Raw genomic sequence first — 54,498 nt, 5'->3', positions numbered from 1 at the left:
TGCATGTTGTGGTGACACACACCTCGCCAGGAGGTCCTCGTCCATTTCAAGCTCATCGAACCGTGTCGCCGTCACCAACGTCCATGGTCACTACAGCTAGCGCTCCGCGCGAAACAGCCCCTCAACCGGCGGGCAGGCCCGCTGCGCTCGCTGCACTCGCTCCGCGTGCCTGCCCGTGGCGGGGGCTGGGGTCTGGCCTTCCGTAAGGGTGTTCAGCCGGCTATATCGGCCTTCGAGGCTTCTTCGGCTTGGGGGGCTTTGGGGCGGGGGCGGTTGAGGGCGGTTGTGGCCAGGGCGGCGACGCCGAGGGTCTGGCCCAGTTGCCGGAACGTGGTCATCGCCCCTGCGGCCGTCCCGCGCCGGTCCGGCGGCGCGGCTGTCAGGACCGCGGCGCCCATCGCGGGGAGCATCAGGCCGACGCCCGCGCCGGTCACGATCAGCCCGAGCGTGATCGAGGACGCGCCCGAACCTGCGTCCAGGTGCGCCTGCAGCGCGCAGCCGAGGCCGCTGAGCAGCACAACCGCGCGATCGTGGTGTCCACGTTGACGTCCTCCCCGCCTGAAGGTTTGGGGGATTCCAACCCGGTCCCGCTATACAGAGAGGAGAGTGGGTTGAGGTTCGCGGTTCACGGGCCGGGCCGATGCCCCGCCTCCCCGCGCAGCCACCGTGCGCCCAACGGCGGTGTCTCTGATGTTGCATGCGGCGTTGACATCGGCATTGGCGCACCACCCGCAGGCGACGCACCGAAACACCGCTTGGCTCTTGCGGTTGTCCGGTGCGCGGTGCCCGCAGGCATTGCAGGTCTGCGACGTGTACGCCGGGTCGACCCGGACCAGGCGTCCCGGGGCCTTGTGCTCCAGCCGGCTGACGAGTAGGCCCCACCCGTTGGCGAGGATGCCCCGGTTGAGCCCAGCCTTGGCACGGACGCCGACGCCGGGGGCGTCGACGGTGCCGCGCGCCGACCGAGTCAACCCGGCGATGTTCAGGTTCTCGACGGCGATGATTTCGAAGCGGGACGCCAGGTCGGTACTGGTCTTCTCGACCCAGTCCTTGCGGCGGTCGCTCCCACGGGCTTTGAGGCGGGCAATGGCGGCTCTGAGGCGGGCGCGGCGGTTCGAGCCCTCACGGGCGCGGGCAAAGCGGCGCAGCAGCCGGTCCAACCGCTTGGCCTCGGCGGTGGTCAGGCCGGGAACGGTAAGGGTCTCGCCAGTGGACAGCGCGGCGCTGATCGCCACGCCCCGGTCGACGCCGACCGCCTCACGGCTGCCGGGCGCGGGCACCGGCTCGGGCACGTGCGCGAACGCAACGTGCCACCGGCCGGCGCGGTCACGGGTCACCCGGAACGACTTCACCCCGGCGGGAACGGGACGGGACAGTCGGAACCTCACCCACCCGACCTTCGGGACCCGTACCTCACCGATGCGGCGCGACAGCCGCCGCACGCCCCATGCACGGCCAGGAGCCCCGACGATCCGGAACCCCTCTTGCGGCCCCGCCTTGCGCCATGTGGGGCGCCGGTGTGTGCCGCCGAAGAAGTTCGCCATCGCTTGGGCGAAGTCCTTGAGCGCTTGCTGCTGCACCGTCTGCGACCCGGCCGCCAGCCACGGGTTGGCGGCGCGAGCCTCAGTCAACTGGCGGGCTTGAGCGACATAGCCTGGCGCGGGGCCTCGGCGAAACGTCCACCACGCATGCTGCTCCACGGCAGGTTCCACACGAACCGGGCGTGCCTGCAGTGCTCCAGCAGCCCCGCCTCCTGGGCAGGGGTCGGGCACAGCCGGTACCGGGACATGCGCCGCAACATACCGACCGCCACTGACAAACCCAGAAGCGCACCGTGCCGGGCGCTCGCGGCGCGCGACGACACCTCGTTCGTCCACCTGCTGTCGGGCGGCACGGAGATCTCGTGCAACACGCAGACGCGGTCGGCGGACGAGCGCGACGCCCTGCTGCTGGAGAAGCTGCCCCGCACCCGCCGCGTCATCGGCGTCTCCGCGTACCTGCTGCTGCGGAGCTACGCGCTGCCCGGCACCTGGCTCGGGCCGGCGGTGCTGTCGGAGGACCAGGCCGCCCGGCTCCGGCCGCCCGCGCCCGACGACGCGGCGCGGGCGTCCTGCAGTACCAGGTCGACATCGAACCGGCCCGGCTCGGATTCCACGCAGAGGCGCGGCTGTGGACGTCGGTGCGGCCGTCGGCGCTGCAGGACGTCGCGTCCGCGATGGCCGCGCATCCGAAGGTGTCGTTCGTCGCGCTCACCACCGGCCCGACGAACCTGGTCGCGGTCGTGAACTGCCGCGACACCGAGGACCTCGCGCGCTACCTCACCGAGCGGGTCGCCCCGCTCGACGGCATCGCCACGATGGAGACGGCGCCGGTGATCCGCACCGTGAAGCGCGCCGGCCCGCCGCTGCGCCTCTGATCAGCCGGCGGCGCCGCCGGCACCGGGCGGCCGCGTCATGGTCGGCCGGGACGGTGCGTCCAGGCCGAACTCGGAGAGGACGTCCTCCAGCGCGCGGGCGAGACCGCGCTCGTAGGCCGCCGCGAAGGCGTCCGCTCCGAGGTCCGCGCGGACGGCGGCCTCGATGGCCAGCACGTCCGGCTGCGACAGGTCGCGCGTGCCGCGCAGGGCGTCGCCGGTGCCGAGCAGCACGGCGGCCCGCTCGGGATCGCCCAGCAGGCGGCACCGCTCGGCCAGGCCCGCCAGCACGTACGCCAGGATCGGGTGGTCCTGGGCGTGCGCGGCGCCGCGCAGCGCCTCGTGCAGGCGGGCGGACGCGTCGTCCATCGCCCCCATCGCCATGTCGAGCTGCCCGCGCGAGCACAGCACCATCGCCCGGAACTGCTGCGGGCCGGGGAGGCCCTCGGTGAGCTCCTCGGCAAGGGCCAGCCTGCGCCGGGCCTCCGCCTCCTCGCCGGAGCGGCGGGCGAACTCGCCGAGCTGGTAGTGGAGCGCCGCGACCTCCTCGGGACGGCGGAGCGGGACGCCGTCCAGCAGCGCCGCCTCCAGCGCGGCGTGCAGCAGCTCCTCCGCCCGGCCGCGCTCGCCGATCAGGTCCAGCTCGTTGGCCAGCTTCATGTGCACGTGGACGAGCGCGACGGTGCCGCCGCCCAGTTCGGCGTTCAGCCGCAGCGCCTCCTCGTGCAGCGCGACGGCCGTGCGGTGGTCGCCGCGCCGGCCGACGACCTCCGCCCGGGCGCTGAGCGCGAACGACAGCCCCCAGCGGTCGCCGGCCTCGCGGAACGCGGCGAGCGAGCGGCCGAAGTCGTCGTCCAGCCGCTCGATCCAGCCGAAGTTGAGGGCGATCTGCCCGCGGATGTAGTGGGCCAGCCCCCGCACCCACGGGTCGGGATCGAGCAGGAGCGGCTCGACGGCGCCCGGTTCCGGGTGGTTCCAGCCCGACTCGTACAGCTCCAGGGTCGTCAGCATGAGCCGCAGTCCGGGATGCAGGGCGGCGGGATCCGCGCCGGCGCACAGGTCGCGGGCCCGGGCGAGCCAGTCGATCACGAGCACGTGGTCGCCGACGACCTGGTTGTCCAGAGAGGTCATCGCGCCCATGGCGAGAGCGCGGGCGGTGACGGTGTCGGCGGGCACGTCCGGCAGCTCCAGGATCCGCACCAGGTGGTCGGCGCCGTCGCGCAGCCGGCCGTTGAGGAACCAGTACCAGCCGAGGGCGGCGCAGAACCGGACGGCGGTGGCCGCGTCCCCGGTGGAGATCGTCCAGCGCAGCGCGGCCGAGATGTTGTCGTGCTCGGCGGTGAGGCGGCGCAGCCATTCGAGCTGCTCGGCCCGGTACAGGTGCGGCTCCGCCTCCTCGGCCAGCCGGACGAGGTGGTCGGCGTGCGCGCGCCGGACGGCCTGCTCCTCGCCCGCCTCGGCCAGCCGCTCCATCCCGTAGGCGCGGATCGTCTCCAGCATCCGGTAGCGGGGCTCGCCGTCCGCGCCCGCGACGGTGACCAGGGACTTGTCGACCAGCGCGGCCAGGGTGTCCAGGACGGCGGCGCGGTCGAGGCCCGGGCCGGCGCACACCTGCTCGGCGGCCTCCAGCGTGGCGCCGCCGGGGAAGGCGGCCAGCCGGCGGCACAGCGCGCGTTCGGGCTCGTCCAGCAGGTCCCAGCTCCACTCGACGACGGCCCGCAGCGTCCGGTGCCGGGGCAGGGCGGTGCGGCTGCCCGCGCCGAGCAGCCGGAACCGGTCGTCGAGCCGCGTCGCGACCTGCGCGGGCGTCAGCGCCCGCATGCGGGCGGCGGCGAGTTCGATCGCCAGCGGGACGCCGTCGAGGGCCCGGCAGATCCGCACGACGGGGGCGACGTTGGCGCCGGTGACGGCGAAGCCGGGCGCGACGGCGGCGGCGCGGTCGGCGAACAGCCGGACGGCGGGCCGGGCGAGCGCGTCCGTCGGGGAGGCGGACGGCGGCGGCGCCTCCAGCGGCCCGACGGGCCAGAGCGTCTCGCCGGTGATGCCGAGCGGTTCCCGGCTGGTCGCCATGATCCGGACGCCGGGGCAGCCGGCCAGGACCCGGTCGGCGAGCCGGGCGGCGGCGTCGAGGAGGTGCTCGCAGTTGTCGAGGACCAGCAGCATGCGCCGGCCCGACAGTGCGGTGACGACCCGGTCCAGGGGGTCGGGCGGCGCGGCGCGCCGGGCGGGCATCGGCTGCGGCGCCTCGCGCAGCCCGAGCGCGGCGAGGACGGCGGCGGGCACCTCCCCCGGGTCGGTGACCGGTGCCAGCTCGACGAGCCAGGCGCCGTCCGGCGCGGGCGGCACGGCGCCGTCCGGCGCGGGCGGCACGGCGCCGTCCGGCGCGGGCGGCACGGCGCCGTCCGGCGCGGGCGGCACCGGGCCGTCGGGGGCGCCGTATCTGCGGGCGGCCTCGACCGACAGCCGGGTCTTCCCCGCGCCGCCGGGGCCGGTGAGGGTGACGAGGCGGGCGCGGGCCAGCAGCGCGCCGACCCGTTCGAGGTCGGCGTCGCGTCCGATGAAGCTGGTCAGCGGTGCGCTCAGGTTGCCCTTCGGGGGACGCGGCGCGGGCGGCGGGGCGTGGGCGGCGGCCGGGCGGGCGGCCAGCGCCGGGTCGCGGCGCAGCACCGCCAGGTGGACGGCGGCCAGCTCGGGCGACGGGTCGACGCCGAGCCCGTCGGCGAGGGCGCGCTTGGCGTCCTCGTACCGGGTGAGCGCCTCGGCCTGGTGGCCCGCGCCGTAGAGGGAGCGCATCAGCAGGGCCGTGACGGGTTCGCGGAGCGGGTCGTCGGCGGCGAGGGCGCGCAGTTCGGGGATCACCTCGGCGTGCCGGCCGAGCGCGAGGTCGGCGTCGATGCGCTCCTCCAGCGCGGCGCGGCGCAGCGCGTCCAGCCGCGCGGCGGGCGCGCCGGCGAACCGCAGCCCGGCCGCGTCGGCGAGGGCGGGCCCGCGCCACAGCGCGAGCGCTTCACGCAGTCCCGCCGACCGGGCGGCGGGATCGGAGGCGCGCCGCGCGGCGGCGACCCGCGCCTCGAAGTCGTGGGCGTCGACGCACGCGCGCGGCACGGCGAGCCGGTAGCCGCCCGGACGCGACTCGACCGCCTCCCGGCCGATGGCGGCGCGCAGCCGCGAGACCAGGGACTGCAGCGCGTTCGGCGCGCCGCGCGGCACGCCGTCCTCCCAGAGCGCGTCGATGATCCGCTCGGCGGGCAGGAGCGCACCGGGGTCCAGGGCGAGCAGGGTCAGCAGCGCCCGCAGCCGCGCTCCCCCGACCTCGACGGGGCCGCCGTCGGCACGCACCTCCAGGGGCCCCAGGATCCCGATCCGCACACCGGCGATTCTCCCGCACCGCCGGACACGCCGGCGCCCCGGCGGTCACGGGGACCACCGGGGCGCCGGGTGCCGGGCGTCAGGCGCGGGTCAGGCCGCGGGCTCGCTCGACTTGGCCTTCGGCTTGACGTCGTCCAGGGCCGCGAGCTCGAAGTCGGCGCGCGGCTGCTCGACGCTGGCGAGCGAGACGGTCTCGCGCTTGAGGAACAGCGCGAGCGTCCAGTCGGCGATGACCCGGATCTTGCGGTTGAAGGTCGGGACCATCGCGCCGTGGTAGCTGCGGTGGAAGAACCAGGCGGGCCAGCCCTTGAGCTTGAAGCCCATCGGGTTCGCCACGCCCTTGTGCAGGCCGAGCCCGGCGACGGCGCCGAGGTTGCCGTGCACGTACGGCTTGAGGGCCTTGCCGCGCAGCGACCGGACGATGTTGTCGGCCAGCACCTTCGACTGCCGGACGGCGTGCTGGGCGTTCGGCGGGCAGAACATCCCGTCCTGGGTGAGGTCGGGGATCGCGGCGTTGTCGCCGGCGGTGAACGCGCGCACCAGGCCCTCGATGGTGAGGTACTCGGTGCCCTTGACGCGGCCCCGCTCGTCCAGCGGCAGGTCGCCGTGCTTGACCACCGGGGACGGCTTGACGCCCGCGTTCCACACCAGCGTGCCGGCCTGGAAGCTGCTGCCGTCCGACAGCTCGATCTGGCCGTCCACGGCGGACTGCAGGAACGTCTTCATCTTCACGTCGATGCCGCGGCCGCGCAGCTGCTCGGCGGTCCACTTGCCCATGTCGGGGCCGACCTCGGGCAGGATGCGGTCGGCGGCCTCGACGAGCATGAACCGCAGGTCCTGCGGGGTGACCTTGCGCATGTACTTGGTGGCGTCGCGGGTCATGTCCTCCAGCTCGGCGATCGCCTCGACGCCGGCGAACCCGCCGCCGACGAACACGAAGGTCAGCGCCTTGCGGCGGAGGTCGACGTCGTCGGTGGACTCGGCGATCTCCAGCTGCTCCAGCACGTGGTTGCGCAGGTGGATCGCCTCGCCGACGGTCTTGAGGCTGATGCCGTTCTCGGCCAGGCCCGGGATGGGCAGCAGCCGCGGCACCGCGCCGGCCGCCATGACCAGGTAGTCGTAGGAGATCCGCTCCGGCGGTCCGGCCAGCGGCTGGACGATCGCCCACCCCTCGTCGTGGTTGAGCTCGGTGACCCGCGCCTTGCGGACGGTGCAGCGGGGCAGCACCCGGCGGAGCGGGACGACGACGTGCCGCGGCGAGATGTTCCCGGCGGCGGCCTCGGGGAGGAACGGCTGGTACGTCATGTACGAGTTCGGGTCAACCACGGTGACCTTGACCTCGCCCCGCTTGAGCTCCTTGCGGAGCTTCTTCTGCAGGCGCAGGGCGGTGTACATGCCCACATAGCCGCCACCCACGATGAGGATGTGGGGAGCGCCAGGGGTCTCCTCGGCGGTCCTGGCCATTGCGGCCTCCTATGTCACGGTCGGCTTGTGAAGACATTCACAAACTAGCTGATGGAACGTGCCCGACACCAACCGAGAACCAGGAAAGAACACGAAAACTTCCTGAACCGGCAAAGTAGAGCGTTACCAAGCGTGTGAAACTCGCCACTCCTTCCCAAATTTTCGCCCGGAACGGGGCAAAGCAGGCATGACGCAACTCACACCGGCGTTCACGAGGGCCGCCGCGGCCGCGGGGGGCGGAAAGGCCCGTTCCACACCCGTGGAAGCCCTAAGGTTGGGCCGGACGGGAAAGGGGGCGCCACCGGCGCGGAGCGCGCCAGGCCGGGAGGACGGCGATCCGGCGGCGCGCAGCGTACGATCTCGGCCGGGAGCGTAACGACATGAAGAGCAGAGAACGGCGTCCGATCCTGGCCGCGGCGGGCGCCCTCGCGCTCACCACGGCGCTGGGCGGCTGCGGGCTGATCGGCCAGCCCCAGAACAAGAGCGCCGAGCTGTCGGAGTGGTTCACGGTGACCAGCCCGGTCTTCCGCGATGGGCGCGACTTGCCCACGCGATACGGCTGCGCGAAGTACCCTGGCGGCGAGGGAAAGACCCCGCCGCTGCACTGGTCGGCGCCGGCCGGCACCAGGTCGTTCGCGATCGTGATGGACGACCCGGACGGCTCGGAGGGCGCCTACGTGCACTGGGTGATCGCGGGGATCGACGGCACGACCAACGAGCTCGTCGAGGGCGCCGAGATCCAGGGCGCCGTCGAGGGGCTCACCACAGGCAAGAAGGCGGGATACGCGCCCCCGTGCCCGCCCAAGGGAGAGCGGCATCGGTACCGGTTCACCATCTACGCTCTGGACAGTCCGGCACCGTTCCGCCAAGGCGCCAAGCTCCGGGACTCGCTCGGCGCCATCGCCGAGCACACGGTGGGCCGCGGCCGGATCACCGGGAACTTCGGCGGCAAGCAGGCGCGTTGACCGTGGAGCCTCCGGGCCCCGGGGTCGGCGCGGACCCCTTCGGGGGGCTGGAGCCAACAGGGGTGTGCGGGTGGCCCGGACGGGCCGGCCGATACGCGTCGGGTGAGGGTAAATGTGCGCGAAGGGTGTGACAACGGTCATAGCGGTCGGACAGAATCGGACTAGCTCCGAGGACGACCGACCGCCGGCGACGAACGGGCCCGACCCGCGGACCGCGCCGACGACTCTCGCCGGGCCAAGGCATTGGGTGGTGGCATGACTTCTTACATCGTGGTCTTCGGCCTCATTGTGGTCGTGGTCCTGGTGGTCGTCCTCGTGGCGCTCGGGCTGCGGGCCAGCAGGGCGGGCCGCGACGACGACGACTGGATGGACGACGAGCCGCAGCAGCAGCCCCGCGGCCGCCGCGCCGCGCCGCCGCCGCCCGACGACATGGGCGCGCAGGACGACGGCTACGGCCCCGGGTACGACCAGGGCTACGGCAACGCCGCCCCCGACCCCGGCTTCGACCGGCGCGTCGCCGGCGGCCCGCTCGCCGCCCCGCCCGCCGCCGCTCCCCCGTCCCCGCCGCCGCCCGCTCCCGGCGGCCAGTCGTCCGACGAGATGGAGGACGACGACTACTGGGCCACCATCACCTTCGACAAGCCGAAGTTCCCCTGGCAGCACGGCCAGGAGGCGGGCGAGCCGGACCCGTCGGCCGACCCGCTGAACGCCCAGCAGGCGCAGGCGCAGGCGCAGGCGCAGGCGACCCAGCACATCGCGCCGCCCGAGCCGCAGCCCGCCGTCGAGCAGCCCGGCCTCACCCAGCCGGTCTCCCTGGGCGCGGACGGGACGATCCTCAACGGGCTCGGCGGCCCGTCCGGCACCGGACCGCAGCAGGCCCCCGGCGGCTTCCAGAACGCGCCGTACGCCGCCGACCCCGGCTCCACCTCGCACGACCCGATCCCGACCGACCTCGGCGCGCTCGGCGGCCCGTCCGGCCCCGGCTCGCAGGCGCCCTACGGCGCGCCCGACCAGCAGGTGTACGGCGGGCAGGAGCCGCAGCCGGCGTACGGGGCGGCCGACCAGTACGACCCGTCCTACGGCGGCGGCGACCAGTTCGGCGGGCACGCCGACCAGCCGCACTACGGCACGCAGGACCAGTCCGGCTACGGCGACCAGCCCTCCTACGGCGACCAGCCGCAGTACGGCGTCCCCGAGCAGCCGCAGTACGGGTCCTCGCACGAGCCGTCCTACGGCGACTTCGGCGGCGACCCGCTCGGCTCCCGTCCGGCGACCGGCCCGTCCGGCGGTCGCTCCGACGCCTTCGACCTGCCCTTGGGCTCGACCGCGCCGTCGCAGCCGCCCGCGCCGCACCAGGCGCCGCCGCCGTCCGACCCGCTGGGCCTGCCGCTCGGCCGGCCCGAGGAACCCGCGCGCGGGTTCGGCGAGACGACCGGCGGGCTGCCCGGCCCGGCCGAGCCGATCCCGCCCGCTCCCCCGGCCCCGGCCGCTCCGGCGGCGCACGGCGGCCTCGGCGGGGCGCCGTCCGGCGGATCGGGCTCCGACACCGACAACCACAAGCTGCCCACCGTGGACGAGCTGCTCCAGCGCATCCAGACCGACCGGCAGCGCTCCTCGGGCGGCCCGTCCGGGGACTCCGGCGGCTCGTACGGCTCGCTGAACGACCCGCTGAGCGACCCGCTCGGCACCGGCTCGTTCGGCACCGGCTCGGGCACCGGCACCGGCTCGGGCACGGGTGCGGGCGGCGGCTCGGGCACGGGGCCGTGGCCCCCGCCCGCGTCCGGCGGCGCGTCCGGCTCCGGCGGGTACGACAGCGGGTTCGGCCCGTCGAGCACCGGCCCCGGGGCGGGCTACGGCCAGGGCTCGCACACCGACGGGTACCCGACCGCCCCGGCCTACGGCGAGTCGCCCCGCTACGACGACCCTCTGGGCGGCGGCTCCCGGGAGCCGTACGGCTCCGGCGGGCAGGGCGGCGGGCAGGGCGGCGGCACGGGCGCCTACGGCGACTTCAGCGGCAGCAGCTACAACAGCGGCGACCCGCTGGCCGCGCCGCACGACCCGGGCGCCACCCAGGCGTACGGCTCGGGCTACCCCGGTCCGTCGCAGCAGGGCGGCTACCAGCAGGGCGGGCAGCCGAACGACGCCGACCCGTACGGGTCGCGGCAGCAGCCCGACGACTGGGAGAACTACCGCCGCTGACGCGCCGTCGCGCGAGCACCGCAGCGAGGACCGCCGGATCTCCGGCGGTCCTCGCTCTTTTCTCCGGGGACGCCGCGTCCTTCTCCGGGAACGCCGCGTCCGGACGGGTCTCCGGCGCGCTGCGGGCCGTGCGTCCCGGGGCGGATACCGGAGAATCCTGATTGGATACGTTGAGTGACTTCAAAGCCACTCAACGCATCCACAGTGCGCAGGGACGTCCTCGCGTCCTTCGTCGTGTTCCTGGTAGCGATCCCGCTGTCGCTGGGCATCGCGGTCGCCTCGGGCGCGCCGGTCGCCGCCGGGCTCGTCGCCGCCGTCGCCGGCGGTGTCGTCGCCGGACTCGCGGGCGGGTCGCCGCTGCAGGTCAGCGGCCCCGCCGCCGGGCTGACCGTGCTGGTCGCCGACCTCATCGCGAGCTACGGCTGGCGGGCCACCTGCACGATCACCCTGCTCGCCGGGGTGCTGCAGGTGGCGCTCGGCCTGAGCCGGGTGGCGCGCGTCGTGCTGGCGGTGTCGCCCGCCGTGGTGCACGGCATGCTCGCCGGCGTCGGCGCGGTGATCGTGCTGGCCCAGGTGCACGTCGTGCTGGGCGGCGGCCCGCAGGAGTCCGCCGTGGCCAACCTGCGGGAGCTGCCGGGGCAGCTGCTGCACCCGGCGCCGTACTCGACGCTCGTCGGCGCGCTGACGGTCCTGGTGCTGCTGGGCTGGTCCCGGCTGCCGCGCGGGGGCCGGCTGCGCCTGGTCCCCGGTCCGCTGCCCGCCATCGCCGCCGCCACCGCCGCCGTGTGGGCGTTCGGCTGGCCGGTCGACCGGGTGGACCTGCCGGGGTCCATGCTGCACGGCTGGGGCCTCCCGGAGCTGCCGCACGGGTCACCGCACGGCGTCGCGGGCGCCGTCGTGTCGCTCGCGGTCGTGGCGGCCGTGGCGTCGCTGCTGTGCAGCGTGGCGGTCGACCGCGTCCGGCCCGCCGGGGTCCCGCCCACCGACCTCGACCGGGAGCTGGCCGCGCAGGGCGCGGCGAACGCGGTGTCCGGGCTGTTCGGCGGCCTCCCGGTCGCGGGCGTGATCGTCCGCAGCACCGCCAACCTGGAGGCGGGCGCCCGGACCCGGCTGTCCGCCGTCCTGCACGGGGTGTGGGTGCTGGTGCTCGCGGTGTCCTGCGGGCCCGTGATCGAGCGCGTCCCGCTGTCGGCGCTGTCGGCGCTGCTCGTGGTCCTCGGCGTCCGCTTGGTGGACCCGGCTCGGATCCGCGACCTGCGCGACCACCGGGAGGCGCCCGCTTACGCCGCCACGTTCGCCGGCGTGGTCGTCCTCGGCCTCGGCGAGGGCGTGCTGCTGGGCATCGCCGTCACGGCGGTGCTGGCGCTGCGGCGGCTGACCCGGCTCACCGTCCGGACCGAGCGGCTGCTCCCCGCGCCGGGCGACGGAATCGTTCCGCCCCGCTGGCACGTTGTCGTGGAGGGGACACTGACGTTCCTCGGAGTTCCGAAGGTGACGCGCGCGCTGCGGTCCGTTCCGGCGGGTGCGGGCGTCGACCTCGACCTGAACGTCGACTTCATGGACCATGCCGCCTTCGACGCCGTCCACCAGTGGCGGCTGGCGCACGAACGCCAAGGGGGCAGGGTCGACATCGACGAGGTTCACGAGGGTTGGTATGAAAGAGGGGTGACAGGTGATATGTCTTCGTCGCGTAAGTCGTCCCCCCCGGCGCGCTGGTGGGCTCCATGGGCGAACCGGCAGCGACGCTCCGGAAGCGCCACCGAGCCTTCGTCCCCGACGTCCGTCCTGCTCGACGGCGTCCGCGAGTACCACGACAGCACCGCCGGGCTGGTCCGGCCGATCATGGCCGAGCTGGCGATGGAGCAGAAGCCGGAGCTCCTCTTCATCACGTGCGTGGACTCGCGCGTCGTGCCCAACATCATCACCGCCAGCGGGCCCGGCGACCTGTTCATCAACCGGAACGTCGGCAACTTCGTCCCGCCGCACGACTCGGCCGTCCCGGACGACTCGGTGATGGCGACGGTGGAGTACGCGACCAACGTGCTGGACATCCGCACGATCGCGGTCTGCGGGCACTCCAACTGCGGCGCGATGGCCGCGGTGATGGCGGGCGGCGCCGAGGTCGCGCACCTGGAGGGGCTGACCCGCTGGCTCGAGTTCGGCAAGCCGACGCTGGAGCGCTTCCGCGCCGAGGCGGACCACGGCGACGACCCGCTGGCCCGGCTCAGCCAGGTCAACGTGATGCAGCAGCTCGACAACCTGCTCACCTACCCGTGGCTCCGGGAGCGCGCCGAGGCCGGCGAGCTGGAGCTCGTGGGGCTCTACTTCGACCTGAAGTCCGCGACGGTCAAGGTCCTCGATCGCGGCGCGGGGAAGTTCGCCACGATCCCGAACCACGTCCCGGAGTCCGCCTACCGGGACACCGGCCGGTCCTGACGCCGAGGGGTCTCCGGGGCACCGCGCCCCGGAGACCCCTCGCCCCGCCGTCTTACCGTCCGACCAGCTCGCCGCGCATCCGGCCGTCGTCCTCCGGCCGGTCGGCCCCGATCACGGGGCCGGTGTTCCGCGGGGAGCCGCGGTGGTACAGGGCGCCCTCCTGCCGGGGGTCGCGGACGTACACTCCGGTCACCCGCCGTGCGGCCCGCGCGCCGAGGCCCGCCGGAGGCGTGAAAAGCGTGTCGCTGCGGCTGGCCCGCGCGAACACCGCGAGGTAGACCAGGGACCCCAGCGCCCCGGCGAGCACGAGGGCCACGAACACGATGATGATGAACATCAGCGCTCCTCTCCCCGGGGCGGCCACCGCGCCCCGAGCCTCCGCCGACCCGGCGATCAGCTCTACCCATGACGTTAGGCGCGCTCTTTCAGGTCGTTTGTGTCGTGTGACCCGAAGCCGCCGAGATTCACGCCACTCGGCTCCGGTGCGAGGTTCACTGCACCTCTCAACCCGGTAAGTCCGGGACATGGCCCCTGGACGGTCGGCAGGTGCAATGTAGGATGTCCTACGTCCTATGCAAGGAGGTTCCGGTTCCGTGAGCACCGGTTTCGATCCCGACATCGCCGAGTGGCTGCGGCGCCGCGCCGAGGACCCGACCGCCGCCGACGCGTCCGTCGAGGGCGCGCGGCGCCACTCGCTGGCCGTGAACGAGCGGTCGCTCGCGCTGCTGCCCGACCCGCCCGTCCCGTTCGCCGAGCACGCCACCGTCCTGGAGACCGCCTCCGGGCCGGTGCCCGCGCTGGTCGTCGAGCCCGGCCCCCGGCCCGCCGAGGCCGCCGTCGCGTTCTTCCACGGCGGCGGGTGGATCGCCGGCGACCTGCGCACGCACCGGCAGCACATGCGGCGCCTCGCGGTCGGGACCGGCGCCGCGGTGATCGGCGTGGACTACCGCCTCGCGCCCGAGCACCCGTTCCCGGCCGCGTTCGACGACTGCCTCGCCGCGACGCTGCACCTCGCCGCGGCCCGGACCGGGCCGCTCGCCGTGGCGGGCGACAGCGCGGGCGGGCAGCTCGCCGCGTCCGTCGCGCTCGCCTGCCGCGACCGGGGCGTCGAGCTGGCCGGGCAGCTGCTGGTCGTCCCGGTCACCGACGCGACCGGCGGGTACGCCGACCCTGACGTGAACGCCCTCTATCCGTCCCGGGCCGAACGCGCCGACGGCCACGGGCTGACGCTGGCCGGGATGCGGTGGTTCACCGAGCTGTACCGCCCGCCGGGCCGCGGCGACGACTGGCGGGTGTCGCCGCTGCGCGCCGCCGACCTCGCGGGCGCCGCGCCCGCCGCGATCCACACGGCCGGCTTCGATCCGCTGCGGGACGAGGGCGGCGCCTACGCGGCCGCGCTGGCCGCCGCCGGCGTCCCGGTCGTCCACCGCGAATGGCCGACCCTGAACCACGGCTTCTTCGGCCTGGGCGGCGTGTCCGCCACCGCCGACCGGGCCGCGCGCCAGGCCGCCGCCGACCTGAGCGCCCTCCTCACGCCCGCTCGTCGCGCCGCGGGGTGAGGGCGGCGGCGAAGCGGGCGGTGATCCAGCGGGGGTCGGTGATCGCGGTGCCGGCCACCACGCAGGTGGCGCCCGCCTCGATCGCGGCCGCCGCCGACGCGGGCGCGTGGTAGCGGCCCTCCGCGACGATCAGCGCGCCGGGGAGCTCGTCGCGCAGCGCCCGGACCAGGTCCAGGTCGGGGCCGTCCGGCGGCGGGCCGGGGACGGTGTAGCCGGCGAGGGTCGTGGCCACCATGTCGGCGCCCGCCTCGGCGGCGGCGACGCCCTCGTCCAGGGTCGCCACGTCCGCCATGAACAGCGCGCCCTCCCCCTGGACCGCCTTGATCGTCTCGGTGAGCGGGCGGCCGTCCGGGCGCGGCCGGAACGTGGCGTCGGCCGCGACGACGTGCGCGCCCGCCCGGACGACGGCGCGGGCGGCCTCGACGGTCGGCGTGATGAACACGCCGCCGGTGCCGTCCTTGGTCAGGCCGATGACGGGGACGTCCACGGCGGCGGCGATGGCGGCGACGTCGGGCGTCCCGCCGACCCCGCCGCAGCGGATCGCGGCGGCGCCGCCTCCGGCCGCCGCCTCCGCCATCCGGACGAGCGCGGCGGTGTCGCGCAGCGGATGCCCGTCCGGGGCCTGGCAGGACACGATGAGCCGCCCGGCGACGGCGGCGGCGAAGGTCTCGGCGTTCAACGGGCGCTCCTGTTCACGGGGGTGCCGGTGGGCGGGGTTCCGGCGGGCAGGGATCCGGCGGGCAGGGATCCGGCGAGCAGGCTTCCGGCCAGCAGTGCCGCCCCGACCAGCGGCGCGTCCGTGCCGAGCCGGGCGGGGACGATCGGGGTCGCGCGCAGCGGCGGGAGCGCCTCGTCCCGGAACGCGGCGGCGACGGCGTCCAGGTAGGGCGCGCCGATCTGCGCCACGCCGCCGCCGATCACGACGGCGTCGGGGTCCAGGACGGCGAGGAGCCCGGCGAGCGCGCGGCCGAGCAGGGCCCCGGCGCGGGGCGCGTCGCCGGTCGCGGCGATGGCGGGGCCGGACGCCGCCGCCTCCAGGTGGTCGCGGCGCCCGCAGCCGCACGGCACCGGCCCCCGTTCGGGGACGAGCAGGTGTGCCAGCTCCCCGGCGGTGCCGTGCGCCCCGTGGTCGAGGTCCCCGCCGGTGGTCAGCGCGCCGCCGACGCCGGTCCCGACCGAGACGTGCAGGACGCGGTGGTGCCCGGCCCCGGCCCCCGCCTGGGCCTCGCCGTAGGCCATGGCCCGGACGTCGTTGACCGCGGTGACCGGCAGGCCGGTGAGGGCGGTGAGGGTCTCGCGGACGGGCGTCCCGGCCCATCCGGGCAGGACGTCCGTCGCGGAGACGACGCGTCCGGTGTCGGGGTCGATCACGCCGGGCGCGCCGACCCCGAGCCCGCGGACGTCGCTCCCGGCGAGGCCGAGGCCGTCCAGCAGCTCGGCGGCCGCCGCGAGCACGGCGTCCCCTCCCCCGGCCGGTGTCGGGACGCGACCGCGCCGCAGGACCGTTCCGCTCCGGTCCACCAGCGCCGCGGCGATCTTCGTGCCGCCGATGTCGAGCGCGGCGAGCGTCCCGCCGCTCACAGCAGCCCGGCGGCGGCCAGCGTGCGGCGGACGTGCCCGGTCTCGGCCGCGTCCAGCTGGATCTGCGGCGGCGCGGTGACCGGGCAGTCGATGACGCCGCGCAGGTGCAGGGCGGCCTTGAACGAGCCGAGCGCCGACGAGCCGCGCCCCATCCGGGCGGCGGCGCCCGCGTTGACGATGTCGAACAGCCGCAGCAGCCGCTCCTGCTCGGCCCGCGCCTCGTCCCAGCGGCCCTCCCGGCACAGCCGGTACAGCCGGACGTAGCCGTCCGGGTCGACGTTGCCGAGGCCCGGGACGACGCCGTGCGCGCCCATCGCGAGCGCCGAGTCGACGGTCAGCTCGGACCCGGTCAGCACGCTGAACCCGCCGGTCCCCGCGTCGCGGAGCGCGACGAGCAGGCCGCGCAGCCCGCCCTCGTCGCCGCTGGAGTCCTTCACCCCGGCGAGGACGCCCTCGTCCGCGAGCCGCAGCAGCATCGCCGCGTCCAGCTTGGAGTGCACCGAGACCGGCAGGTCGTAGGCGTAGACGGGGACCGGGACGGCGGCGGCGACGCGGCGCAGGTGCGTCTCGATCTCCGCCGGATGGGTGCGGGTGTAGAACGGCGCGGTCGCGACGACGCCGTCGCAGCCGAGCTCAGCGGCGGCGCGGGCGTGCTCGATGACCCGCAGCGTGGTCATGTCGATCGCGCCGGCGAGCACCGGGACCTGCCCGGCGACGTGCTTGACCACCGTCTCCAGCACCGTGCGGCGGTGCGCGTCGGGCAGGAACGCGACCTCGCTGGTGGAGCCGAGCACGAACAGCCCGTCCACGCCGGCGCCGACGAGGTGGTCGACGAGCCGTTCGAGGGACGCGGCGTCGACGTCCAGGCCGGGGGTCAGCGGCGTGCAGACCGGGGGGACGACGCCGGTGAGCGGCGGGGCGGCGGGTCCGGCGGGAGCGGCGGTCACGGGATCTCCTGGGAAACGGGGGAAAGGGCGAGGTCGGACGGGTCGGTGACGGGATGCAGGCAGCGGTACGCGTGCCCGGCGTCGCCGGCCTCGGCGAACGCGGGCATCGCCTCGGCGCACTCCTCGGTGGCGCGCCAGCAGCGGGTCCGGAACGGGCAGCCGCTCGGCGGGTGGACGGCGGACGGGACGGGCCCGTCCAGCCGGATCGGCTCCATCGGGTCGAGGAGGCTCGGGGTGGCCGACAGCAGCGCCCGCGTGTACGGGTGCCGGGTGTCGCCGCGGGCCACGGCGGCGGCCGGGGCGTCCTCGACGATGCGGCCGAGGTACATGGTGACGACCCGGTCGGACATGCGCCGGACGGTCTGGATGTCGTGCGAGACGAACACCATCGACAGGCCGAGGCGGTCCTTGAGGTCGAGCATGAGGTTGAGGATCTGCGCGCGGACGGACACGTCGAGCGCGGACGTCGGCTCGTCGGCGACGAGCAGCGACGGCTCCAGCGCGAGCGCGCGGGCGATCGCGACGCGCTGCCGCTGCCCCCCCGACAGCTGCCCGGGGAGGGCGGCGGCGAGCTGCGGCGGCAGCCCGACCAGCGACATCAGCTCGCGGACGCGGGCGTCGCGTTCGGCGGGCGTGCCGCGCCGGTGCACGTCGAGCGGGTCGCGGAGGATCGCCCGGACGGGCAGCCGCCGGTTCAGCGCGGTCGCCGGGTCCTGGAAGACCATCCCGACGGCCGCGCCGAGCCGCGCGGACCGGTCGCGGGACCGCAGCGCGCCGAGGTCGTCGCCCTCGAACAGCACCGTGCCCTCGGTGGGCCGGGTCAGGCCGACGAGCACCTTCGCGAGCGTGGACTTGCCGCAGCCGGACTCGCCGACGATCCCGACGGTCTCGCCGCGTCCGATGGCGAGGTCGGCGCCGGTGAGCGCGTGCACGGCGGCGCGGCGCAGCGGGTTGCCGCCGCGCACCGGCAGCCGGACGTGCACGCCGCGCAGTTCCATGACGGGTGTGGTCATCGCTGTTCTCCCGCCTTGGCGGTGGCGGGCGCGCCGGCCGCCGCGCCGATCGGATGGTGGCAGGCGAACGCGTGCCGGTGCGGCTCGCCGGACGCCTCGGGACGGGTCGTCGCGCACAGTCCGGTGGCGGCGGCGCACCGGTCGGCGAACCGGCAGCCCGCCGGGAAGTGCGCGGGCGACGGGACGACACCGGGGATCTGCACGGGCCGCGCGTCCGCCGCCTCCAGCGACACGACGGCGCCGAGCAGGCCGCGCGCGTAGTGGTGCCGGGACGAGGCGACGACGTCGGAGGTGACGCCGGCCTCGGCGACCTGCCCGCCATACATCACCACGACGCGGTCGGTGACGTCGGCGACGAGCGCGAGGTCGTGCGAGACGAGGATCAGCGCGAACCCGAGCTCGGCGCGCAGCCGCAGCAGCAGCCGCATGACGGCGGCCTGGACGGTGACGTCGAGCGCGGTGGTCGGCTCGTCGGCGACGACGAGCCTCGGGTCGCGGGACAGCGCCATCGCGATCAGCACCCGCTGCCGCTGCCCGCCGGACAGCTCGTGCGGGTAGGAGCGCAGCGTCCGGTCCGGGTCGAGGCCGACGAGGTCGAGCAGCTCGGCGGGAGTGCGGGTGCCGCCGCGCCGGGTGAGCTGGCGGAGCTGGGCGCGGATCGTCATCGCCGGGTTCAGCGAGGACAGCGCGTCCTGGTAGACCATCGCCATGTCGTGGCCGAGCAGCGCGCGGCGCTCCCGCGCGGGCAGGGCGCGCAGGTCGCGGCCGTCGAACAGCAGCCGGCCGCCGATCCGGGCCCCGCGCGGCTCCAGCCCCATGATCGCCAGGCTGGTGAGGCTCTTGCCGCAGCCGCTCTCGCCGACCAGGCCGACGACCTCGCCCGGCCGCACGTCGAGGGACACCCGGTCGACCACGTCCACGTCGCCGTAGCGGTCGGGGAACCCGATGGCGAGGTCCTCGACGCGCAGCAGCGGTTCGCCGTCCGGGAGGGGGCGGGCGCGGTCGGCGAGGCGGCGTCCGGCCTCGCGCAGGTCGCCTTCCAGCCGCGCGGCGGGCGGCGCCGGGGCCGCGGCCGTCCGGGCGACGGTTCCGGCCGCGGCCCCGACGCCGGGCTCAGCGTCGGTGCGGGTGTCGGGGCGGGCGGCGGGCGCGGCCCACGCGTCCGACACGCCCTCGGACAGGACGTTCAGCACCAGCACCGTGACCAGGATGAACAGGCCGGGGAAGAACGTCGCCCACCAGCCGCCGGCCAGCACCAGCGTCTTGCCGTAGGCGATGACGCTGCCCCATGACGGGTCCGGGTCCTGGACGCCGGCGCCGACGAACGACAGGCTCGCCTCGAACACGATCGCGTTGGCGACGACGATCGTGACGAACACCAGGATCGGCGCGGCGCAGTTGATCAGGACGTGCCGCCACAGGATGTGGCCGCGGCGGGCGCCGATGACGCGTTCGGCGGCCACGTAGTCCTCGCCGTACTGCGACAGCACGTTGCCGCGCACGACCCGCGCGACCTGCGGGACGTACAGGAACGCGATGGTGCCGATCAGCACCGGCAGGCTCTTGCCGAACACGGTGACCAGGACGGCCGCGAGCGCGACCGCCGGGAACGCCATGACGACGTCGAGGCAGCGCATCACGGCCTCGTCCACGGCGCGGTGCGCGGTGGCGGCGACCGAGCCGAGCACGGCGCCCGCGGCCAGCGCGAGGAACGCGGCGCCGAGGCCGATGGCCAGCGACCAGCGCGCCCCGTACAGCACGCGGGCGAACACGTCGCGGCCGACGCGGTCGGTGCCGAACCAGTGGCCGCCGGACGGCGCCTGCCCCGCGACGCCCGTGGTCAGCGGGTCGTGCCGGGCGATCAGCGGCGCGGCGAGCGCCGCGATGACGATCACCAGCAGCACGCCGAGCGCGATCCGGGAGGCGGGCCGCAGCCGCCGCCATCCCCGTATCAGGACGGTCATCGCGTCGCTCCCTTCAGCCGGGGGTTCGCGAACAGGTAGAGCACGTCCACGAGCAGGTTGACGACCAGGAACGTCAGCGCGATGCACAGCACGACGCCCTGCACGAGGGCGGGGTCGCCGGCGGTGACGCCCTGCATGATGAGGGTGCCGAGGCCGGGCAGCCCGAAGATCGCCTCGACCACGACGGCGCCGCTGAGCAGGTAGCCGATCTGCAGTCCGAGCACGGTCAGCGGGGTGATCAGCGCGTTGCGCAGCACGTTGCGGCCGACCACGACGGTGCGCGGCAGCCCGCCGCCGATCGCGGTGCGCACGTAGTCGCGGTCGAGCTCCTCGACCATCGCGGTGCGCACCACCCGGGCCAGCAGCGACCCGACCGGGAACCCGACGGCGATCGCGGGCAGCGCGAGGCTGCGCAGCCAGCCGCCCACCGAGTCGCCGGGGTTGACGTACCCGCCGGTCGGGAACCAGCCGAGCCGCAGCGCGAACCACTGGATCAGCAGGATGCCGAGCCAGAACGACGGCATCGCGACGCCGGCCATGGACAGCACCCGGATGGCCTGGTCGGGCCAGCGGTCCCGGAACAGCGCCGCGGTGACGCCGAGGACCACCGCGAACACCACGCCGACCAGCACCGCCAGCAGCGTCAGCTGGAGCGTGAGCGGGAACGCGGTCCCGATCGCGTCGGTGACGGGCCGGCTCGGCGGCGCGGTCAGCCCGAGGTCGCCGTGCAGCAGGTCGCCGAGGAACCGGACGTAGCGGACCGGCAGCGGGTCGGTGAGCCCGTGCGCGGCCGCGTACGCGTGCCGCGCCTCGGGCGTGGCGCCCTCGCCGAGCGCGTTGAAGGCGGGGTCGTTCGGGGAGAAGCGCAGCACGACGAAGACGAACAGCGTGATCCCGAGCACCATCGGCACGAGGGTCAGCAGCCGTCCGAGCGCCATGCGCAGGATCGTTGCCATCCGGGTGGCGTCCCTTCTTCGGGTCCGGGACGGTCAGGCGCGGCCGACGTTCAGGAACGACAGCCCGGTGGTCGCCATCGGCCGGAAGCCCGGCAGCGCCTTGCCCTTCCACCCGGTCTCGAGCTTGCGGTGGAAGATCGGGTACAGCGCGGCCTGCTCGGCGACGACGTCGATGGCCTGGCTCCACAGCGTCTTGCGCGCCGCCGGGTCGGCCTCGCGGGCGGCCCGGTCGAGCAGGTCGACGACCTTCTTGGCCTCGGGGGTTCCGGCGTTGTAGCTGCGGTGCTCGGGCCAGGTGCCGACGTAGAACCAGCGCATCAGCAGGTCGGCGTCGTTGCCGAACACCGACGGGTCGCCGGGCGCGGCCATGACCTGGTACTTGCCGGTGTCGACGCGGTTGGCGTACTGGCCGCCGGACTGGCCGACGTTGAGCGTGGTGGCGACGCCGACGGCGTCCCAGCTCTGCTTGATCAGCGGCGCGCAGTCCTTGACGAAGTCGGTGTCGGTGGTGATCAGCTCGACCTTCAGCCCGCTGACCCCGGCCTCCCGCAACAGCTGCTTCGCCTTGTCCGGGTCGTAGCCGTAGACGGTGGCGGCCTTGACGTAGTCGGGGTGCCCGGCGGGCAGGAAGCTGGTCGCGGCGGCGGCGTTGCCCAGCAGCGCCGTCTTGATCAGCTTGTCGGTGTCGAGCGCGTAGTGCAGCGCCTGCCGCACCCGCACGTCGTCGAACGGCTCGACCTTGCAGTTGAACATCAGGAACAGCAGGCCGAAGCTCTGCACCGCCTCGACGCTCGCGGCCTTGCGCAGCTCGTCCGCGTTCAGGTACGGGACGGCCTCGATCGCCTGGACGCGTCCGGACTGCAGCGCGGTGACCCGGGCGGACGGGTCCGCGAGCAGCAGCCAGGTCATCTTGGCGACCTTCGCGGGCCGGGGCCCGTTGTAGGCGTCGAACTTGGCGAACGACAGCCCGGCAGTGGCGCTCGCGGCGGTGAGCCTGAACGGCCCGGAGCCGACCGGCAGCGCGTCGAACTTCTTCTGGTCCGCCTGGACGATCTTCTTCGGCACGATCCGGACCACGGCGAGCCGCTCGGAGAACAGCGCGAACGCGTACTTGAGCCTGAACTCGACGGTGGTGTCGTCGACCTTCCTCACCTTGTCGAGGAACGGCAGGAACTGCACGAACAGCGACGCGTTCTTCGGGTCGAGCACCCGCTCGAAGCTGAACACGACGTCGTCGGCGGTGACCTTCGAGCCGTCGTGGAAGGTGGCGCCGTCGCGGATCGCGACCCGGTAGGTGGTGTCGTCCACCTTCTCCGGAGCCGCCTTGGCCAGCGCGTTGTAGGGCTGCCGGGTCACCGGGTCGAGGTCGACCAGCGACTCCAGCACGTGGAAGTCGGCGGCCACGGCGACGGCGCTGGAGGACGTCATCGGGTCGAAGCCGCCGGAGAGGGCGTAGGCGAGCGCGGCCTGGATCGTGTCCTTGGAGCCGCCGGATCCGCCGGAGCCGGTGGAGGACGGGCCGCCGCACGCGGACACGCCGGCGGTGATCGCGGCGGCCGCGCCGAGGAGCCCGGTGTAGCGCAGGAAGTCGCGGCGGTGCAGGCCGCGGCCCGGCTGGAGATCGGTCACGTCGTCTCCTGGAAGGAAGGGGTGGGGCGGTCGCAGGGTAGGCGACCGCAGGTGGGAGGGGAGGTAGGACATCCAACGTCGTTCGTCGGTGTACCGTAGGCTCCGGCACCGGCCAGGTCAAGTGGCGGGTCCCGGAACCAACCGACGCGATGGGGAGCGTGAGCCGATGACCGCAGCTCGGACGCGGGGACGTGCGACGCGCGGCCGCAGCAGCCGCACCGAGGAGGTGCAGCAGGCGATCAAGCAGCTGATCCTGGAGCGCGGGCTGGCCTCGGGCGACCCGATGCCCACCGAGTTCGAGCTGGTCGAGGAGCTGGACGTCAGCCGCAACTCGCTGCGCGAGGCGCTCAAGGCGCTGCAGGCCGTCGGGATCGTGGAGATCCGGCACGGCTTCGGGATGTACGTCGGCAGCATGTCGCTCGGCGCGCTGGTCGACGAGCTGACCTTCCACGCCCGCATGTCCAAGCGGCAGGGCCGCGACGACCTCGCGCACCTGGTGGACGTCCGCGAGGTCCTCGAACGCGGCCTCGTCGAGCAGGTCATCGACCGCGGCCTGGCGTCCGACACCGCCGAGCTGGACGAGATCATGCGCCGGATGGACGCCGAGGCCGCGGCCGGCCAGGTGACCCCGGAGACCGACCGGCTCTTCCACGAGCTGCTGTACCGGCCGCTCGCCAACCCGATCGTGAACCAGCTGCTCGGCGCGTTCTGGGACGTCTACCGGACGCTCCAGCACGACCTCGCGCCCGTCCAGCAGGAGGCGGCCGACGTGGCGCAGCGGCACCGCGACATCTACGAGGCGCTCGTCTCCGGCGACCGCGCGGCGGCGGCCACCGCCATGGCGGCGCACTTCCGCGGCATCCGCGAGCGCCTGGACACGGCACGCGACGACTCCGCCTCCTGACGCGGAGCCGCTCGACGCCGGGGCTTCCGACGCCGGAGCCCGCATATGGGCGCTCGGGAGTCGGGGCTTGACGGCCCCGGCGTCCGCGCCTACGTTCCTTCGCGACAGGACATCCTACGTCCCATGTCCAACGAAGGTGAGGCCATGCCCCGCTTCCACCCCGCCGCCGTCGCCGCGATGACCGCCCTCGCCGCGACCGCATTCCCCGCCGCCGCTCACGCCGACACCGGCCAGTCCGCGGTCGTCACGACCGACTGCACGTCCGGCCGCATCCAGGAGACCGTCGTCAACCGGACGGGCTCCGCGACCACGTTCACGCTGACCTGGCCAGGCGCCGGCACCTGGACCGCGGACGTCGCCGCCGGCGACAGCTCGCACTTCTTCTTCACAAAGCCGTCCGGCACCGCCTACACGTTCCGCACCACCACGCCGCAAGGCCTCGACCAGACCGACACCGGCACCCTCGACTGCTCCAACGCGCTCAGCGCGCGCGCCGCCATGGACTGCGGGGACCCGCACCGCCTGCGCCTCATCCTCGGCAACCGCTCTCCCGCCGCCCGGACCTTCACGGTCACCTGGCCGGGCCGTACCGGCTCCCCGTGGTCGGTCGACGTTCCGGCGTCGTCCGGCGACAACGGCCTCTACTGGACGGTCCCGGACGGCACGCCCTACACGTTCCAGGTCTCGTCGGGCGGCTGGAGCCGCACCGTCTCCGGCACGTCCGGCTGCGGGCTCGGCTCCGGCAAGCCGGGGATGAACGCCCAGACCGTCCTGACCACGTCCACGGTCATCTCCGGGCTCGGCAAGGCGGCGAAGTCCGTGCGCATCCCCGCCCTCGCCGTGGCGAACGACGGCACGGTGGTCGCCGCCATGGACGCGCGCGTCGACGGCAGTTCGGACCTGGGCGGCGGGACGAACAACATCCAGGTGGCGATGGTCCGCAGCACCGACGGCGGCGCGACCTTCTCCACCCCGGCGATCATCGCGCACGCGCCCACCACGTCCGAGGGCTACGGCGACCCGAGCCTGCTCGTCGACCGCACCACCGGAAAGATCTTCTGCTTCTTCACCTACTCCCCCAAGCCCGGCGTCGGCTACTCCGGCTCCACCGCCGGCGACACCTCCGCGACCGCCACGACCAACACCCACATCCGCTACGTCACCTCGACCGACGGCGGCGCGACCTGGAGCGCGGCGACCGACCTCAACCCGCGGGTCCGCAAGACCACCTACGCCGGGATGTTCGCCTCGTCCGGGCACGGGATCCAGCTCGCCTCCGGACGGCTCGTCCAGCCGATCGTCTACCACGACGCGTCGGGCGACCACGCGTCGAACATCTACTCCGACGACCACGGCGCGACCTGGCACAACGGCACCACCGCCGGGGCCGGCGTCAACGAGAGCAAGATCATCCAGCGGTCGACGGGCCGCGTCGCGCAGAACATGCGCTCCAACGCGGGCGGCAACCGGTGGTACGCGACCGCCGCCGACGTCACCGCCGCCTACGGCACCGCCTGGAACAGCGGCCTGATCGACCCCGGCTGCAACGGCGACGAGATCTCCTACGCGCTCCCCTCGTCCGGCGCCCCGCCCCTGACCGGCACCGCCCTGCACAGCAACAACGCCGCGACCGGCCGCACCGACCTCACCATCCGGCTGAGCGGGGACGACGGCTCCAGCTGGCCGCAGGAGGCGCTCCTCAAGCCGGGCGCCGCGGGCTACTCCACGATGGCCGTCCTGGCCGACGGCTCGGTCGGCGACCTCTACGAGATCGGCGACACCGGCGGCATCGTCTTCACCCGCTTCACCCTGCCCTGGCTGGCCCCCTGACCACGCCGTTCGACCTCCGCCGGAACCGCCGTTGACCAGGACTTTCGGCAACACCCGCGCGGTTTCGGCGGAGGCGCGCCGGGGAGCCCGGCATTTATGAACAAAACCACCATTTCGACTGCCACCGGCGCCGTTCTGCTGACCGCCGGCGCCCTGCTCCCGGTCACCGCCGCGAACGCGACCACGGCCCCGAGCCCGGGCGGATCGCCACCGACGAGCCCGACCGGGGCCCCGACAGGCGGCCCGGGGACCGAGACGCCGACAGGCAGCCCGGGGACCGAGAGCCCCGCGAGCCCCGGCACGGAAAGCCCGACGAGTCCGACCGGAAGCCCCACAAGCCCGACCGGGAGCCCCACAAGCCCGACCGGGAGCCCCACGAGCCCCGGCACCGGCACCCCGGGCGGCGGCGCCGCGCAGCCGAAGGCCACCACCGTGACGGTCACCGAGAAGGACAACTCGCTGAAGCTGTCCAAGAGCACCTTCACGGCGGGTCCCTACGTCTTCACCGTGAAGAACGAGGGCAGCAGGGAGCACGCCCTGGCCATCTCCGGCCCGGGCCTCACCACGCCGAAGCAGACCCCGGGCATCTCGCCCGGCACCCAGGCCAAGCTGCACGTCTCGCTGCAGCCCGGGACGTACCAGCTCTGGTCGCCGAGCGACAACGACCGCGCCATGGGCCTGCAGACCAAGATCACCGTCTCGGGCACCGGCGGCGTCGTCCCGCCCGCGAGCCCCACCCCGACCGGCAGCCCGACCGAAAGCCCCACGGGCAGCCCGACGGAGAGCCCCACGGGCAGTCCCACCGAGAGCCCGACCGAGAGCCCGACGGGCAGCCCGACCGAGAGCCCGACGGAGAGCCCGACCGGCGCTCCGACGGGCAGCCCGACCGGTCCCGGCACTCCCGGCGGCTGAGCCCGCCCAGTGTTCTCGCGGCGTGCCGCCCTCGTCCGACGACGCATGGGGGCGGCACGCCGCGGCCCGACGCCCGTCCGTCCGCGCGGGCGCCTTCAACCTTCCGGGTAGAAGAGGAAGAGAGTGCAGCCCGTGGTCGTCTGCGGGACATGCGAGGAGCCTGCCGGGGCGTGGATGAACGAGCCGGCGGGATAGTCCCGGTCGCCGTCGTTGAAGACGCCCGACACCACGAAGACCTCCTCGGGACCCGGCTCGTGGACGTCCACGCCCTCCCAGCCCGTGTCCGGGTCCATCTCCAGCACGAAGGCCTTCGCTCCGGCGTCCCCGCTCCACAGCGGCCGCAGCCGGATCCCCGGGAACAGCTCGCGGACCGGGGCGTCCTGAACGGACGACCACACATAGCCGACCGTGCTCTGCTCTGTCGTCATGGCCCCAGCCTGGCGAACGCGCCCCGCCCCGCCGAGTGTCTGGAAAGACATCGTGCGGTACTTTCGCGCCATGCACCGTGTGACCGCGCTCGTCCGCCCGCCGCAGTCGGCCTTCGAGCTCGGCTGCGCGGCCCAGGTGTTCGGGGTCGAGCGGGCGGGCCTCCCGGCCAGGTACGAGTTCGGCGTGTGCACCGAACACCCCGGCCCCGTCGCGACGCTCGCCGGATACGACATGGTCGTCACCGACGGCCTGGACGCCCTCGACCGGGCGGGGACGGTGATCGTCCCGGGCTGGCTGCCCACTTCGGAGCCGCCCTCCCCCGCCGTCGTCGAGGCCCTGCGCCGCGCGCACGCCCGCGGCGCCCGCGTCGTCAGCATCTGCTCGGGCGCCTTCGCGCTGGCGCACGCCGGCCTCCTGGACGGCCGCCAGGCCACCACCCACTGGGCGCAGGCCGCCGAGTTCGCCGAGCGCTTCCCGGACGTCGAACTCGACCCGGACGTCCTCTACGTGGACCACGGCGACGTCGCCACCAGCGCCGGCGCGGGCGCGGGCTTCGACCTGTGCATGCACCTGCTCCGCGCCGACCAGGGCGCCCGGTACGCCGCCCACGTCGCGCGGACCATGGTCATGCCGCCCCACCGGGAGGGCGGCCAGCTGCAGTACTCGGCGCCGCCCCATCCCGCCCACATCGACGGCACGCTCGCACCGCTGCTGGAGTGGGTCACCGCGCGTCTCGGCGAACCCGTGTCGATCGAGGACATGGCCGCGCACGCGGGCGTCTCCACCCGTACCCTCACCCGCCGGTTCGCCGACCAGCTCGGCACCAGCCCGGGCCAGTGGCTGCTCGCCCAGCGGATCGCCGCGGCCCAGGACCTGCTGGAGTCGTCCGACCTCCCGCTGGACGCCATCGCGCGCCGCGTCGGCCTCTCGTCGGCCACCAACCTCCGCCGCCGCTTCATCAACGCCCTCGCCACGACCCCGGGCGCCTACCGCCGCTCCTTCCGCGACCCCACGGCGCCGCCGGGCTGATCGACCCGGCAGGCGCGCCGGTCGCTTTGCCTTCCGGAGGTCTTCGCTTCACCTCGCCCGGGCGATGAGTCGATCATGCAAGGACGGCACCGCCCCCTTGGGGCACCGCGACCCGGCCGACCCCTGGTGCTTCTCAGCGCGGCGCTGCTCGCGTGGGCGCCCGGCTCGCCGCCCGCGAACGCGCAGACGCGGACCTGGGTGTCGCTCACCTTCGACGACGGCCTCCAGGACCAGTACGACAACGTCCGCGCCCTGCTGGACCGCCACGGGATGAAGGCGACCTTCTTCGTCAGCACCGGCCTTCTGGGCCGGCCCGGCCGCATGACCCGGAGCGAGGTCATGGACCTCGCCGCCTCCGGCCACGAGATCGGCGGCCACACCCTCGACCACCTCGATCTCACGGACCTGCCCGGCGGCGAGCGGCACCGGCAGGTCTGCGACGACCGCACCGCCCTCCGGCGGATGGGCCTGCCCGCCCGCGCCTTCGCCTACCCCTTCGGCGCCGTGGACGACGACGCCGCGCGGACCGTCCGTGACTGCGGCTACCGCAGCGCCCGCGGAACCGGGACCGCGACGGTCACCGAGGTGGCAGAAAGAAAAGGCGGACGAGTCGGCCTGTAAGCCGGGTTCTGTGCCCGCCCCGGAGGGCGGGTGACGGCCATCCATCTCGGACCGCCGTTGCCGGCGGCCTCCAGCGGTCTACCCGCAGGCTCGGGCGGGCCGCCCTCAGGCACCTGCGCGGGGCCGAAGCCCCTTCTTGACCTTGCTCCGGGTGGGGTTTACCGAGCCGCCCACGTCACCGTGGGCGCTGGTGAGCTCTTACCTCACCGTTTCACCCTTACCACCGGCGGACCGGTGGCGGTCTGTTTTCTGTGGCACTGTCCCGCGGGTCACCCCGGGTCGGCGTTACCGACCACCCTGCCCTGTGGAGCCCGGACTTTCCTCGACGGGGATCGCTCCCCGACGCGGCCGTCCGGCCGGCTCGTCCGCCGTACACAGAACTGTAGCGGGTCGGTCAGTGTTCCAGGTGATGCGCGTCGTTGAAGGACCGCAGGCTCGCCGGGCCGTCGGCGTACCAGTCGATCGCGGTCAGGGACGCGACGTCCAGGTGCATCCGGTACAGCGACTTCATCGGGGCGCCGAGGGCGTCCTTGACCAGCAGTTTGATCGGCGTGACGTGCGAGACGACCAGGACCGTCTGCTGCCGGTTGCGGACCTTCAGCTTGTCCAGGGCGGTGCGGACGCGGCGGGAGACCTGCGCGAAGCTCTCGCCGCCGGGCGGCGCGGCCTCCGGGTCGGCGAGCCACGCCTTCATCTCGGCGGGCCAGCCCTTGCCGGCCTCGGCGAACGTAAGGCCCTCCCAGTCGCCGAAGGCGGTCTCGCGGAAGCCGTCCTCGACCCGGACGTCCAGGCCGGTGACGGCGGCGACCTCGGCGGCGGTGTCGCGGCACCGCGACAGGGGCGAGGTGACGATCGCGTCGAGCCCGCGGTCCTTGAGGGCGAGGGCGGCGGCGCGGGCCTGGGTCAGGCCGATGGTGGTGAGCGGGACGTCGTTCGTCCCGGCGAAGCGCTTCTCGGCGGACAGGGGCGTCTCGCCGTGGCGGAGCAGGATCGTCCGCGTGGGGGTGGACGAGACCGGCGGCGGGCCCGGCGCCTCCTCCCGCGGGGGCTCCTCGATCGTGCGGGACCACCGCTCGCCGCGGGCCGCCGCGTCCATCGCCTCGTTCGCGAGCCGGTCGGCGTGCGCGTTGCGGTTGCGCGGGATCCACCCGTAGGAGACGGAGCCGAGGCCCTCGGCGACCTCCCGGGCGCGCAGCGCGAGGGGGATCATGTCCGGATGCTTGATCTTCCAGCGGCCGGACATCTGCTCCACGACGAGCTTGGAGTCCATCCGCACCTCGACCCGCGCGGACGGGTCGATGCCCGCCGCGGCCGTCAGCCCGGCGATCAGCCCCCGGTACTCCGCGACGTTGTTGGTGGCCATGCCGATCGACTCGGCGACCTCCGCCAGCACCTCGCCGGTCAGCGCGTCGCGGACGAGGGCGCCGTACCCGGCCGGGCCCGGGTTGCCCCGGGACCCGCCGTCCGCCTCGACGATCAGCTTCACAGGCCCGACTCGGGGGTGCGGACGAGGATGCGCCGGCACTCCTCGCAGCGGACGACCTCGTCCTCGGCGGCGGCCCGGATCCGGTTCAGGTCGACGGTGTTGAGCGCCAGGTGGCAGCCCTGGCAGGCGCCGCGGAACAGCTTCGCCGCGCCGACGCCGCCGAACTGGCCGCGCAGCTTCTCGTAGAGGCCGAGCAGGTCGTCGGGGACGTCCTTGGCGACGGCGGTGCGGGCGGCGCCGGTCGTGCCGCTCTCCTCGTCGATCTCCTTCAGCGCGGCGTCGCGGCGCGAGACGACCGCGGCGAGCTCCTCCTGCGCCGCCGTCTGGTCGGCGCGCAGCGCGGCGACGCGGCCGTCGGCCTCCTCGATCCGCTCCATGATCTCCAGCACGACCTCCTCCAGGTCGGACTGGCGGCGGTGCAGCGACTCGATCTCGGCCTGCAGGCCGCTGAGGTCCCTGGCGGAGGTGACCTGCCCGGAGTCGAGCCGCTTCTGGTCCCGCTCGGCGCGGCTGCGGACCTGGTCGACGTCCTGCTCGGCCTTCTTCTGCTCCCGCGCCAGGTCGCCGGCGTCGGTCTCGGCCGCGACGATCGCGTCGCGCAGCTCGGTGAGCCGGCCCTCCAGCCGTTCGATCTCGGCCAGCTCGGGCAGCGTCCGGCGGCGGTGCGCGAGGCGGTCCAGCGAGCTGTCCAGGTCCTGCAGGTCGATCAGGCGAAGCTGGGCTTGCGGTGCGGCTTTCACTGTTCTCCTTCTTCGTGAAGGCTCCACGCGTCGGTGACGAGCGTGGACACCCGGGTCTCCAACTTGCCCGCTTCGGGTGCGGCGGCGGCCAGGCGCCGCGCGGCGTCGGCCAGCCAGGGGTGCTCGGTCGCCCAGTGCGCCGCGTCGACCAGCGCCGGGCCGCCGTGCTCGGCGAACTCCGACGCGGGATGGTGCCGCAGGTCGGCGGTGAGGTAGACGTCGACGCCCGCCGCGCGGACGGTGTCGAGGAGGGAGTCGCCGGCGCCGCCGCAGACCGCGACGGTGCGGACGGCGCGGTCCGGGTCGCCCGCGGCCCGCAGCCCCCACGCCGTGGACGGCAGCCCGGCCGCGGCCCGCCGGGTGAACTCCCGCAGGGTGACCGGCTCGTCCAGCTCCCCGATCCGGCCGAGGCCGCGGCGCGGGTCGTCGGCGGCCGGGACGATCGGGCGCAGCTCCCCGGTGAGCCCGACGGCCCGCGCCAGCGCGTCCGAGACCCCCGGATCGGCGACGTCGGCGTTGGTGTGCGCGGTGTGCAGCGCGACCCCGTTGATGATCATCCGGTGGATCAGCCGGCCCTTCGGCGTCGTCGCGGCCACCGAGTGCACCCCGCGCAGCAGCAGCGGATGGTGCGCGACCACCAGGTCGGCGCCCCACTCCAGCGCCTCGTCGATCACCGCGGCGACCGGGTCGACCGCCAGCAGCACCCGCCCGACCTCCTGGTCGGGGTCGCCGCAGACCAGGCCCACGGCGTCCCAGGACTCCGCCCACGACGGCGGGTAGAGCTCGTCGAGAGCCGCGATGACATGGGATAGGCGCACGTCCCGCAGGCTACCGCGCCGAGCCGCTCCCAACGAGCCACCGAGCGTCACCGGAGGGCTCCGCGGTCTGAAACGATGGGCCGGGGAACGTCCGCAGAAGGGAGAGCGCCATGTCGGCTTCCGGGTTCGCCTCGGCACCGGAGCCCGCGTCCGGATTCGCCCTGGCGTCGGAGCCCCGCCCCGGGTACGTCCCGGGGCCGGACCCCGCCGCCGACCGTCCGCACATGCCCGGTTACGGGATCAGGGGGCCCGCCGAGGGGAGCGGCCTGCTCCCGTGGTCGTGGGCCGTCGAGCGGCTGCGCGCCGCCCGCAACTTCTGGCTGTGCACCGTCCGCCCGGACGGCCGCCCGCACGCGATGCCGGTGTGGGGCGCCTGGTCCGGGGAGGCGCTGATGTTCAGCAGCAGCGTCCCGTCCCGCAAGATGGTCAACCTGCGGGCGAACCCGCAGGTCGTGGTGGCCACGGAGGAGGCCGAGAACCCGGTCGTCCTGGAGGGCCGCGCGGAGGTCGTCACCGAGCCGCGGGACCTGCAGCGCTTCATCGACCTGGTCAACTCCAAGTACGCGACCCGCTATCGTGTCGATTTCCTGGACCCGGAGGTGAACGCGACCGTCGCGGTGCGGCCACAGAAGGCGTTCGGGCTGCGTCAGGGAGATTTCACCGGTTCTCCCACCCGGTGGACGTTCGGAGGCTGAACGCCCGCCGGGATCAATCTGGAGGCTCGTCGCGTTGGAGTCTGTGTGAAGTCACCGTTTCGCCGCCGCAAGCGCGTCAAGGGGCGCCCGATGGGCAACCGCCCCGAGCAGGCCGATCACGAGCCCGTGGACTGGCCCACGGAGGGCACCGGCCGGTCGACGCTGATGGGCGCCATCCGCGGCGACGGCGAGACCGGCGCCGGCTTCGGCGGCGGCATGTTCGAGGACCTCGCCTCGGCGTTCGAGGGCTCCAAGAAGGTCAAGCAGGAGGAGCAGCAGCGGCAGAAGGTGCTGCGCCAGGACGACCACGAGCAGGCCGGCGACGGCTCCGCCCGCGACGACCTGGACTCCGGCAAGATCCGGATCCGCCGCAACGGCCCGATCACCCCGCCGCCCGCCACCGAGTGACATGTCCGGTTTGGGTCGAACATAGGTTCGAATTCCGGGTTATCGTGGACCCGTGAGCACCTACGTCCCGCCCGGCTGGCCCTCGCAGGTGCACCCACCGGGCACCGACCGCTTCGAGGACACGGCGATGAGCTGGCTGCTGGAGCTCGTCCCGCCCGAGTACCGGCGCTACGGCGTGCTGCGCCGGTACCCGATCGCGCTCGCCCGGATGGCCCGGCACCACGTCAACGCGTCCGTCGAGGCCGCCCGCGAGGGGTTCCGCTCCGCCCGCGTCGACCTCGCGGCCCTCGTCCCGCCGCACGGCGTCGAGGCCGTCCTCGAGGCGTACCGCCGCGAGGGCGCCCGCCTCGTCTCGCTCCTCCAGGCCATCGAGCTGGTCGAGACCGCCCTGCGCGCCCAGGCCGAGCCCGACGACCCCGCCCACCGCCGCCCCTTCACCCCCAAACTCTGACCCGCCACACCCTTCTCTCGGCGCCAGGCAGCGGGCCCTTGGTGGAGTGCTCACAACTCTCCGCACCCAAATCCACCATTCCCGCAGATCAACCACAAAGCACACTCGCGCGCAACATCGAAAAGCGCGGAGTGCCAATGACCGTCTATGCGCCGTCCTTACGCGCCACTACACTCTCCTGACAACTCTCGTTCCCCCCAACCACGAGACGAGTCAATGCCCCCATCCTCCAACTCCAGGCTCCGGCAAGGATGCCCTCGATCGCCGGTGGATCCCTTGTGACCGGCTGCTCGGGCGGCGCTGCCGAAGACGTCGGTTTGATCAAGAAACAGATCTCGCATGTCCATTCATGACGCGAGCATCCGTGCGACCACCAGGACATTTGCGGGCGAGGGCTTCCGGTAGCGGCCATGGCGGTCTCGGAAGCGCTGGACCCTCCGGCGAAGGCGCCGGGCATCGTCGCGGACAAGGGGAAGTGGACGTATGGATGAGGGGGACGGCGCGCGCCGGGTTAGAAGCGGCAGGCCATCCCTTGCCGCGCTGCCCTCGGCTCTCGTCGTGTCGGTCCTCTTACTCGCCGCCTGCTCGGGGGGAAAGGACCGGGGTTCCCACACACCGCCCATGCTCGATACCGGAGCCAAGCTCCCCGACCCGTGCCGATTGGTCGGCGGCGAAATGGTGGACCGGCTCGTCGGGCCGTCCACGGTCGTCCGCGAGAAGGGCGGAAAGGAGAACCTGGACTGCCGCTGGGAGTCCAGGAACGATCCTTCCCCCAAGAGCACGTCGCCGAGTGGGCTGCTTCAGGTCGGCGCGTTCACTCAGTCGAAGCAGGTGAAGAGCGCCGAGAAGTACAACGATGCGAAGATCGCCTACCAGGCCGCCCAGCTCAAGAAGCCGTGCGCACCCTTAAGGATCTCCGCCGACGAGGCATGCTGGCAGCACGACGAGCTGGGGCTGCACGTCGCGGTGCGCAAGGGATACACGACGATCACGATCGGCTATTCCGCAGCGCGTTCTCGGGCTCTGGACGAGCACGAGAGGGAGCGGACGGCCACGGCATTGGCCACCGAAGTCCTGAAGAACCTTTCCGCGTGACCAGTCAGGAGGATCGATGGGCGGCTACAGCCTCAAGGGGAAGAAGTACCTCATCGAGGCCGGAGACAAGATCAACGAGGCGGTGAACCTGTGGGTCGACGCCTCGGTGAGCATCAATGACGCCTGGCTGGCGAGCGGGGCGTTGAGCAAGTTCGGTGAGGCGGCGGAAAGGCGTTACGGGCAACTCCAAGAGGAGGCGCTGCGGAGGTTGCAGGCGTCGGGTAATTCGCTGATCGAGACTCGGGAGACGATGTACCAGGTCGCCGGGGTCTACTCGGCCGCCGAGGCCGAGGCGGCGCGGAAGGCGGCGGAGAAGGCGCGGGAGGCGGGGTTGCGGCATCGGCCGGAGTTGGACGGGCCGCGGTACGGGTGACCGGGGTGGTCAGAGGTGGGGCTCTTCGGCGGGGGCGGGGAGGGCCGTCAGGAGGCGGGGCGGGCGCGGGAGGTCGGGCGTCAGGCGGGTGGTGAGGGCCCTGCGGACTTCCGGGAGGGCCGTGGTGGGGGCCAGCGCGACGACGCAGGCGCCGATCTTGCGGCCGCCGAGGGCGCCGGCGTCGAGGGCGGTGCGGAGGGCGCGATCGGGAAGCGGGTCGCCGGGGGTGTGGGCGCCGGTGAGGAGCGGGCCGAGGGCGGACGGGCCGGACGCGCGGAGGGCGGCGGCGGCTCGGGCGGCGGCGCCGGGCGGCGTGGGGAGGGTGGACGAGTGCCGGGCGCCGAGGTCGACGATCAGGACGCGCAGGTCCGCGGCGGCCAGGTCGAACGGGACGTGTTCGAGGGTGCCGGGCGTGGTCAGCAGGGCGTGGGCGGCGCGGGCGTGCAGGGCCGTCCGGTAGGCGGGGTGGTCGGCGAAGGGGTGCGGTCCGGCGGGCGGGCCGTGCAGGGCCCGGAGGGCCAGGAAGGTGGCGGCGGCGGTCTCGGCGCCGGTGAGGAGTCCGGTCTCGGCGGGGATCTCGCGGTTGATGACCAGGCGGGTGCCGGGGGCGGGGTCGGCGTGGGAGTTCAGGACGGCGGCGGACTCGCGGGCCCAGTGCGGGACGGGCCCGTAGAGGGACGCGACGCCGTCGGTGTGGTGGTTCACCGAGTAGAGGGACGGGGCGGCGGACGGGCCCGCGGCGACGATGGTGCCCCACGGGAGGGCGATCGTCAGGCCGTCCAGGAGCGGCAGGCCGATGGGGGCGCGGTGCATCGCCGCGGGCGGGGAGCCGTGGACGCGTTCGTAGACGTACGCGGTCATGCGGATTTCCGGGGACGTGGCGAGGCCGATCAAATCTCGTCCTTCCGCGGGTGGCGCCACGCGGGGCGGTGCCAGGGCACGGCGTCCCCGGCGAGGGTCCGCCACCAGGTGTGCGGGGTGAGGACGGGCCGCAGCAGCGCCGTGCGGTGCAGGTCGCGGGGCGAGAGCGGGGTGCCGGCGAAGACGAGGTAGGGCACGGCGCAGTAGGCGATGACGGCGACGGGGCCCCATTGCGGGTCGGACGCGAGCGCCGCGAGGACGAGCGCCATGGTGAGGATGGAGGGCACCACGGCCTGCGCGAGGGTGACGCCGAGCCCGCACAGCCATGCCGCCCGCCCCTTGCAGGCGGGGGCGCGCGGGGTGAGGTGGCAGGGGACGACGACGTGCTCGACGTCGGCGTCGTAGCGGCGGAGGCGCGCCATGGTGCTCGTGTAGTCGCCCGTGTAGGCGTCGTCCAGGAGTTCGGTGTGGACGACCGCCGCGAATCCCGCGTCGCGGGTGTGGCGGAGCATGTCGAGCGCGCGGACGACGGGGAGGTCGGCGGGGACCAGGCCGAGGACGTCCAGGCCGGTGGCGCGGGCGTGGGCGACGGCGGCGTGCCGGACGTTGGCGGAGATGACGGCGCCGTCGGCGCTGATCACGTCGTATCCGGTGGGTTCGCGCCGGTCCTCCCAGCTCAGCGGGGCGGTCCGGCGGGGCTGCGGGAGCCTGCGGATCCGCGCCAGGCGGCGGCGGAGCCGCACCGCGTCCGCGATGAGGCCCGCCGCCACCAGCGCGGGTACCGCGATCACGCCAGCTTCTCCAGGCGGTCGGCGGCCTCGGCGGCGCCGCCGGCGGCGGCGAAGGAGTCCCGGACGGCCTCGGCGGCGGCGCGGTGCGCGTCGCCGGTGAGGACGGTGGTCAGCGCGTCGCGGAGTTCCTCGGCCCGGACCCGGCCGAAGCGGACCTGGACGCCGGCGCCGGCGGCCTCGACCTGCCGCGCGATGACCGGCTGGTCGTCCCGGATCGGCGCGACGACCAGCGGCAGGCCCTGCGCGAGGCTCTCGCAGACGGTGTTGTGCCCGCCGTGGCAGACGACCGCGGACATCCGCTGCAGCAGCCGGAGCTGCGGGACGTGCGGGCGGACGAGGACGTTCGGCGGCGGGTCGCCGACGGTGCCGGGCGGGGCGACGAAGACGGCCTGGACGTCCAGGTCGCGGACGGCGTCGGCGGCGACCCGGTAGAACCGCTCCCCGGCGGGCCCGTTGAGGGTGCCGAGGGTCAGCAGGACGGCGGGGCGGCCGTCCAGCCACTCCCACGGGAACGCGGCGCCCGCCGGGCGGTCGAGGGCGGGGCCGACGAACGCGAAGTGGTCGGGGAAGACCGAGGTGTCCCCGACGAGCGCGCCGGTGGAGAAGATCAGCACGAGGTGGTCGGAGAACCGCAGGTCGAGCAGGTCCTCGATGCCGTGGTCGAGCTGGAAGTCGCCGATCTGGTCGCGGACCCAGCCCTCGACGAGCGGCATCCCGGCGAGCGGCCGGGTGAACTCGGCGGAGGTGGTCGCGGAGGTGGCCCACGGGATCGCGCGGTGCCGGGCGGCGACGGGCGCGGCGAGGACGATCTGGTCGCTGATCACGACGTCGGGGCGGAACCGGTCGAGGGCGGTCTCGACGCCGGGCATCATCGCGTGGCCGAGCGGGACGATGAACTCCTCCCACAGGAACCGCAGGGCGGCGGGGCCGCGCAGGCGCAGCCACTCCTCGCGGGCGGCGGCGAGCCGCGCGGCGAACGCGTCGTCCTCGGCGGAGAAGATCCGCGCGCCGGCGCGCAGCAGCGGTTCGAGGGTGGCGCGGTGGCCGGTCCAGGCGACGGTGTGGCCGCGGCGGGCGAGTTCGGCGCCGACCGCGACGGTCGGGTTGACGTGCCCGGCGAGCGGCGGGACGGCGAACAGGAACCGGCGCTTCGGCGTCTCGGCGCGCGGGATGCCGGGGGCGCCGAGCAGGGACGGCACCTGCATGCGGCGGCCCTTCACCGGGCACCTCCGGCGGCGGTGGCGGGGACGCGGGTGCCGGCGTGGCGGGCCAGCCAGGGCAACATGACCTCCAGGAGTTCGGCGGTCCCGTCGCGCAGCACGGTGTGGGCGTGGCCGACCATGACGTGCAGGGTGCAGCCGGGGACGGTGCGCAGCAGCAGCCGCCCGGCCTCGGCGACGTCGGAGTGCTGCCCGTACACGGCGAGCACGGGGCAGCGGACGGCGGCCAGCTCGGCGGGGCGGACGGGCTCGGTGCGGGCCAGGTCGTCGAGCAGGGTGGTGCGGTTGACGAGGGCGTCGGCGGCGGCGACCTGCCGGCCGGTCTTGCGCCATCCGGCGGCGAGGAGCTGGTCGGCGAGCCGGTCGTACTCCAGGCCGAGCGCGGACGCGGTGAGGGTGTTGAGCAGGCCCTCGGCCCAGCCGTCGTGCTCGGCGGGGCCGTACGCCTCGATGAGCACGAGCCCGGCGATCCGGTCGGGGCGGTCGAGCGCGGCCTTGAGCGCGATGACGCCGCCGAAGCTGTTGGCGACGAGGTGGACGCGGTCGTGGCCGAGCGCGTCGAGGATCGCGAACAGGTCCGCGACGGCGTCGTCCGCGCCGTGGCCGTCCGGGGTCAGTTCGGACCGGCCGTGCCCGCGCAGGTCGTAGAGGACGGCGTGGGCGCCGGCCTCGGCGACGGGCCCGGCGATCGTGTAGTAGAAGCTCGACAGGTTGTCCAGGACGAGCCCGTGCAGGAACACGACGACGGGCGCGACGGGCGCGGGCGGGCCGATGGTCTGCACGTGGAAGCGGACGCCGCGGACGGTGACGTCAGGCATGGGCGGCCTCCGTGGCGGCGATGTGGTCCACCAGGTCGCCGACCGTCAGGTCCATGATCTCGTCGATGTCCATGCCGGCGATGAACGCGGCGAGGTCGACGTCGTCGCCGTAGTGGTCGCGCAGCTTGTCGGCGAGGGCGACGAACTCGATGCTCTCCAGCCCGAGGTCCTCGTTGAACGAGGTGTCGCGGCCGATCTCCACGTCGAGGAGGAAGTCCTCCCCCACGACCTCGGCCAGCATCCGGACGACCTGCGTCAGGGCGTCGTCGCTCATGTTCGGCTCTCCTCCATGTCGGTTCCGCCCGCCGTGACCGTCCAGGCCACGACGTGTCCGTCCAGCTCGCGCGTCCCGACCTCGGTGACCGCGCCGCCGCCGGTGACCAGCAGGTGCTCGGCGTCGGAGGCGGTGACGGCGGGTTCGGGGTGGCCGGCGGGAAGGGCCTGCAGGACGGCCTGCTTGGCGGCGCGGACGCGGGCGTCCCCGCCGCCGGACGCCAGGCCGACGCCCGCGGGCTCGCCGGCGGGCCGGGCCAGCGCGACGCCGAGGTCGGCGTCGCAGGCGATGGCCACGGCCAGGTCCTGGTCGAAGGGTCCGGTGACGGCCGGGTGCCGCCCGGTGCCGTCGCGGACGGTCAGCTCGGCGGGGAACAGGGGGCCGTGGCCGTTGCGCCACAGCCAGTCCCGGACGGCGTCCTTCGCGGCGATGCGGCCGAGCAGCCACGGGCCCTGCGCGAAGCCGGGGAGCCGCTCGTACTCGGCGCGCTCCACGGCGCACAGGTACTGGCGCATCACGAGGTCGCGGGACGCGGTGCCGTCCCAGCGCTTGCGGGCGAGGCACCAGCCGCCGTCCTGCGGTTCCCCCATGCCGGACACCTCGGGGGTGAACTTCATCCGCCACAGGGCTTCGTCGGTGTAGAAGCGGTGCGTGGTCCATCCGTCGATGCGCGCCCAGAGGGCTCCGTCTTCGCGGACCATCTCGACGGAGCAGCGCAGGGTGGTGTCCGTGAGCGACTCGGCCCACACGGTGGTCTCGAGGCGTTCTCCTGCGGCCGGCGGCGGGCCGTACAGGGAGACGCGTTCGATCCCCACGGGGAAGACGGTCTGGTCCTTCTCCCCGTAGACCTGGATCCAGTGGCCGCACAGCTGCCCGGCGCTGTCGATGAGCGCGCCCGGCGTGGGCAGGGACGTCAGGACGCCGCGCACGCCGTCCTCCGCGAGCGCGGTCACCTCGGTGACGCCGCGGAACAGCGGGCCGTGGAACATCCAGCGTTCCTCGTAGAGCCGCTCGGCGGAGACGACGGGCGGGCCCTCCCCGGTCAACGGGGTGCGGTCCGGCGGCGGCGGGGCGCTGTGGCGCTCGGCGAGCAGGACCGTCCCGTCGGTGTGGCCGGGGATGACGACCTTGACCCGGCGCGGGCCGGTGCCCGCGGCGCCGCCTCCGTCGACGAGGTGGGCGCGGATGGCGGCGCTGGTCGGCGGGGCCGCCACGACCCACCGGACGGCGCGGACGGACTCGAACCCGACCACGACCGTGTCGGGGAGCAGTTCCCGCGCGGTCGCCGCCATCACCTCCAGCAGCGTGGCCAGCGGCACGATCGGGAACCGGTCCGACATGTCGGGCCAGTCGGGGGGCTGCGGGAAGACGCAGTGGTCCGCGAGGTACGGCATCGCCTCCAGCGAGAACACCCGGGAGATCACCAGCTCGTCCGCCGGGGCGGCCGGCGCCTCGTCGGCGGACGCGGGCGCCGCCCCGCCGCCGAGCGCCTCCAGGACGGTCTGCGCGCCGGTCGCCGCGTCGTTGAGCAGCGCCTCCAGCTCGGCGAGCACCGGGTCGTCGGCCGGCAGCGACGGCACCGCCGCGCCGCCCGGCCGGATCGGCGGCACCGCGCCGTCCAGCCTGACCAGCGGCGTCCCGAGGTCCAGCCGCATGCCCGCCGACGCCGGCGGCGCCGGGGACGCCCCGTACCCCTCCGCCCACAGCGCCGCGACGACCCGCCGCAGCTGCGCCATGCCGTCGCGCTTCGGGACGTTCACCGCCATCGCCAAGTGCTCGCGGGCGCCGAGCCGGTCGCCGACGAACCCCGTCAGGCTCCCCGGCCCGACCTGCACGAACGCCCGCACGTGCGCCGTCCCGTACAGCTCCTCGATCAGCTCGCTGAACCGCACCGGCTCCAGCAGGTGCCGCGCGACCAGGTCCCGCACCGCGTCCGCGTCCGACGGGAACGGCGCGGCCGTCGTCCCCGACCACAGCGGGAAGCGCGGCTCGCGGATCTCCAGCGCCTCGAACGACCGCTGCACCTGCTTCTCGTACGCCTCCGCCAGCGGCGTGTGGAACCCGGTGCGGAACGGCAGCTCCTGCCCGAGGACGCCCTCGGCCGCCAGCCGGCCCAGCACGTCCCGGACGTCCTCGGGCGGTCCGCAGACCACCGACTGGTGCGGGCAGTTGTCGTGGCTGACGTACAGGCCGGGCCGCCCGGCGATCGCCTCCTGCGCCCGGTCCGCGCCGCAGCCGAGCGCCCCGTACACCACGTCGGGGACGTCCAGCCCGTCGCGGTCGAGCGCCCGCACGAACGCGTCCACGGCGGCCGGGTCGTACATCCCCGCGACGATCATCGCGGTCCACTCGCCGAGGCTGTGCCCGGCCGCGACGTCCGGTTCGACGCCCAGCTCGGCGAGCGCGGCGGCGAGCAGCCGGCCCACCGCGATCACGTCCGCCGCGTGGCCGAGCAGGTCGGTGCGGCCCGTCGGCTCCGGCCTCGGCATCCCGAAGTGCTCGGCGACGTCGTCCACGCGCGGCTCGAACGCCGGCTCGAACCCCGGGAATAGGAACGCCAGCCGCCCGCCTTCGGCGAGCAGGGGCCGCGGGGCGAACCACACGTCGCTGCGTCCCCGCCACGGCGTCCCCCGCTGGACGACCGCCCGCGCCAGGTCCAGCCTGCGCGCGGTCGGCCCGACGATCGCCAGGCGGACCGGCAGGTCGGGCGGGCTCTCCCCCGCGCGCGCGAGCAGCTCCTCGTCGGGCACCGCCAGCAGCGACGCCAGCTCGTCGGTGGTGCGGGCGGCCAGCCTCAGCACGCCCTCCTCCGAGGACGGCGCGTCCAGCCGCCTGCGCCTGCGCGCCCGCCCCGCCGGAGGCTCCTCCAGGATCAGATGCGCGTTCGCGCCGCCGAACCCGAACGCGTTCACCACCGCGCGGCGCGGACCGTCCGCCGGCCGCTCCCACTCCGCCGCCTCCCGGACGACCCGCAGCCGCCCCCCGTCCAGCGCCGGATGCGGATCGTCCACGTGCAGCGTCGGCGGCAGCACCCCGTCGCGCACCGCGCACGCCGCCTTGATCAGCCCCGCCATCCCCGCCGCGGGCATCGCGTGCCCGATCATCGACTTCACCGTGCCGAGCCCGACCGGCGCGCCGTCGGTCCCGAGCACCCGGCGCATCGTCGCCAGCTCCGCCTCGTCCCCCGCCGGCGTCGCCGTCCCGTGCGCCTCCACCAGGCCCAGCGCGCCCGGCGCCCGCGGGTCCAGGCCCGCGTCCCGCCACGCCCGCTCCACCGCCAGGACCTGCCCGTCCACCAGCGGGCTCATGATCCCGGCCGCCCGGCCGTCGCTGGACGACCCCGCCCCGACCACCACCGCGTGGATCCGGTCGCCCGCCCGCACCGCGTCCCGCAGCCGCTTCAGCAGCACCACCCCGGTGCCCTCCGCCAGCAGCGTCCCGTCGGCGCCCCGGTCGAACGGCCGGATCGTCTCGCTGGGGCTCAGCGCCCGCAGCTGGCTGAACACGCTCCACACCGTCGCGTGATGCGCGTGGTGCACCGCGCCCGCCAGCATCGCGTCCGCCTCGCCGCTCCGCAGCGCCCGCACCGCGTGCTCCACCGCCAGCAGCGACGACGCGCACGCCGCGTCCACCGTGTACGCCGGGCCGCGCAGATCGAACCGGTTCGCGATCCGCGCCGCCGCGAAACTCGGCACCAGCCCCACCGACGCGTCGGGGCCGTCCGGCCCGATCCGCGCGCAGAACGCCCGCCGGATCTCCTCCAGCCGGTCCGCGCCGAGCTCCGGCAGCAGCTCCGCCAGCACCCCCGCCACCTGGTGCGACGTCCGCACCCGCTGGTCGAACCGCGCGACCCCCGGGGTGATGTAGCCGCCCCGGCCGATCACCACCCCGACCCGCGTCCGGTCCGGCAGCCGGTCGTCGCCGCCCGCGTCCGCGATCGCCTCCGCCGCCGCCCGCAACGCCATCAGCTGGTCCGGCTCCATCCCCGGCACCGACGCCGGCATGATCCCGAACCGCGCCGGATCGAACGTCGCGAGCTCGTCCACGAACCCGCCGCGCCGGCAGTAGAACCGGTCGCACTCCGGCGCCCGCCCGTAGGCGTCCGGGTCGTAGTACACCGCCGGGTCCCAGCGGCCCGGCGGCACCTCGGTGATCGCGTCGATGCCCGCCAGGACGTTGCGCCACAGCTCCGCCGCCGAACCGGCCCCGGGGAACACCGCCCCGGCGCCCACGATCGCGATCGGCTCCCCCGTCACCGGACCGTCCCGGTGAACACGACCTGCGTCTCGTCCCCGTGCGCGATCTCCCGCAGCAGCGCCGCCACGCCCGCGTCCGGATCGATCAGCCCGATCCCGCGCCGCCCGTACTCGCGGGCCAGCTCCGGCGACACCATGCCGCCGCCCGCCCACGGACCCCAGTCCGCCACCAGCACCCGGCCGCGCAGCCGCGTCCGCCACACGTGCGCGAGCGTGTCGCACGCCTCGTTCGCCGCCGCGTAGTCCGCCTGCCCCCGGTTGCCGTGCACGCCCGCGACGCTGCCGAACACGACGAAGAACCCGACGTCGGGCCGCACCGCCGCCGCGAGCGCCGACGCGCCGTCCACCTTCGTCCGGTACACCCGCTCGAACGACTGCGGCTCCTTGTCCCGGACGAGCCGGTCCTCCACGACGCCCGCGCCGTGGACCACCCCGTCCAGCCGGCCGTGCCGCAGGTACACCCGCTCCACCACGTCCCGGACCATCCGGGGTTCCCGCACGTCGCCCGCGTGGTATCGGACCGACGCCGCGTGCTCCTTCAGCGCGTCGAGATTCGCGCGGATCTCCCGTTCCGCCAGGATGCGCCGCACCGTCGCCTCGATCTCCGCGGGCCGGCGCCCGCCCTGCGCGACCAGCGCCCGCCGCAGCCCCGCCTCGTCCGGGACGTCCGGGAACGACGCCGGACCCACCGGCTCCAGCGTCCGCCCCATCACCTCGATGTGGCAGCCGGTCGTCCGCGCCAGCTCCAGCGCGACGCGCGCGGTGACGCCCCGCGCGCCCCCGGTCAGCAGGACGACGCCGTCCGGCCCCAGCGGCACCCGCGCCTCGCCGCGCAGCTCCACCGGCACCACCCGCATCGTGTGCCGCAGGTCGCCCTCATGCCCGACGACCACCGGGCCCCGGGCGTCCAGCAGCTCGGCCAGGATCCGCAGCGCGATCGCCCGCGGCGTGTCCTTGGTGTCCACGTCCAGCGCCCTGACCAGGGTTTCCGGGTACTCCTGCGCGACCGTCGCGGCGAGCCCGCGCAGCCCCGCGCCCGGCCCCGGGTCCCCGATGCCGCCGCCGTCGAACGCGCGCCCGAACGTCCCGCCGGACCCGCTCGCCACGACCAGCCACCGCAGCCCGCCCACCAGCGCGCCGCGGATCCCCGCGTACGCGTCCGGCAGCACCGCCGTCGCGCCCGGCCGCAGCGCCGCCAGATGCACCAGGCCGTCGCACTTCCCGTCGACGTCCAGCGGTGTCCGCACCCGCGCCCCGTGCCGCTCCAGCAGGTCCGCCAGCTCCAGCGCGACGCCGCACCCGTCGTCCACCACCACGAACGTCCGCCCGTCGAACACCGTCCCGGTGTCCGCCGGGACCGGCAGCGCCTCCAGGTCCGCCGTCCTCACCACCTGCCGGACGACGCGCCGGGCCCGCTCCCCCGACGGCCGGACCCGCCCGGCGAGCACCCTGCGCGCTCCCGTCGGCTCCCCGCCCCGTCCGGCGGCCCGCTGCGCGGGCGTCCCGCCGCGTCCGAAGAGCCCCGTCTGCGCGTCCTCCCCGCCGAGCGCGGCGACCCCGTCCCCGCCGAGCCGCACGACCTCGACGGCCGCCTCCCCGGTGGGCCGCCGATCCGCGTCGTCCGCGTCCGGCCGCACCTCACCGGCGGGCGCGTCGTCCGCCTCACCGCCAGAGCCCTGCGTCTCAGGCACCCGGGCAGACGGCACCGCCCCCTGGCTCCCCGAACCACCGGCCCGCTCACCGTCGCCCTCGGAGACGGGCGCGGCAGTGCGCGACTCACCTCGATCCGTGGGCGCACTAGCAGCACTGCTCATCGCCTTGCCAGGACGGGTCTCCGTGCTCGACGGCTGCTCCGGGGTCCCTGCGGTCGAGGGCGTCTCGGCGTCGCGGGGCGTGGCGACCTGTGGCCGGCCGGTCTGGGGCGGTGTCGCCGGGCGGGGGCGTTCGGTGCCGCCAGCGGTCTGGACATGCGGCGCCTTCGGGGTGGTCTCCGGATCGCGGGGTCTCGCGGGACGGGGCGCCGGGGCCGCCGGCCGTTCGGGGCCGCCGGGGCGGGGCGCCGACTGGGGCGGGACGGCGGGGCGCTGCGGGGCCTGCGCCGACGGCAGGCGGGTGCGGAGCCAGTCGACGATGTCGCCGATCGTGGTGAGGCGCGTGAGCTGCTCGATGACGGCGTCCGGGGCGGTGAGGCCGACGCGCTCGGTGACCTCGCCGATGATGACGGTGCGCTTGATGGAGTCGATGGACAGGTCCGCCTCGAGGTCCAGGTCGGCGCCCAGCATGGACTCGGGGTAGCCGGTGCGGGCGCTGATCACCGACAGGACGGTGGCATGGACGTCGCGGGGCGGCTCGGGCTCGGCGGAGTGCAGGGGCAGGGTCTCGCCGGGCAGCACGGGGCGGGGCGCCGGGATCGGCGCGGCGGGCACGCCGGGGCCGGCGGGCCCGGCGGGCTCGGCGCCGAGGTGGCGGAGGATGACCTCGCGCTGCGCGGCGATCAGTTCGCGGCCGGCGCGCAGGTACTCCAGGACGGCGGTGTCGGAGCCGGCCGGGCGGGCCGGCGCCGCGGCGGGGACGCGCTCGGCGGGCCGGAGCGCGCCCGCCGGGTAGCCGCCGTCGGCGGTGCGGACGAGGTGCCCGTTGACGATCCAGCCGGGCGCGGCGGGGACGGACGCGGGGTCGAGGACGCGGGCGTCGCGGCCCGCGAACAGCGGCAGCGGGTCGACGGGGACGCCGGCGGCGGCGAGGTCGGCGAGGGCGTGCAGGAGCCGTTCGACGGAGCCGTCCTCGGCGGCGTCGCAGGCGACGGCGGTGTGCGGGCGGTCGCCGAGGATGCGGCGGGTGAGGCCGGTGAGGACGCGTCCCGGTCCGGCCTCGACGAAGGTGCGGGCGCCCGCCTCGTACATCGCCTCGATCTGCTCGACGAACCGGACGGGCGCGGCGACCTGCCCGGCGAGGGTCGCGGCGAGGTCGGCGGGGTCGCTGTCGTAGGGGGCGGCGGTGGTGTTGGACCAGACGGGGAACGCGGGCGAGCGCAGGTCGCGTCCGGCGAGGGCGGTGCGGAGCGTGCCGGACGCGGCGGCGACGAGAGGGCTGTGGAAGGCGCAGGCGACCGGCAGGCGCTCGGCGGCGAGGCCGCGTTCGGCCAGGACGGCGAGGGCGCGGGCGACTCCGGCGGTCGTGCCGGACACGACGACCTGGTCGGGCGCGTTGTGATTGGCGACGACGATCTCGGAGACGCCGGAGACGGCCTCCCTGACCTGCCGGAGCGGCGCGGCGACGGCGGCCATGGCGCCGGGGTCGGTGCCCGCGGCGGCGAGGATGGCCTCGGCGCGGGCGGCGCTGAGCTCGATCATGTCGGTGTCGTCGAAGACGCCGGCGGCGCAGAGCGCGACGAGCTCGCCGTAGCTGTGCCCTGCGGCGAGGTCGGGGTGCACGCCGACGGCGGTGAGCAGGCGGTGGACGGCGAGTCCCGCGATGCCGAGGGCGGGCTGCGCGACCCGGGTGTCGGTGAGCGCCTCGCGCTGCCGGCGGGCCTCGCCGGGGCCGAACGCGGCGGGCGGGAACATCACGGGCGCGTAGCGTCCGCCGGCGAGGCGGAGCAGGCGCTGCAGGCGGGGGAAGGCGACGAAGAGGCCGGCGAGCATGCCGGGCCGCTGGCTGCCCTGCCCAGGGAAAAGGAACGCGACCTGCCCGGGGTCGCCCGACCGGCGGACGTGCACGCCGGGCGCGGTGCGGAACTCGGCGGCGGCGGCGAGCTTGCCGCGCAGGTCGTCGAGGCCGGTGGCGACAACGGCGACCTGCACGCGCCCTTCGGCGGACGCGCAGGTCCGCGCGAGGTCGCGCAGCCGGGCGGACGGCACGTCCAGCAGCCGCCGGAGCCGGGCGATCTCGGCGCGGGCGGCGGTGCGGTCGGCGCCGCGGATCAGGAACAGCTCGGCGGGCCATTCGGCGAGCCCGGACACCGGTTCGGGGCCGCCGTCGTAGCCGGCGAGGACGGCGTGGAAGTTGGCGCCGCCGAACCCGAAGCCGCTGACGCCGGCGTACCGGTCGCCGGGGCGGGCGGCCCAGGGCCGCGCGGTCGTCCCGAACGCGAACGGCCCGTCCGGTTTCCAGGCGGCGTTCGGGCTGGTCAGGTGCAGGGTGCCCGGGAGGACGCCGGTGTGCAGCGCGTACGCGGTCTTGACGAGCCCGGCGAGCCCGGCGGCGCACTTGGTGTGGCCGATCTGCGACTTCACGGAGCCGAGCGCGACGGACCCGGGCGCGGCGGCGGAGAACGCGGCGGTGAGGGTGGCGAGCTCGGTGCGGTCGCCGACCTCGGTGCCGGTGCCGTGCGCCTCGACGAGCCCGACGTCGGACGGGCGGACCCCGGCGCGCTCGTAGGCGCGGTCGAGGGCGAGCCGCTGGCCTTCGGCGCGGGGCGCGGTGAGGCCGAGGGAGCGGCCGTCGCTGGACCCGGCGACGGCCTTGACGACGGCGTAGACGCGGTCGCCGTCGCGTTCGGCGTCGGCGAGGCGCTTGAGCACGACGCAGGCGACGCCCTCGCCGAGCGCGATGCCGTCGGCGGCGGCGTCGAACGGGGCGCAGCGTCCGGACGGCGACAGCGCGCGGACGGCGGAGAACATCAGGTAGTCCTGGATGCCGTTGTGCACGTCGGCGCCGCCGCACAGCACCATGTCGCTGCCGCCGGTGGCGAGTTCCTTGCAGGCGGCGTCGAGGGCGGCGAGGGACGCGGCGCACGCGGCGTCGACGGTGTAGTTGGCGCCGCCGAGGTCGAGCCGGTTCGCGATGCGCCCGGCGATGACGTTGGTGAGGACGCCGGGGAAGGAGTCCTCGGTGGGTTCGGGGAGCTGCTCGTCCAGGCCGGGCGGGACCTCGCCGTAGTAGGACGGCAGGGCGGCGCGGAGGCCGTAGGCGGTGGCGAGCTCGTTGCCGCCTTCGGCGCCGAAGAACACCGACGTGCGGGACCGGTCGAACGGGCGGTCGGCGTATCCGGCGTCCTTCAGCGCGCGCGCCGCGACCTCCAGGGCGAGGAGCTGGATCGGCTCGATGCTGCCGAGCGCGCTGGGCGGGATGCCGTAGGCGAGCGCGTCGAACGGGACGTCCGGCAGGAACCCGCCCCACTTCGACGGGGTCTTGCCGGGCTCGGACGGGTCGTAGTGGATCGCCGGGTCCCAGCGTTCGGCGGGCACCTCGGTGACCGAGTCGACGCCGCCGACGATGTTCGCCCAGTAGGCGTCGGCGTCGCGGGCGCCGGGGAAGACGCAGCCGACGCCGACGATCGCGATGTCGGCGGGGCGGGCGGCGGTGGACGCGGCGGCGCGGTCCCCGGCGATGCCGAGGTCGGCGGCGCGCGCGGCGAGCAGCGCGGTGGCGCCGTCCGTGACCTCTTCGTGCAGGGCGGCAGCGGTGGTCGTGGAGTCGCGCAGGGCCGCGACGTCCCCGATCATGTAGAGGCCCTCGGCGCGCTGCTCGTCGGGCCCGACGGGGGCGGACCGGCGCAGGCCCTTGCTGGCGATGCGCAGCCGGCCGAGGTTGAGGCGTTCGAGCTGCCCCCACATGTCCTGGCGGGACGTCCCGGCGGCCTCCAGCTCGCGGCGCGCCTCGGCGAACCGCTCGACGTAGGGGGTGCGGGCGCAGCGGGTCGCGTGCCCGGGCGAGGTCTCCAGCAGCGCCGTCCCCGCGCACTCGACGGCGGCCTTCTGGAACCCCGGCAGGATCGCCCCGGCCGCGACCGCCTCGGTGGTGAACAGGTAGGCGGTGCCCATCAGGACGCGGACGTCGGCGCCGCGCTCGGCGAGCGGCCCGGCGAGCGCGGCGACCATCGCGGCGGACCGCGCGTCGTGGATCCCGCCGGCGAACATCACCGACAGCTCGGCCGGGTCGCCGCCGAACGACATGAGCCGCTCGACCTGCGCCTCCCACAGCGGGAAGCTCGCGCGCGGCCCGACGTGCCCGCCGCACTCCTGCCCCTCGAAGACGAACTTGCGGGCGCCTTCGGCGAGGAACCGCTCCAGCAGCTCCGGCGAGGGGGCGTGCAGGTACGCGCTGACGCCCGCGTCCTCCAGCGCCGCGGCCTGCGCGGGCCGCCCGCCGGAGACGATCGCGTACGGGGGCGCGGCCTCGCGGACCGCGGCGAGCTGCGCGTCGCGGACCTCCGGCGGCGCGAACCCGAGGACGCCGACGCCCCACGGCCGTCCGGCGAGCCGGTCGGCGGTCTCGCGCAGCAGCGTCCGCACCCGGTCGCCGTCCATCAGCGCGAGCGCCAGGAACGGCAGGCCGCCCTCCTGCGCGACGGCCGCAGCGAACGCCGAACGGTCGCTGACCTGCGTCATCGGCCCCTGGACGACCGGGTACTCGGGGCCGTCCGGGGTCTGTCGGGACGCCAGCGGCGCGGCCTGCACGGCGGCCCGCAGGTGCTCGGCGATCCCCTCGCGGACGGCCTGGACGACGCCGCCCGCGGTGCGGTGCCGGGCGGCGAGCGCGGCGGCGAGCGGCGCGTCCTGCCCGGCCGGCAGCAGCCGCGACCGCAGCCCGGTCGCGCCGAGCCGCGCGTTGACCTCCGCCGGGGTGAGGCCGGCGAGGCCGATGTCCGGCAGGTCGGGGCGCGTGTAGACGCGGTGGCCGTGCACGACGCGGGTCTCCGAGCCGTCCATCGCGGTGAGCGCCGCGGCGACGTCGGCGGGAAGGTCCATCTCCCGGACGAGCGCGAGCTGCACGTCCAGCACGACGCCCGCCGCTCCCCCGGCGACGGCCGCGGCGGCGGTGCGCGGGCCGATGCCGCCGGCGGCGAGCACCGGGACGTCCACGGCGGCGTCCGCGAGCAGCCGCTGCAGCAGTACGAACGTGGTGAGGTCGCCGACCCGGCCGCCGGCCTCGCGGCCCCGGGCGATGAGCGCGGTCCCGCGCGTCCCGGGGAACCCGCCGGCGACGGGCAGCACCGCGGCGGCCTCGGCGGCGTCCACGACCTCGACCAGCAGCCGGCGTCCGCGCGCGAACCCGGCGATGTCCAGCGAGTCGTCGGCGAGCAGCGCCGGGGCGTCGAACACCACGGTGTCGACGGCGTCCGGCAGCTCCTGCGGGCGGACCCGGCAGCCCGCCGGGACCCGCACCCCGAAGCGGCCCGCCCACCAGCGGCGGACGTCGGCGAGCGCGGCCAGCGCCGGCTCCCGGTCGGTGCCGAGGTCGAGCACGCCGTGCCCGCCGGCGCGCGCGACGGCCACCGCGACGTGCGGCGCGGGGCGGCCGAACGGCGTGACGCCGACGATCTCGGTCCCGGGCGCGCGGCGTTCCGGGCCGTCCTGGACGGCCCTCGCCTCGTCCCCGCCCGCCGCCGTGTCCCTGTCCGCGGCCATGCACTGCCCCCCGACGCGTCCCGCGCGGCCCGGCCCGGCGACCGCGCGGCTGGTGACCCTCGCTCTCGACAACGGTCGGCAACACTACGGTCAGTGAGCGGCCGAGCACGGGGGCGACACACCCGGGGACGCGCTGATGGCGGCACCGCAAAGCACTTTGGACGCTTCCTTGGCCTGCGGAAGACCCGCGGCCGACCCGACCGGGCGGTCATCCCGGAGGGCGGGGCGGGACCGGGCTAGCCGGTGACGGCGGGCGCGCGGCGCTGTCGGCGGATCCCGTGCCGGACGGTCCCCTCGTCCAGCCAGCGGTCCAGGTGCGCCCACGTGGTCGTCCGCGCAGACCGCCCGGTCAGCACGTCGAGGTGGCCGCCTGAGGCGACCTCGAACCGCACCTTCGGCGCGCCCGGCAGCAGCCGGATCAGCGGCAGGACGGACCGGACCGGCGCGACGCCGTCGCCGCGCCCCGCGATGGCCAGAACCGGCACGCCGACGCGGCGCAGCTCGACCCGCCGGCCGTCGATGTCCAGGACTCCCGCGGCCAGCGCGTTCTCCTGGAAAAGGGCGCGCTGAATACGCCGCGCGGCGCGCCCGGAGAATCCGGGAACGGCTTCGGTGAATTGATCGACGGCTTCGATCTGGGCGAGGAGATCGGCATTGTCGAGGTGCGTCAGCGTCCGATAAGGGCGGAGCAGCCCTTTGTCGATTCCGGTCGCCCGGCGGACCCGTTTCAACAGCGCGCCGGGGACGCCGCCGAACGGCGTGCCGAACACCTCCGCGGCGGCGGCGCGGGCGAGCCCGGGCCACGGCGGCGGCACGGACAGGTGCGGCACGGGCAGGCGCGACACGGGCAGGTGCGACACGGGCAGGTGCGGCGAGGGCAGGTGCGGCGCCGGCAGCCGCACGGGCAGCCGCGCCGCGCGGACGTCGACCGGCGCGGCGATCGCGGCGACGGACGCGATCGGCAGGTCCGGGTCGTCGGCGGCGGCGAGCAGCGACACCACCCCGCCCAGGCACCAGCCGACGAGCTGGACCGGCTGACCGCCCGCGTCGCGACTGACCGCGCGGATCGCGGCCGGCAGCAGGTCGCGGACCCATTCGCGCAGGCCGGCGTCGTGTCCGGCCCGGCCCGCGGCGTAGCCGCGGGCGGTGTCGCCCGCACGGGCGGGGCCGCCGGCGCGGGCGGGGTCGAGCAGGTAGCTGCGCCGTCCCGCGCGGACGACGTGCTCGGCGAGGCTGCATCCGCGGCGCAGGTCGTAGCAGCGGGCCGGCGCGGACGGCGGCGGGACGAACAGCACCGGCGGCCCGGCCGGGACCACCCCGTCCGGCGGGCGGTAGCGCAGCACCCCGCGGGCCTCCCCGCCCTCCACCGGGTCGGCCGGCATCGGCCGCAGATCGGCGAGATGACCGTGCCGCGCGAGCTGGACGGCATTGACGGCGGCGTCGCGCACGCCTCGCGGGGAGAGGATCATTTCGCCATTATCCAACCGTCCTGGCAGAGCACGGCGCGAGGCCATTGACCAAAGGCGGCCCTTCGCCCTTCACCGCATTAATACACTGGTCAGCGGGGCCGGGAAATCTCCGGCGCGTGAAGTGCGTGTTAAATCGCCTTGACAGCCCGGCCCGGCGGGTCCGTAATGGGCGTGCAGGACGGCCCGGCGGTGGCACGCTCCAGCGCGCGCCCGGCGGCGCCGGGCCGACACGGACGCCCCGGTCTCCCGCCACGGCCGCGGCGTCGCGCATAATGTCGGTTACACCCAGTAGCAGGGACGCTACCGGGGCGGGCGGCAGGTGGGTGCGTGATGACGACCCTCGATCCGGCGAACTCCACAGGCACGGCCTCCGTCGCGGACGCACCGCCGGGCGGGGCCGCGCCTCCCGGCGCGCCCGTCCCGGCGCGCGGGCGGTCCAGGTTCCCGCCGCTGCGGCGGGCGCCCGCCGGGCCGCGGGCGCCGCGCGGACCGGTCCGGCTGCCGCTGCGCCGCGCCCGAACCGCCCTCGCGGGCGACCCCGTCCGCCCCGCCGTCGCGCCGCTCCTCGCCGTCCACCGGTCCGCCTGCCCGGGCGGCGACGAGGCGGAGCTGCTGCGCGGCTACGAGGTCGCCGAGCGCCTGCACCGGGGGCAGCTCCGCAAGTCGGGCGCGCCCTACATCACCCATCCGCTGGCCGTCGCGATGATCCTCGCCGGGATGGGGATGGACACCACCACGCTCGTCGCCGCGCTGCTGCACGACACCGTCGAGGACACCCCCTACACGCTCGGGGAGCTCCGCGCCGACTTCGGCGAGGAGGTGGCCGTCCTCGTCGACGGCGTGACGAAGCTGGACGGCAGCCGTTGGGGCGAGCGCGCCGAGGCCGAGACGTTCCGCAAGATCGTGCTCGCGGCGGCGGCCGACCTGCGCGTCCTGGTCATCAAGCTGTCGGACCGGCTGCACAACCTGCGGACCCTGCGCTACCGGCCCGCGCACAAGCGGGCCCCGTACGCCAAGGCGTCGCAGGAGCTGCTCGTCCCGTTCGCCGAGCGGCTCGGCATCCACGTGCTGAAACGCGAGATGGACGACCTGGCGTTCGCCGCGCGCGCCCCCGAGGAGCACGCCGCGACCGGGCGCGCCGTCCGGGCCGCGCTGCGGCGGGCCGACGCGGCGTTCGCGCCCGCCGTCGCGCGCATCCGCGACGCGCTCGCCGAGCACGGCGTCCGCGCGCGCGTGCAGATCCGGCCGTCGCACCTGTATGCGGTGCACGAGACGTTCGGCGGCCATCTCGCCGGGCTGCGGCCCTGCGAGGCGGCGCGGCTCCTGCTGCTGGTCGACGGCGAGGAGCGCGACTGCTACATCGCGCTCGGCGCGGTGCACGCCGCGCTGCACCCGGTCGCCGGGCAGGTCCGCGACCACATCGCGATGCCGAAGGACAACATGTACCGGTCGCTGCACACGCGCGTCATCAGCCCGGACGGCGACCCGTTCGACGTCATCGTGCGGAGCGAGGCGATGCACCCGGTCGCCGAGTACGGCATCGTCGCGCACATCCGGCAGGCCCGCGACGATGCCGCCACCGCCGACGCCGTGGCGGGCCGCCGCGACCTGGCGTGGCTGAGCCGGCTGCTGGCCTGGCAGTCCAACGCGCCGTCCGCCGACTTCCTGGACGGCCTGCGCGCCGACCTCGCCGCCGGGCACCTCGCCGCGTTCGCCCCGGACGGCCGCGCCGTGCCGCTGCCGGAGGGCGCGACCGCGCTCGACTTCGCCTACGCGCTGGACCCCGGCACCGGCGACCGCTGCATCGGCGCCGTCGTCAACGGCCGGCTCGCGCCGATGTCGGTGCAGGTCCGCAGCGGCAACGTGGTGGAGGTGCTCACCGACCCGGCCGGCTCCCCGTCCGAGGACTGGCTGGACTTCGCCGTGACGGTCCCGGCGCGCATGCACATCCGGCGGAGCCTCGCGCTGCGGCGCGCGGAGGAGGCGGCGGACGCGGGGCGCCGCACCCTCGTGCGGGCGCTGGCGCAGCGGCGGCTCGACCTGCTCGCCGCGGAGGCGCGCGGCGACTCGCTGGCCGTCGCCCGCGACCTCGGCTACGGCGAGATCGAGCAGATGTACGGGGCGCTGGCGGCCGGCGCGCTCGGCCTCGACGACCTGGTGGCCCGCTTCACCCGACTCTGACATTCCCGACTACCCTGGTCCGCGTGATGATCGCATGAGCGGCGAAGGGCCGTTCGAATACGGCGTGGACGGGCCGAAGGTGATCGTGGCCGGCGTCGACGGGTCGGAGACCTCGCTGCACGCCGGCGCGTACGCGTGGGGCCTGGCGCGCCGCGGCGGCGCGCGGCTGATCCTCGTGCACGTGGAGCGCATCGCCGCGCTGTCCACCCTCACCGCCGGCGGCGCCGCGGTGATGCGGGAGGCCGGCGAGGCCGTCGCCGAGGACCTGCGCCGCGAGCTGGAGCGCGCCGCCGAGCGCGCCGACGTCCGGTACGAGTTCGTCACCGAGCAGGGCGACCCGTTCACCGTGATCTCCCGCATCGCCGACGAGGCCCGCGCGGACGCGGTGATCGTCGGCGCGTCCGCGCAGGCCGGGCACCGGCTGATCGGGTCCGTCGCGGTCCGGCTGGTCCGCACGGGCCGCTGGCCGGTGACCGTCGTCCCGTGACCCGGCCTCTGTCGGTGGCGCGGCGGCCAGGTTGGACGGCGGCGCCGGGGGAAGTGGTCGGGTGAACCGTGCGGAGGACGAGGCGGGGGCGGCGATGTCGGAGCCTTACCTGACGGAGGTCGGCTGGGCGGGGTCCGCGCTCCGCGTCGCCGGCGCGATCAGGCGCGACGACGACCTGCCGGCGGCGCCGGAGATGGAGCTGCTGCTGCGCGAGCGCGACGGCGACGGGCTGCTGCGGCTCCCCGCGTCCGTCGGGGCGGAGGACGGCCTCGTCACCTTCGAGGCGCTGGTGGACGTCGCGGCCGTCGAGCGCGGCGAACCGCTGCCCGGCGGGCTCTGGGACGTCGACCTGGCGATCGGCACGCCGCCCGAGGGCCGCGTCGTCGCGGGGGGGGCCCAGCGCGCGCCCCGGCGCGGCCCCCCGCCGCCGACGGGGGTCAGTGCGGGGGGGGGGCACGTGGCCGCGTAAGTCGGGTGATCCGGAGGTGGGGGTGGGGGGAGAG

General features: G+C 75.2%; 43 protein-coding genes, 1 other RNA gene and 1 pseudogene. 18 read left to right on the top strand and 27 right to left on the bottom strand.

Annotation, left to right across the window (positions count from 1 at the left end):
• Positions 1–212 precede the first annotated feature (212 nt).
• From ABT299_RS38620 to ABT299_RS38605, 4 genes are all read right to left on the bottom strand, one after another.
• Complete coding sequence (locus ABT299_RS38620; protein ID WP_500253754.1) at positions 213–575, bottom strand: MFS transporter; 363 nt, start codon at positions 573–575, stop codon at positions 213–215.
• 15 nt (positions 576–590) lie between these two features.
• Complete coding sequence (locus tag ABT299_RS38615) at positions 591–1,700, bottom strand: RNA-guided endonuclease InsQ/TnpB family protein (RefSeq protein WP_500253752.1); 1,110 nt, start codon at positions 1,698–1,700, stop codon at positions 591–593.
• The gene (locus ABT299_RS38610) at positions 1,628–1,789 is read right to left on the bottom strand and encodes a helix-turn-helix domain-containing protein (protein WP_500253753.1); all 162 of its coding nucleotides are present in this window, start codon (positions 1,787–1,789) and stop codon (positions 1,628–1,630) included. The genes ABT299_RS38615 and ABT299_RS38610 overlap by 73 nt, the downstream gene beginning before the upstream one ends.
• A gap of 222 nt (positions 1,790–2,011) precedes the next feature.
• The gene (locus tag ABT299_RS38605) at positions 2,012–2,155 is read right to left on the bottom strand and encodes a hypothetical protein (protein WP_387028560.1); all 144 of its coding nucleotides are present in this window, start codon (positions 2,153–2,155) and stop codon (positions 2,012–2,014) included.
• Positions 2,156–2,179: 24 nt separating this feature from the next.
• Between ABT299_RS38605 and ABT299_RS38600 the strand changes: the two genes are divergently transcribed.
• The gene (locus ABT299_RS38600) at positions 2,180–2,416 is read left to right on the top strand and encodes an Lrp/AsnC family transcriptional regulator (RefSeq protein ID WP_387028558.1); all 237 of its coding nucleotides are present in this window, start codon (positions 2,180–2,182) and stop codon (positions 2,414–2,416) included.
• Here ABT299_RS38600 and ABT299_RS38595 read toward each other — a convergent pair whose 3' ends face one another.
• Together ABT299_RS38595 and ABT299_RS38590 are read right to left on the bottom strand one after the other, a co-directional pair.
• Complete coding sequence (locus ABT299_RS38595; protein WP_500253751.1) at positions 2,417–5,782, bottom strand: AfsR/SARP family transcriptional regulator; 3,366 nt, start codon at positions 5,780–5,782, stop codon at positions 2,417–2,419.
• Positions 5,783–5,872: 90 nt separating this feature from the next.
• Positions 5,873–7,246, bottom strand: coding sequence for an NAD(P)/FAD-dependent oxidoreductase (locus ABT299_RS38590; RefSeq protein ID WP_190859952.1), 1,374 nt, complete (start codon positions 7,244–7,246; stop codon positions 5,873–5,875).
• Between the two features lie 380 nt (positions 7,247–7,626).
• Here ABT299_RS38590 and ABT299_RS38585 point away from each other — a divergent pair, with 380 nt between their 5' ends.
• The 3 genes from ABT299_RS38585 (at position 7,627) to ABT299_RS38575 (ending at position 12,846) form a co-directional block, all read left to right on the top strand.
• Positions 7,627–8,211 (top strand): YbhB/YbcL family Raf kinase inhibitor-like protein, encoded by a 585-nt coding sequence (locus tag ABT299_RS38585; RefSeq protein ID WP_190859950.1) that lies wholly within the window; start codon positions 7,627–7,629, stop codon positions 8,209–8,211.
• Positions 8,212–8,466: 255 nt separating this feature from the next.
• Entirely contained in the window at positions 8,467–10,410 is a 1,944-nt protein-coding gene (locus ABT299_RS38580; RefSeq protein ID WP_500253750.1) for a hypothetical protein, read from the top strand.
• A gap of 204 nt (positions 10,411–10,614) precedes the next feature.
• Positions 10,615–12,846, top strand: coding sequence for a SulP family inorganic anion transporter (locus ABT299_RS38575; RefSeq protein ID WP_387028552.1), 2,232 nt, complete (start codon positions 10,615–10,617; stop codon positions 12,844–12,846).
• Between the two features lie 52 nt (positions 12,847–12,898).
• On the opposite strand, the gene ABT299_RS38570 is transcribed toward ABT299_RS38575, so the two are convergent.
• Positions 12,899–13,183: a hypothetical protein gene (locus tag ABT299_RS38570; protein ID WP_500201038.1), complete on the bottom strand. Its 285-nt coding sequence runs from the start codon at positions 13,181–13,183 to the stop codon at positions 12,899–12,901.
• Positions 13,184–13,439: 256 nt separating this feature from the next.
• Between ABT299_RS38570 and ABT299_RS38565 the strand changes: the two genes are divergently transcribed.
• A complete protein-coding gene (locus ABT299_RS38565) occupies positions 13,440–14,405 on the top strand; it encodes an alpha/beta hydrolase (RefSeq protein WP_500253749.1) in 966 nt (321 codons plus the stop codon).
• On the opposite strand, the gene ABT299_RS38560 is transcribed toward ABT299_RS38565, so the two are convergent.
• From ABT299_RS38560 to ABT299_RS38530, 7 genes are read right to left on the bottom strand one after another with little or no spacing between them, the layout of a single operon-like run.
• Positions 14,377–15,084, bottom strand: coding sequence for a putative N-acetylmannosamine-6-phosphate 2-epimerase (locus tag ABT299_RS38560; protein WP_500253748.1), 708 nt, complete (start codon positions 15,082–15,084; stop codon positions 14,377–14,379). The genes ABT299_RS38565 and ABT299_RS38560 overlap by 29 nt on opposite strands.
• Entirely contained in the window at positions 15,081–15,986 is a 906-nt protein-coding gene (locus tag ABT299_RS38555; protein ID WP_500253747.1) for an ROK family protein, read from the bottom strand. The genes ABT299_RS38560 and ABT299_RS38555 overlap by 4 nt, the downstream gene beginning before the upstream one ends.
• Complete coding sequence (locus tag ABT299_RS38550) at positions 15,983–16,933, bottom strand: dihydrodipicolinate synthase family protein (RefSeq protein ID WP_190859935.1); 951 nt, start codon at positions 16,931–16,933, stop codon at positions 15,983–15,985. Before ABT299_RS38550 ends, ABT299_RS38555 begins: the two co-directional genes overlap by 4 nt.
• Positions 16,930–17,946, bottom strand: coding sequence for an oligopeptide/dipeptide ABC transporter ATP-binding protein (locus ABT299_RS38545; RefSeq protein ID WP_500253746.1), 1,017 nt, complete (start codon positions 17,944–17,946; stop codon positions 16,930–16,932). Before ABT299_RS38545 ends, ABT299_RS38550 begins: the two co-directional genes overlap by 4 nt.
• Positions 17,943–19,910, bottom strand: coding sequence for a dipeptide/oligopeptide/nickel ABC transporter permease/ATP-binding protein (locus tag ABT299_RS38540; RefSeq protein ID WP_500253745.1), 1,968 nt, complete (start codon positions 19,908–19,910; stop codon positions 17,943–17,945). The genes ABT299_RS38545 and ABT299_RS38540 overlap by 4 nt, the downstream gene beginning before the upstream one ends.
• Positions 19,907–20,866: an ABC transporter permease gene (locus ABT299_RS38535; protein ID WP_190859929.1), complete on the bottom strand. Its 960-nt coding sequence runs from the start codon at positions 20,864–20,866 to the stop codon at positions 19,907–19,909. The genes ABT299_RS38540 and ABT299_RS38535 overlap by 4 nt, the downstream gene beginning before the upstream one ends.
• Positions 20,867–20,899: 33 nt before the next feature.
• On the bottom strand, positions 20,900–22,495 hold the full coding sequence (locus tag ABT299_RS38530; protein WP_500253744.1) for an ABC transporter substrate-binding protein: 1,596 nt from the start codon (positions 22,493–22,495) through the stop codon (positions 20,900–20,902).
• A gap of 166 nt (positions 22,496–22,661) precedes the next feature.
• Here ABT299_RS38530 and ABT299_RS38525 point away from each other — a divergent pair, with 166 nt between their 5' ends.
• The 3 genes from ABT299_RS38525 to ABT299_RS38515 all read left to right on the top strand — a co-directional run bounded on the left by ABT299_RS38525 (position 22,662) and on the right by ABT299_RS38515 (position 26,141).
• Positions 22,662–23,399, top strand: coding sequence for a FadR/GntR family transcriptional regulator (locus ABT299_RS38525; protein ID WP_190859924.1), 738 nt, complete (start codon positions 22,662–22,664; stop codon positions 23,397–23,399).
• A 123-nt stretch (positions 23,400–23,522) separates the two neighbouring features.
• Positions 23,523–25,229 carry a sialidase family protein gene (locus ABT299_RS38520; RefSeq protein WP_500253743.1) on the top strand — a complete coding sequence of 569 codons (1,707 nt, stop codon included), beginning with the start codon at positions 23,523–23,525 and terminating at the stop codon, positions 25,227–25,229.
• Between the two features lie 432 nt (positions 25,230–25,661).
• On the top strand, positions 25,662–26,141 hold the full coding sequence (locus ABT299_RS38515; RefSeq protein WP_387028533.1) for a hypothetical protein: 480 nt from the start codon (positions 25,662–25,664) through the stop codon (positions 26,139–26,141).
• Between the two features lie 95 nt (positions 26,142–26,236).
• Here ABT299_RS38515 and ABT299_RS38510 read toward each other — a convergent pair whose 3' ends face one another.
• Positions 26,237–26,569, bottom strand: coding sequence for a cupin domain-containing protein (locus ABT299_RS38510; protein ID WP_387028531.1), 333 nt, complete (start codon positions 26,567–26,569; stop codon positions 26,237–26,239).
• 70 nt (positions 26,570–26,639) lie between these two features.
• Between ABT299_RS38510 and ABT299_RS38505 the strand changes: the two genes are divergently transcribed.
• Positions 26,640–27,599 carry a GlxA family transcriptional regulator gene (locus tag ABT299_RS38505; RefSeq protein WP_500253742.1) on the top strand — a complete coding sequence of 320 codons (960 nt, stop codon included), beginning with the start codon at positions 26,640–26,642 and terminating at the stop codon, positions 27,597–27,599.
• Positions 27,600–27,674: 75 nt separating this feature from the next.
• Positions 27,675–28,139, top strand: a pseudogene (locus ABT299_RS38500) (polysaccharide deacetylase family protein); the annotation flags it as partial.
• A 62-nt stretch (positions 28,140–28,201) separates the two neighbouring features.
• Here the strand turns inward: ABT299_RS38500 and rnpB are convergent.
• The 4 genes from rnpB to ABT299_RS38480 all read right to left on the bottom strand — a co-directional run bounded on the left by rnpB (position 28,202) and on the right by ABT299_RS38480 (position 31,264).
• Positions 28,202–28,584: RNase P RNA component class A (rnpB, locus tag ABT299_RS38495), an RNA gene on the bottom strand.
• A 30-nt stretch (positions 28,585–28,614) separates the two neighbouring features.
• Positions 28,615–29,706, bottom strand: coding sequence for a bifunctional RNase H/acid phosphatase (locus ABT299_RS38490; RefSeq protein WP_500253741.1), 1,092 nt, complete (start codon positions 29,704–29,706; stop codon positions 28,615–28,617).
• Entirely contained in the window at positions 29,703–30,446 is a 744-nt protein-coding gene (locus ABT299_RS38485; RefSeq protein ID WP_190859914.1) for a CT398-like coiled coil hairpin domain-containing protein, read from the bottom strand. Before ABT299_RS38485 ends, ABT299_RS38490 begins: the two co-directional genes overlap by 4 nt.
• Positions 30,443–31,264: a Nif3-like dinuclear metal center hexameric protein gene (locus tag ABT299_RS38480; protein WP_500253740.1), complete on the bottom strand. Its 822-nt coding sequence runs from the start codon at positions 31,262–31,264 to the stop codon at positions 30,443–30,445. Before ABT299_RS38480 ends, ABT299_RS38485 begins: the two co-directional genes overlap by 4 nt.
• Positions 31,265–31,374: 110 nt before the next feature.
• Between ABT299_RS38480 and ABT299_RS38475 the strand changes: the two genes are divergently transcribed.
• The 5 genes from ABT299_RS38475 (at position 31,375) to ABT299_RS38455 (ending at position 34,286) form a co-directional block, all read left to right on the top strand.
• Entirely contained in the window at positions 31,375–31,959 is a 585-nt protein-coding gene (locus tag ABT299_RS38475; RefSeq protein ID WP_190859904.1) for a pyridoxamine 5'-phosphate oxidase family protein, read from the top strand.
• A gap of 45 nt (positions 31,960–32,004) precedes the next feature.
• Positions 32,005–32,367, top strand: a complete 363-nt coding sequence (locus tag ABT299_RS38470) for a DUF6191 domain-containing protein (RefSeq protein ID WP_387028521.1) — start codon at positions 32,005–32,007, stop codon at positions 32,365–32,367.
• A gap of 52 nt (positions 32,368–32,419) precedes the next feature.
• The gene (locus ABT299_RS38465; RefSeq protein ID WP_347256826.1) at positions 32,420–32,818 is read left to right on the top strand and encodes a hypothetical protein; all 399 of its coding nucleotides are present in this window, start codon (positions 32,420–32,422) and stop codon (positions 32,816–32,818) included.
• A 621-nt stretch (positions 32,819–33,439) separates the two neighbouring features.
• On the top strand, positions 33,440–33,913 hold the full coding sequence (locus ABT299_RS38460; RefSeq protein ID WP_500253739.1) for a hypothetical protein: 474 nt from the start codon (positions 33,440–33,442) through the stop codon (positions 33,911–33,913).
• A 16-nt stretch (positions 33,914–33,929) separates the two neighbouring features.
• Positions 33,930–34,286 (top strand): hypothetical protein, encoded by a 357-nt coding sequence (locus ABT299_RS38455; RefSeq protein ID WP_500253738.1) that lies wholly within the window; start codon positions 33,930–33,932, stop codon positions 34,284–34,286.
• A gap of 9 nt (positions 34,287–34,295) precedes the next feature.
• On the opposite strand, the gene ABT299_RS38450 is transcribed toward ABT299_RS38455, so the two are convergent.
• From ABT299_RS38450 to ABT299_RS38415, 8 genes are all read right to left on the bottom strand, one after another.
• Positions 34,296–35,147, bottom strand: a complete 852-nt coding sequence (locus ABT299_RS38450) for a hypothetical protein (RefSeq protein ID WP_500253737.1) — start codon at positions 35,145–35,147, stop codon at positions 34,296–34,298.
• A gap of 29 nt (positions 35,148–35,176) precedes the next feature.
• Positions 35,177–35,938: a hypothetical protein gene (locus ABT299_RS38445; protein WP_500253736.1), complete on the bottom strand. Its 762-nt coding sequence runs from the start codon at positions 35,936–35,938 to the stop codon at positions 35,177–35,179.
• On the bottom strand, positions 35,935–37,143 hold the full coding sequence (locus ABT299_RS38440) for a glycosyltransferase (protein WP_500253735.1): 1,209 nt from the start codon (positions 37,141–37,143) through the stop codon (positions 35,935–35,937). Before ABT299_RS38440 ends, ABT299_RS38445 begins: the two co-directional genes overlap by 4 nt.
• Before the next feature lie 11 nt (positions 37,144–37,154).
• The gene (locus tag ABT299_RS38435; RefSeq protein WP_500253734.1) at positions 37,155–37,976 is read right to left on the bottom strand and encodes an alpha/beta fold hydrolase; all 822 of its coding nucleotides are present in this window, start codon (positions 37,974–37,976) and stop codon (positions 37,155–37,157) included.
• A complete protein-coding gene (locus ABT299_RS38430; RefSeq protein ID WP_190859879.1) occupies positions 37,969–38,250 on the bottom strand; it encodes an acyl carrier protein in 282 nt (93 codons plus the stop codon). The genes ABT299_RS38435 and ABT299_RS38430 overlap by 8 nt, the downstream gene beginning before the upstream one ends.
• On the bottom strand, positions 38,247–42,506 hold the full coding sequence (locus tag ABT299_RS38425) for a beta-ketoacyl synthase N-terminal-like domain-containing protein (protein WP_500253733.1): 4,260 nt from the start codon (positions 42,504–42,506) through the stop codon (positions 38,247–38,249). The genes ABT299_RS38430 and ABT299_RS38425 overlap by 4 nt, the downstream gene beginning before the upstream one ends.
• Positions 42,503–49,858 carry an SDR family NAD(P)-dependent oxidoreductase gene (locus tag ABT299_RS38420; protein WP_500253732.1) on the bottom strand — a complete coding sequence of 2,452 codons (7,356 nt, stop codon included), beginning with the start codon at positions 49,856–49,858 and terminating at the stop codon, positions 42,503–42,505. The genes ABT299_RS38425 and ABT299_RS38420 overlap by 4 nt, the downstream gene beginning before the upstream one ends.
• Positions 49,859–50,094: 236 nt before the next feature.
• Positions 50,095–51,327, bottom strand: a complete 1,233-nt coding sequence (locus ABT299_RS38415; protein WP_500253731.1) for an alpha/beta hydrolase — start codon at positions 51,325–51,327, stop codon at positions 50,095–50,097.
• A gap of 330 nt (positions 51,328–51,657) precedes the next feature.
• Between ABT299_RS38415 and ABT299_RS38410 the strand changes: the two genes are divergently transcribed.
• From ABT299_RS38410 to ABT299_RS38400, 3 genes are all read left to right on the top strand, one after another.
• Positions 51,658–53,508, top strand: coding sequence for a RelA/SpoT family protein (locus ABT299_RS38410; RefSeq protein ID WP_500253730.1), 1,851 nt, complete (start codon positions 51,658–51,660; stop codon positions 53,506–53,508).
• Positions 53,509–53,542: 34 nt separating this feature from the next.
• Positions 53,543–53,995: a universal stress protein gene (locus ABT299_RS38405; protein ID WP_190862913.1), complete on the top strand. Its 453-nt coding sequence runs from the start codon at positions 53,543–53,545 to the stop codon at positions 53,993–53,995.
• A gap of 61 nt (positions 53,996–54,056) precedes the next feature.
• Positions 54,057–54,464: a hypothetical protein gene (locus ABT299_RS38400; RefSeq protein ID WP_500253729.1), complete on the top strand. Its 408-nt coding sequence runs from the start codon at positions 54,057–54,059 to the stop codon at positions 54,462–54,464.
• The last annotated feature ends 34 nt before the right edge of the window (positions 54,465–54,498 follow it).

Origin of the sequence: Spirillospora sp. NPDC000708, assembly GCF_040299565.1 — a bacterium.
Classification (GTDB): Bacteria; Actinomycetota; Actinomycetes; order Streptosporangiales; family Streptosporangiaceae; genus Spirillospora.
Note: the sequence above shows the minus strand (reverse complement) of the source record. Positions and strands in the feature narration are given on the sequence as shown.

What these genes read in the sequence shown, in the direction of transcription:
- ABT299_RS38610 (WP_500253753.1), bottom strand. Translation starts at nt 1,789, where the DNA reads ATGTCCCGGTACCGGCTGTGCCCGACCCCTGCCCAGGAGGCGGGGCTG.
- ABT299_RS38590 (WP_190859952.1), bottom strand. Translation starts at nt 7,246, where the DNA reads ATGGCCAGGACCGCCGAGGAGACCCCTGGCGCTCCCCACATCCTCATC.
- ABT299_RS38585 (WP_190859950.1), top strand. Translation starts at nt 7,627, where the DNA reads ATGAAGAGCAGAGAACGGCGTCCGATCCTGGCCGCGGCGGGCGCCCTC.
- ABT299_RS38580 (WP_500253750.1), top strand. Translation starts at nt 8,467, where the DNA reads ATGACTTCTTACATCGTGGTCTTCGGCCTCATTGTGGTCGTGGTCCTG.
- ABT299_RS38570 (WP_500201038.1), bottom strand. Translation starts at nt 13,183, where the DNA reads ATGTTCATCATCATCGTGTTCGTGGCCCTCGTGCTCGCCGGGGCGCTG.
- ABT299_RS38545 (WP_500253746.1), bottom strand. Translation starts at nt 17,946, where the DNA reads ATGACCACACCCGTCATGGAACTGCGCGGCGTGCACGTCCGGCTGCCG.
- ABT299_RS38540 (WP_500253745.1), bottom strand. Translation starts at nt 19,910, where the DNA reads ATGACCGTCCTGATACGGGGATGGCGGCGGCTGCGGCCCGCCTCCCGG.
- ABT299_RS38535 (WP_190859929.1), bottom strand. Translation starts at nt 20,866, where the DNA reads ATGGCAACGATCCTGCGCATGGCGCTCGGACGGCTGCTGACCCTCGTG.
- ABT299_RS38525 (WP_190859924.1), top strand. Translation starts at nt 22,662, where the DNA reads ATGACCGCAGCTCGGACGCGGGGACGTGCGACGCGCGGCCGCAGCAGC.
- ABT299_RS38520 (WP_500253743.1), top strand. Translation starts at nt 23,523, where the DNA reads ATGTCCAACGAAGGTGAGGCCATGCCCCGCTTCCACCCCGCCGCCGTC.
- ABT299_RS38510 (WP_387028531.1), bottom strand. Translation starts at nt 26,569, where the DNA reads ATGACGACAGAGCAGAGCACGGTCGGCTATGTGTGGTCGTCCGTTCAG.
- ABT299_RS38505 (WP_500253742.1), top strand. Translation starts at nt 26,640, where the DNA reads ATGCACCGTGTGACCGCGCTCGTCCGCCCGCCGCAGTCGGCCTTCGAG.
- ABT299_RS38475 (WP_190859904.1), top strand. Translation starts at nt 31,375, where the DNA reads ATGTCGGCTTCCGGGTTCGCCTCGGCACCGGAGCCCGCGTCCGGATTC.
- ABT299_RS38460 (WP_500253739.1), top strand. Translation starts at nt 33,440, where the DNA reads ATGCTCGATACCGGAGCCAAGCTCCCCGACCCGTGCCGATTGGTCGGC.
- ABT299_RS38455 (WP_500253738.1), top strand. Translation starts at nt 33,930, where the DNA reads ATGGGCGGCTACAGCCTCAAGGGGAAGAAGTACCTCATCGAGGCCGGA.
- ABT299_RS38450 (WP_500253737.1), bottom strand. Translation starts at nt 35,147, where the DNA reads ATGACCGCGTACGTCTACGAACGCGTCCACGGCTCCCCGCCCGCGGCG.
- ABT299_RS38440 (WP_500253735.1), bottom strand. Translation starts at nt 37,143, where the DNA reads ATGCAGGTGCCGTCCCTGCTCGGCGCCCCCGGCATCCCGCGCGCCGAG.
- ABT299_RS38435 (WP_500253734.1), bottom strand. Translation starts at nt 37,976, where the DNA reads ATGCCTGACGTCACCGTCCGCGGCGTCCGCTTCCACGTGCAGACCATC.
- ABT299_RS38430 (WP_190859879.1), bottom strand. Translation starts at nt 38,250, where the DNA reads ATGAGCGACGACGCCCTGACGCAGGTCGTCCGGATGCTGGCCGAGGTC.
- ABT299_RS38420 (WP_500253732.1), bottom strand. Translation starts at nt 49,858, where the DNA reads ATGGCCGCGGACAGGGACACGGCGGCGGGCGGGGACGAGGCGAGGGCC.
- ABT299_RS38415 (WP_500253731.1), bottom strand. Translation starts at nt 51,327, where the DNA reads ATGATCCTCTCCCCGCGAGGCGTGCGCGACGCCGCCGTCAATGCCGTC.
- ABT299_RS38410 (WP_500253730.1), top strand. Translation starts at nt 51,658, where the DNA reads ATGACGACCCTCGATCCGGCGAACTCCACAGGCACGGCCTCCGTCGCG.
- ABT299_RS38405 (WP_190862913.1), top strand. Translation starts at nt 53,543, where the DNA reads ATGAGCGGCGAAGGGCCGTTCGAATACGGCGTGGACGGGCCGAAGGTG.